At 36.1% G+C, this 41,526-nt stretch carries 39 protein-coding genes and 1 other annotated feature; of the genes, 9 read left to right on the forward strand and 30 right to left on the reverse strand.

Annotation, left to right across the window (positions count from 1 at the left end; all coding sequences use genetic code 11):
- Window positions 1-49: 49 nt before the first annotated feature.
- From JZO69_RS15145 to JZO69_RS15190, 10 genes are all read right to left on the reverse strand, one after another.
- The gene (locus JZO69_RS15145) at window positions 50-1,078 is read right to left on the reverse strand and encodes a 3-deoxy-7-phosphoheptulonate synthase (protein ID WP_207113658.1); all 1,029 of its coding nucleotides are present in this window, start codon (window positions 1,076-1,078) and stop codon (window positions 50-52) included.
- A gap of 66 nt (window positions 1,079-1,144) precedes the next feature.
- Window positions 1,145-1,388, reverse strand: a binding site (T-box leader).
- A gap of 130 nt (window positions 1,389-1,518) precedes the next feature.
- Window positions 1,519-2,016, reverse strand: a complete 498-nt coding sequence (gene fur / locus JZO69_RS15150) for a ferric iron uptake transcriptional regulator (RefSeq protein ID WP_207113659.1) — start codon at window positions 2,014-2,016, stop codon at window positions 1,519-1,521.
- Between the two features lie 124 nt (window positions 2,017-2,140).
- Complete coding sequence (locus JZO69_RS15155) at window positions 2,141-3,010, reverse strand: CvfB family protein (RefSeq protein WP_207113660.1); 870 nt, start codon at window positions 3,008-3,010, stop codon at window positions 2,141-2,143.
- Window positions 3,011-3,029: 19 nt separating this feature from the next.
- On the reverse strand, window positions 3,030-3,356 hold the full coding sequence (locus tag JZO69_RS15160; RefSeq protein ID WP_207113661.1) for an AzlD domain-containing protein: 327 nt from the start codon (window positions 3,354-3,356) through the stop codon (window positions 3,030-3,032).
- Window positions 3,349-4,053: an AzlC family ABC transporter permease gene (locus JZO69_RS15165; protein ID WP_207113662.1), complete on the reverse strand. Its 705-nt coding sequence runs from the start codon at window positions 4,051-4,053 to the stop codon at window positions 3,349-3,351. Before JZO69_RS15165 ends, JZO69_RS15160 begins: the two co-directional genes overlap by 8 nt.
- 193 nt (window positions 4,054-4,246) lie before the next feature.
- The gene (locus JZO69_RS15170) at window positions 4,247-6,202 is read right to left on the reverse strand and encodes a cell division site-positioning protein MapZ family protein (protein WP_207113663.1); all 1,956 of its coding nucleotides are present in this window, start codon (window positions 6,200-6,202) and stop codon (window positions 4,247-4,249) included.
- A gap of 157 nt (window positions 6,203-6,359) precedes the next feature.
- Entirely contained in the window at window positions 6,360-7,466 is a 1,107-nt protein-coding gene (rpoD, locus tag JZO69_RS15175; RefSeq protein ID WP_207113664.1) for an RNA polymerase sigma factor RpoD, read from the reverse strand.
- A gap of 78 nt (window positions 7,467-7,544) precedes the next feature.
- Window positions 7,545-9,452, reverse strand: coding sequence for a DNA primase (dnaG, locus tag JZO69_RS15180; protein ID WP_207113665.1), 1,908 nt, complete (start codon window positions 9,450-9,452; stop codon window positions 7,545-7,547).
- A 250-nt stretch (window positions 9,453-9,702) separates the two neighbouring features.
- Window positions 9,703-12,039 (reverse strand): cation-translocating P-type ATPase, encoded by a 2,337-nt coding sequence (locus tag JZO69_RS15185; RefSeq protein ID WP_207113666.1) that lies wholly within the window; start codon window positions 12,037-12,039, stop codon window positions 9,703-9,705.
- Window positions 12,040-12,182: 143 nt separating this feature from the next.
- On the reverse strand, window positions 12,183-12,800 hold the full coding sequence (locus tag JZO69_RS15190; RefSeq protein ID WP_207113667.1) for a lysozyme family protein: 618 nt from the start codon (window positions 12,798-12,800) through the stop codon (window positions 12,183-12,185).
- A 175-nt stretch (window positions 12,801-12,975) separates the two neighbouring features.
- Here JZO69_RS15190 and JZO69_RS15195 point away from each other — a divergent pair, with 175 nt between their 5' ends.
- A complete protein-coding gene (locus JZO69_RS15195; protein ID WP_207113668.1) occupies window positions 12,976-13,695 on the forward strand; it encodes an alpha/beta fold hydrolase in 720 nt (239 codons plus the stop codon).
- Window positions 13,696-13,704: 9 nt separating this feature from the next.
- Complete coding sequence (gene mprF / locus JZO69_RS15200) at window positions 13,705-16,293, forward strand: bifunctional lysylphosphatidylglycerol flippase/synthetase MprF (protein WP_207113669.1); 2,589 nt, start codon at window positions 13,705-13,707, stop codon at window positions 16,291-16,293.
- 104 nt (window positions 16,294-16,397) lie between these two features.
- Here mprF and JZO69_RS15205 read toward each other — a convergent pair whose 3' ends face one another.
- From JZO69_RS15205 to JZO69_RS15255, 11 genes are all read right to left on the reverse strand, one after another.
- Complete coding sequence (locus JZO69_RS15205) at window positions 16,398-17,273, reverse strand: PhzF family phenazine biosynthesis protein (protein ID WP_207113670.1); 876 nt, start codon at window positions 17,271-17,273, stop codon at window positions 16,398-16,400.
- A gap of 129 nt (window positions 17,274-17,402) precedes the next feature.
- A complete protein-coding gene (gene tuf, locus JZO69_RS15210) occupies window positions 17,403-18,590 on the reverse strand; it encodes an elongation factor Tu (RefSeq protein ID WP_207113671.1) in 1,188 nt (395 codons plus the stop codon).
- A 250-nt stretch (window positions 18,591-18,840) separates the two neighbouring features.
- A complete protein-coding gene (locus tag JZO69_RS15215; protein WP_207113672.1) occupies window positions 18,841-19,002 on the reverse strand; it encodes a hypothetical protein in 162 nt (53 codons plus the stop codon).
- Between the two features lie 16 nt (window positions 19,003-19,018).
- The gene (locus tag JZO69_RS15220; RefSeq protein WP_207113673.1) at window positions 19,019-19,372 is read right to left on the reverse strand and encodes a hypothetical protein; all 354 of its coding nucleotides are present in this window, start codon (window positions 19,370-19,372) and stop codon (window positions 19,019-19,021) included.
- A 302-nt stretch (window positions 19,373-19,674) separates the two neighbouring features.
- On the reverse strand, window positions 19,675-21,672 hold the full coding sequence (nagE, locus tag JZO69_RS15225; RefSeq protein WP_207113674.1) for an N-acetylglucosamine-specific PTS transporter subunit IIBC: 1,998 nt from the start codon (window positions 21,670-21,672) through the stop codon (window positions 19,675-19,677).
- Window positions 21,673-21,693: 21 nt separating this feature from the next.
- Complete coding sequence (locus JZO69_RS15230; RefSeq protein ID WP_207113675.1) at window positions 21,694-22,527, reverse strand: PRD domain-containing protein; 834 nt, start codon at window positions 22,525-22,527, stop codon at window positions 21,694-21,696.
- A 314-nt stretch (window positions 22,528-22,841) separates the two neighbouring features.
- A complete protein-coding gene (gene rpoE / locus JZO69_RS15235) occupies window positions 22,842-23,468 on the reverse strand; it encodes a DNA-directed RNA polymerase subunit delta (protein WP_207113676.1) in 627 nt (208 codons plus the stop codon).
- 75 nt (window positions 23,469-23,543) lie between these two features.
- Window positions 23,544-23,978 carry a YwiB family protein gene (locus tag JZO69_RS15240; RefSeq protein ID WP_207113677.1) on the reverse strand — a complete coding sequence of 145 codons (435 nt, stop codon included), beginning with the start codon at window positions 23,976-23,978 and terminating at the stop codon, window positions 23,544-23,546.
- 118 nt (window positions 23,979-24,096) lie between these two features.
- Complete coding sequence (locus JZO69_RS15245) at window positions 24,097-25,038, reverse strand: sugar-binding transcriptional regulator (RefSeq protein ID WP_207113678.1); 942 nt, start codon at window positions 25,036-25,038, stop codon at window positions 24,097-24,099.
- 3 nt (window positions 25,039-25,041) lie between these two features.
- Window positions 25,042-26,031, reverse strand: coding sequence for an alpha-ketoacid dehydrogenase subunit beta (locus tag JZO69_RS15250; RefSeq protein ID WP_207113679.1), 990 nt, complete (start codon window positions 26,029-26,031; stop codon window positions 25,042-25,044).
- Window positions 26,028-27,026 carry a thiamine pyrophosphate-dependent dehydrogenase E1 component subunit alpha gene (locus JZO69_RS15255; protein WP_207113680.1) on the reverse strand — a complete coding sequence of 333 codons (999 nt, stop codon included), beginning with the start codon at window positions 27,024-27,026 and terminating at the stop codon, window positions 26,028-26,030. Before JZO69_RS15255 ends, JZO69_RS15250 begins: the two co-directional genes overlap by 4 nt.
- 193 nt (window positions 27,027-27,219) lie before the next feature.
- Here JZO69_RS15255 and JZO69_RS15260 point away from each other — a divergent pair, with 193 nt between their 5' ends.
- The 4 genes from JZO69_RS15260 (at window position 27,220) to yidA (ending at window position 30,702) form a co-directional block, all read left to right on the forward strand.
- The gene (locus JZO69_RS15260) at window positions 27,220-27,579 is read left to right on the forward strand and encodes a hypothetical protein (RefSeq protein ID WP_207113681.1); all 360 of its coding nucleotides are present in this window, start codon (window positions 27,220-27,222) and stop codon (window positions 27,577-27,579) included.
- Entirely contained in the window at window positions 27,572-28,420 is an 849-nt protein-coding gene (locus JZO69_RS15265) for a lipoate--protein ligase family protein (protein ID WP_207113696.1), read from the forward strand. The genes JZO69_RS15260 and JZO69_RS15265 overlap by 8 nt, the downstream gene beginning before the upstream one ends.
- Window positions 28,421-28,500: 80 nt before the next feature.
- Window positions 28,501-29,862, forward strand: a complete 1,362-nt coding sequence (locus JZO69_RS15270; protein WP_207113682.1) for an HD domain-containing protein — start codon at window positions 28,501-28,503, stop codon at window positions 29,860-29,862.
- A 33-nt stretch (window positions 29,863-29,895) separates the two neighbouring features.
- Window positions 29,896-30,702 carry a sugar-phosphatase gene (gene yidA / locus JZO69_RS15275; RefSeq protein WP_207113683.1) on the forward strand — a complete coding sequence of 269 codons (807 nt, stop codon included), beginning with the start codon at window positions 29,896-29,898 and terminating at the stop codon, window positions 30,700-30,702.
- A 120-nt stretch (window positions 30,703-30,822) separates the two neighbouring features.
- On the opposite strand, the gene JZO69_RS15280 is transcribed toward yidA, so the two are convergent.
- The 8 genes from JZO69_RS15280 to JZO69_RS15315 form a co-directional block, all read right to left on the reverse strand.
- Window positions 30,823-32,901, reverse strand: a complete 2,079-nt coding sequence (locus JZO69_RS15280; protein WP_207113684.1) for a BglG family transcription antiterminator — start codon at window positions 32,899-32,901, stop codon at window positions 30,823-30,825.
- A 26-nt stretch (window positions 32,902-32,927) separates the two neighbouring features.
- Entirely contained in the window at window positions 32,928-33,566 is a 639-nt protein-coding gene (locus JZO69_RS15285) for a bifunctional 2-keto-4-hydroxyglutarate aldolase/2-keto-3-deoxy-6-phosphogluconate aldolase (RefSeq protein WP_207113685.1), read from the reverse strand.
- 17 nt (window positions 33,567-33,583) lie between these two features.
- Window positions 33,584-34,471 (reverse strand): 4-hydroxy-tetrahydrodipicolinate synthase, encoded by an 888-nt coding sequence (gene dapA, locus JZO69_RS15290; RefSeq protein WP_207113686.1) that lies wholly within the window; start codon window positions 34,469-34,471, stop codon window positions 33,584-33,586.
- Between the two features lie 16 nt (window positions 34,472-34,487).
- The gene (locus JZO69_RS15295; RefSeq protein WP_207113687.1) at window positions 34,488-35,102 is read right to left on the reverse strand and encodes a KpsF/GutQ family sugar-phosphate isomerase; all 615 of its coding nucleotides are present in this window, start codon (window positions 35,100-35,102) and stop codon (window positions 34,488-34,490) included.
- Window positions 35,103-35,170: 68 nt separating this feature from the next.
- Window positions 35,171-36,430: a PTS ascorbate transporter subunit IIC gene (ulaA, locus tag JZO69_RS15300; RefSeq protein WP_207113688.1), complete on the reverse strand. Its 1,260-nt coding sequence runs from the start codon at window positions 36,428-36,430 to the stop codon at window positions 35,171-35,173.
- A 25-nt stretch (window positions 36,431-36,455) separates the two neighbouring features.
- Window positions 36,456-36,734: a PTS sugar transporter subunit IIB gene (locus JZO69_RS15305; protein ID WP_207113689.1), complete on the reverse strand. Its 279-nt coding sequence runs from the start codon at window positions 36,732-36,734 to the stop codon at window positions 36,456-36,458.
- A gap of 12 nt (window positions 36,735-36,746) precedes the next feature.
- The gene (locus JZO69_RS15310; RefSeq protein ID WP_207113690.1) at window positions 36,747-37,193 is read right to left on the reverse strand and encodes a PTS sugar transporter subunit IIA; all 447 of its coding nucleotides are present in this window, start codon (window positions 37,191-37,193) and stop codon (window positions 36,747-36,749) included.
- A gap of 456 nt (window positions 37,194-37,649) precedes the next feature.
- Window positions 37,650-38,090, reverse strand: a complete 441-nt coding sequence (locus JZO69_RS15315; protein ID WP_207113691.1) for an NUDIX hydrolase — start codon at window positions 38,088-38,090, stop codon at window positions 37,650-37,652.
- A gap of 174 nt (window positions 38,091-38,264) precedes the next feature.
- Between JZO69_RS15315 and gloA the strand changes: the two genes are divergently transcribed.
- Both gloA and JZO69_RS15325 read left to right on the forward strand, forming a co-directional pair.
- Window positions 38,265-38,639, forward strand: a complete 375-nt coding sequence (gene gloA / locus JZO69_RS15320; protein WP_207113692.1) for a lactoylglutathione lyase — start codon at window positions 38,265-38,267, stop codon at window positions 38,637-38,639.
- Between the two features lie 145 nt (window positions 38,640-38,784).
- A complete protein-coding gene (locus JZO69_RS15325; RefSeq protein WP_207113693.1) occupies window positions 38,785-39,504 on the forward strand; it encodes a gamma-glutamyl-gamma-aminobutyrate hydrolase family protein in 720 nt (239 codons plus the stop codon).
- A gap of 56 nt (window positions 39,505-39,560) precedes the next feature.
- Here the strand turns inward: JZO69_RS15325 and JZO69_RS15330 are convergent, their stop codons facing one another.
- Entirely contained in the window at window positions 39,561-40,385 is an 825-nt protein-coding gene (locus JZO69_RS15330; RefSeq protein ID WP_207113694.1) for an aldo/keto reductase, read from the reverse strand.
- A gap of 190 nt (window positions 40,386-40,575) precedes the next feature.
- On the opposite strand from JZO69_RS15330, the gene JZO69_RS15335 reads away from it, so the two are divergent.
- On the forward strand, window positions 40,576-41,511 hold the full coding sequence (locus JZO69_RS15335; RefSeq protein ID WP_207113695.1) for a tyrosine-type recombinase/integrase: 936 nt from the start codon (window positions 40,576-40,578) through the stop codon (window positions 41,509-41,511).
- Window positions 41,512-41,526: the final 15 nt, after the last annotated feature.

Here is a 41,526-nt window from a genome sequence, read left to right on the forward strand (position 1 = left end):
TTCATGCAACGATCGTTTTTTATTTAAGATTTATTTAGACAGGAAATACTTAAACATTCTCAGCAATATGTTCAACTAAACGTTCTGTTTCATCCCAGCCTAAACACGGATCGGTGATTGATTGTCCAAAAACTTTACCATCCGCTTCTTGACGTCCACTTTCAAGAAAACTTTCTATCATGAATCCGCGGACCCATTGTTTCATATCTTCATTCCATGAACGATTGATCAACGTTTCTTTAACGATCCTGATTTGTTCTTTGTACTGTTTCCCTGAATTGTCATGATTGGTATCTATAACAATAAATGGATTCTTATAATTGCCAGCTTTATATAGATTTACAACTTTTAATAAGTCTTCATAGTGATAATTAGGAATGTTCTCACCATATTCGTTTAATCCGCCTCTTAACACTACATGTGCCAATGGATTAGAGCTAGATTCTACCTCAAGTCCATTGAAAATAAACTCTTGTTTTTGCTGAGCAGCGTATAACGAATTGAATAAGACGTTTAGATTACCACTTGTTGGATTTTTCATGCCCGTCGGCTGATCGATTCCACTAGCAACGAAGCGATGTTGCTGATCTTCAACAGATCGCGCGCCAACAGCGATATAACTGACTAAATCTTGAACAAACTCCAAATTTTCAGGATAAAGCATTTCATCGGCAGTTGTTAAACCTGTTTCGCTAATAACACGATTATGCAAACTACGAACAGCAGCGATTCCTTTGATCAAATTACTTTTTCCTTCCGGATTTTGCTGATGCAACAATCCTTTATACCCATCTCCGTTAGTACGCGGTTTATTCGTATAAACACGTGGAACCATAAAAATTTTATCTTTTACCTTTTCTTGTAGTTTAGCTAAACGAGTCACATATTCCATAACCGCCTCTTCGTTATGTGCCGAACATGGACCAATCACTAATAAAATTTTTTGGCTGTCCCCTTCAATAATTCTTTTTAATTCTTCATCCCGAATGCCTTTGCTTTGTTCTTGCTGTGGTGTTAATTTGGATAGTGATTTAACTTGTTCAAAATTGATTGGTTGGCTCAATGCTTTAAAGCTCATTTGATGACTTCCCTTCATTTTTTCTTAGAATCAAACAATAAAAAAAGCCCCATCCTCTTCATTTCTGAAAAGGACGAGACCTAAAGACTCGTGTTACCACCTTTGTTTACAATCAGTTCGCACTCATTGACTTGACAGGTACAAAATATATACCCTGGCACAATAACGGGTGCGCGTGACCGTCACAGCCTACTTGATTCGGTGTGAAGTTCAAAGAGGAATTCTGATAGTGTAGGTTTATGCGCCTCTCAACAACCGGCTGCTTTCTGTACACCTATAATATCTTACTAGTTCTTATCAAAACTTTTATTGTTTATTGAAGACATTGTAAGAGATTCTTTCAGAATTGTCAATCTTTTTCAAACAGAAAAAACTTGTGGATAGGATATGACTCGTAAGAGTTATGTTCTATCCACAAGTTATCTAGATAAAGACTTCGTTTACTCTGAACTAGAAAGCCCTAATCCAACTTCTTCAGTCGGTTGATTTTTCTTTTTTTGTTGGCATTCTTGGCACACACCATGAAAAGTCAATCGGTGATCTTTTACCATAAAGTGATAACGTTGTTCGATCACTTGTTCCACTTCACCTAATAAATCTTCTTCTACTTCTTCGATGTTTCCACACTCCAAACATAAAAGATGATGATGAAAGTGCTTTGCGCCTTCTTTTCGTAAGTCATAACGAGCCAATCCGTCGTTAAAACTTACCTTATCTACGACTTTTAAGTCAGTTAATATTTCTAATGTACGATAAACCGTTGCTAGACCGATCTCAGGGCTTTTTTGTTTGACTAAAAAGTAAATTTCTTCTGCCGATAGATGGTCTTTCTCATTTTCTAGTAATACTAAAACTGTTGCTTCTCGTTGAGGCGTCAGTTTAAAACCAGATTCATGCAATTGTTGTTTTGTTTTCTTTAAAGCAGCAGTAGAATCCATAAATGCAGCCCCTTAATTATAATTATTTTAATCTAGAACTATAAATCCTAGTAACAAATTATAATAAGTATAAAATAACTCTAAAACATTTGCAAGCGATTCTCAATTAGAATGAAAAAACAATTTATTTTTCTTGTTGCTCTTCTTTTAACAGAGTAAAACCTGATTCTTGAGTGATTTTCCCTTGTTTTAACAAATTACCGATTGCACGTTTAAATTGGGCTTTGCTGATGCCGAATGTTTGCTTGATTTCCTCAGGATTTGATTTATCCGTAAATGGGATCTTATGGTCAGCTGATCGCTCTAAGAAGGTCAATATCATAGCTGCATCATCGCTAATTGCTTCATATCCACGTGGCTTCAACGAAATGTTTACAATACCGTCAGGGCGTACACCAATCACTCGACCATTGACTCTTTCACCTAGACGAGGCTCTTGATAACGCTCAGATGGATGGATAAAGGCAATATAAAAATCATCTGTCAAAACGAACGAACCGATCATTTTTAAGCGATAAACAATACCACTGATATTTTCATTTTTTAATTCTTCTGTTCCTTGTTTTGCCATAGCTTTAAAAATCTTTTCATCTGCTAATTCGCCCCAGATACGCTCTTTATTATCTACTTTTAAGGAAACCATTAACTGATCGCCTTTTTTAGGCCATAATTCACGCATTACAGGCAATTCATCTAGAGAGACAACAACATCCTTGTCATTTAAACCGATGTCTACAAAGGCGCCTAAATCACGTCTTGTACCTGTTACCGTTCCAAAAGCATATTGACCGATTCGAGCAATCGGGATATTTGTCGTCATTTCTGGTTCTTGTTTTTGATTCATATAGCCAAAGCCTTCTACTGCTTCACCAATCTCATGGCTACCTTCTTCTTTAGATAAACGCAAAGTAATACCATTTTTTTGTAAAAAGTAGTGGCTCTCATTTTCATCAATAACTAATGCTGTAAATACTTGTGCTAATAGTTCGTTCATAATCTTCTCCTTCTGGCACTTAGCCTAAAAAAATACGTAATAATGCAATGGTAACGATTCCTACCAAAACTGTTTTCATTAAATCTTTGGTGCGAATTGCAACGAGTAAAGTAGGAATACAACTTAACGCTTCTAACGTTTTCACTTTAGGAAAGCCTGTCGCCTGAACTTCTAAAATACTCTGAAATAAGAGCGCCGTCAAGATACAAATTGGGATATATGATAAAAAACGAAGAAACCATTCTGGAAAATCAACCTTTTTAGAAATCAAAAAGGGGAAAATTCTTGGAATCCAAGTAACTATTGAACAGCCTAAAATTGTCAGTAAAACATAATTACTACTCATGATGATTCACCATCCCAACTGTACAGCCTAAAAGTGTTGCAAATAAAACCGATAACTCCGGTGAAAAAAAGCCCATAAAACAATACAATGAGACACAGACTGTCCCTAAAACGATCAAGGTTTCTTTGGTCTGTTTTTTTATTGGTATGTCTACTTGCAAAATAAACAAACCAGCAAACATTGCCACCAAAGCAAAGTCCAATCCTAGTATATATGGATCTGGAATCCAAGTACCTAATACACCTCCGGCAATAGTCGAAACAATCCAAGCAAGATAAGCTGTGATATTCAACCCATGTGTCCAAGCTGAACTGACACGATGTTCATTAGTCAAAACGGTCATCAATACACCATAGGATTCATCTGTCAAAAGTGTTCCAATACCAATCGTAGTAATCAATGGTTCTTTTTTAAAATGAGGAGCAACAGACATACCCATTAAAAAGTGTCGCAAATTAACTAAAAATGTTGTAAAAACAATTGCCGAAATAGGTGAATGAATTGCTAGCATCCCACAAATAATGAATTGCGCTCCGCCCGCGTAAACTAAAATCGACATCAACGCGATCTCTAAAATCGATAAACCAACATTTTTCCCAACCACACCTGCAGCTATACCGATTCCTACATAACCAAGAATCGTCGGCACACAAGCGATTACACCTTCTTTAAACGTTATATATTCTTTTTCTTCCATACTATTCTCCCTATTCATCAATCGTCATTGATGTTTTTAACGATATTAAGTCTCATTATATAGAATGAAAATGAGAGTGAGACGAAGGCGTTTAGCTCTGAAAACAAGAAGGAGCTAAATACTTTCGTCTCACCATTTATTCAAAATCCATGTAGAATTTGTCTCTTTTAGACTGTTTTTTCAACTTTCAAATCTATCTTCCAGCATTTCTTGAAGCATTTCCTTTGAACCAACCAGTCTTCGCATTGATTGTAACTAGGTACTGATTATCTGAGCCATATAAATTATAATACCCTTCGCCGTTAATTATTCTAGCTGGTTGTAGAGAATATCCTCCAGCTGTAATATAACCACGCTGAATACAGGTTGCAATTACCTTCTCCTGAACACCAGGCGCCCAGCTCCATGCAGGATTGCTCATATCGCTAACATCACTTGGGTTAACTGAATAAACAGGATCAGTATAAATACCCTCAGCATTTGGTGCTGAGAACGTATTTGAATCTGGTTGTACACCACTGCCCGTTTGAGTATTATTTCCTTGATAATCCGAAATAGTATCGCTCGGTGTTGTTGCTGGGGTTTGATCTACACTTACTGGCGGTTGGACCGCTGCTGCAGCTTCTAAGTCATTCAATGTACTTGATGCTTTGACTAAAACTTCGCTGAGCGGTTTACGTAATGACTCACTTTTGACTTTATCCACTTCTGTTTTTGCAGCTGTATAATTTTCTCTAGTTAATGTTTCTGTCAATTCATTATTTTTATAAAAAACATCAACAGCAAGTTTGGCTTTTTGTAATTGATCATATTGATTGGACGCTTGATCAATTGCTTGGTTGATCAAACGATCAAAATCGTCTTTTTCTTCACGTTTTGTTACGTCAATTTTTTTATCTGCTTTGATGGCGACATCGTTTAGTTTGCTTCCATCAATGATAGGTTGAGCAAATAATTCATTAGCCTTAGTGATAACTGATTGTTTATCTGTGACTTTATTATATAACGCATCAAGTTTTTTGTAATTGGAATCGTCTTTTAACGTATCTAAATGTTCTTTGATAGTCTTTGTGCTGACGCTAACCATTTCTGGTTTGAGAAATAGTTGTTTATCATCTGAAAAGTAACTATTTAATTCTTTTTCAGTTTGTGTTGCTAATTTTTCTTGTTTTTGTGTGACTTCTCCACCAGTTGCAGATTTTTTCTGTGTCTGACTATATGCAAACCATGAACCGCCTACAATTACAACAACAGCGGCTAAAGCAATCGACATTTTCTTATAGTTTTTATTTGCTGAAGGAGTTGATGGTTCCTCTTTAGATTTATTATTTTCTGTTGGTTTAACGAATTGACTTTTGGCGGCATTTGCCTCTTCAACATCTTTAAAGAAAATAGGTGCTTCATCCATCTCGATTTCTTCTGGTTTTTTACTTTTTGATGGGATTTCTGTTTTATTAACTGGCAATGCTTTGGGACCGATTGGTTTTGTTTCTGGCGTCTGATCATCAGGTTTTGTGAACTTTGTAATTTCTTCTCTTGGTTTATCTTCTTTTACTTGCTCAGACTTTGTATCTGTTGGTTTTGCAGGAGTATTTTCCGGTTCATTTGGATTCACGTCATCCAGTCCTTTGTCCTTTGGTTTTGATTGTTCATCAGACAGGGGTATTTCAGCATCACTTTCTGTCTTTGGATTCGTTTCTTCAGGTAATTCTGTTTCCGCTTCTATTGCTGTTTTTTCAATATTATCTTGTGTCTCATTTTTGTGTTCATTGATATATTGGCTTAGCGTAGCAGCGTTAGATACTTGTCCTGCTTCTTTTGGATCTTCTTTAGTGGCTTTACTTGCAGTTGTTAATTCCTCTGCTTGTTCTTGTTCATTCGTTTCTGATTCTTCATCCGTTTTTTGTTCATTAAACATTGTCATTACGTGACCGATACTCATATCTTTGAGTTCAGACCATTCGATATTTTCGTTTTGATCTTTATTTAAAAAACTAGAGGTATTTTCTTTATTTTGGTCATTTTCAAGGTTCTCTTTCGGTAAACTCTCTTCGTTAAGTTGGTCTTCATTAAAAGAATGACCACACTTTGGACATGTTTCTTTTTTGTTATCTATTTCAGATCCGCAATTCGGACATTGTTTCGTCATTCATTCCGCCTCACATTCTACACATTCGTAAATCTAATCTACCACAAAATCGCGTTTCTTCCAATATGTACTATCTAACTTTTTTGTTACGATTGTTAAAAACAGCCCTTTCCGAAAAAAATCGAAAAGAGCCGTTCAAATTTTTAAGAAAAACTTCTTATTCTAGGAAATCTTTTAATTGTTTAGAACGAGAAGGATGGCGTAATTTGCGTAGTGCTTTTGCTTCGATTTGACGAATCCGTTCACGAGTCACGCCAAATACTTTACCAACCTCTTCTAATGTGCGTGTACGTCCATCATCTAGACCAAATCGTAAACGTAATACATTTTCTTCACGGTCTGTTAATGTATCCAATACATCTTCTAGTTGTTCTTTCAACAACTCATAAGCTGCATGTTCAGCTGGACTTGTCGCATCTTGGTCTTCAATGAAGTCGCCAAGATGAGAATCGTCTTCTTCACCGATTGGGGTTTCTAAAGAAACTGGCTCTTGTGCGATTTTTAAGATTTCGCGTACTTTTTCAGTAGGTAGATCCATTTCAGCACCGATTTCTTCTGGTGTTGGTTCTCTACCTAAATCTTGCAATAATTGACGTTGAATACGAATCAATTTGTTGATTGTCTCTACCATATGCACAGGAATTCGAATGGTTCTTGCTTGGTCAGCGATCGCACGAGTGATGGCTTGACGAATCCACCATGTTGCATAGGTTGAAAACTTGAACCCTTTACGGTAATCAAATTTTTCAACTGCTTTCATTAGACCCATATTTCCTTCTTGGATCAAATCAAGAAATTGCATACCGCGTCCTACGTAACGTTTAGCAATCGAAACAACTAAACGTAAGTTAGCTTCAGCTAAGCGTTGTTTCGCTTCTTGATCGCCTTCTTCGATTTTTAGGGCTAATTCTACTTCTTCTGCGGCAGTTAATAACTGAACACGTCCGATTTCTTTTAAATACATACGAACAGGATCATTAATTTTAACACCTGTCGGGGCAGATAAATCTTCCATTTGGGCTTTTTCAGCAACTTTTACGTCTTTTTTAAGACTATGTTCACTTGGATCGCCATTTTCATCGACTACACTGATACCAGCATCTTCAACTTTTTGAATCAATTTTTCCATTTCATCGGCATTCAATGTAAACGGTGTTGCTAATTTGTTTGTTAGATCATCATAAAAAACATTACCTTTAGGCTTGTTTTCTTTGATAAAGGCTGCCAATGCAGCTGCATATTTTTTTTCTGTTTCTTTTTCCATGAAAGAAGGCCCCCTTCATTTTTCCATTCGGCTAAAGCTATAAATAATAGTCAAATACGTTATCGCAAGAATTTATTCTTATGACGCTGTACGACTTTTTTGCAATTGTTTTACTAAGTTGACAACTTCGATTGCTAATTCATCAACTAATTGTTTGTTACCAATGCGTTCTGCCTCTTTTTTTTGCAGTTGTTTTTCCTTGAGCTGATCTTCCAAACTGGAATTACCAATCACTCTTATCACGTCAGCAATCTCTCTTTCAGAACTTTCTTCTGAAATTGTCTGTAACGAAATATCGATCGCCAATTTTTTGATTGCGGCTTCTTTTAAATAATCTAAAAAGTCAGCAAGTAGAAAATCATCGTGAACACTCATGTAACTATCTAACAATAAGTATAGTTCCTGATATTGATCATGTGCAAAATTAAAATCAGCGAGCTGCATCATTTGATTTCTGACACTTTGTTCATTCATCAAACGATATAATAATGTACGTTCCGCTTTTTCGACTTGTGTCAATGGTAGTTTGTTTTGCACTGACGGAGTACTTGCTTCTTCAAACATCTCCGGCGGTTCCAACATACCTTCCATTTCAAAATCTTGCGGCGGTGGTACATCTTGTTGCTGCCGTTCTCTTCTTTTCGTTGAGCGCTGTTGCGTTTCAAGCTGTTTTAACTGCTCTTCTAAAGAATGAAAAGATAACTGAAATTCTTGAGCTAATTGGTTTAGATAACGATCTCTTTCTAATGGAGATTGTACCAACATCAATTCTTTCAATAAATCATTCACATAATCGAGCTGTTCTTTTTCGTTGTTCATATTTCTAGTCAAACGATGGTATTGCATTTTAAAACTAAACACAGTCTCTCGACCATGAAGTGCTAACTCTCGAAATGACTCATTACCGTATTTCCGTAAATATTCGTCTGGATCCAGTTTTTCCGGAATACTGACAATACTCAGTTGAAAACGGCTATGCTCACCTAACAAAGATATCGCACGATTTGTGGCTTCTACGCCAGCTGTATCACCATCGTAGCAAACGACAAGTTCTTTTGCTACTCGTTCAAGCTTACGAATTTGCTCATTGGTCAAACTAGTTCCCATCGAAGCAACACCACTAGTTATTCCTGCTTGCCAAGCCGCAATAACATCCATAAATCCTTCAAATAAAAACACGGTATTTTCTTTGCGTATCTCTTTACGAGCTTTATCAAAGTTGAACAACGTATCTCTTTTATTAAACAAAACTGTTTCGGGACTATTTAAATATTTTGGCATATCGTCCCCAGGAAAATCTTCTGTTTTGAGTAGTCTTCCTGAAAAAGCTATCACATTCCCACGATCGTCGTTGATTGGAAACATTACACGCTGATAAAAACGGTCTAAAAATTCTCCATTGTCCCTTTGAATAAACAAACCTGACTCTTTAAATAACTCTTCAGCCACTTGTTCATTTTGGAATACTTGATTTAAGAAATCACGTTTTTGAGGTGCAAAGCCAATTTTGAATGTTTCGATAAGTTCTTTTGTCAAACCACGCTCCAACAAATAATTCAAAGCAGGTTCTCCAATTTGTGTATTCATCAAAACATGGTGGTATAAATCTGCAGCTTTTTTATGCAGTTCGATTAGTTTACGATTTTGTAGATTTTCTGTTGTTTCTGTATCGCTGGTACTGACCCAGTCAATATTTACAGGAATCTGTTCTAGTTCAGCCACTCTTCGTACTGATTCTGGGAAATTGATTCCTTCTATTTCCTGCAGAAAATTAAAAACAGTTCCGCCTTTTCCGCAGCCAAAACAATGAAAAATTTGTTTGTCTTCTGCTACTGAAAATGAAGGGGAACGTTCTTCATGAAACGGACATAAACCCATGTAATTCTTGCCGGATTTTTTCAATTGAACATACTGTCCAACAACTTCCACAATATTCGTACGTTGTCTTACTTCCTCGATGACTTCTTGAGGAATTCTTTGTGCCACTGTTCTCACCTCCAAAAAATAGCCAAAAGCTAATTCACGTGATCAGTCAGTAAAAAAGCACTGAAACCTTCAGCGCGATTTTCAAAAGACACAATTACACATGTTTCATTGTATCATAGTACACGTAATTTTCAAGTAAATTGCATCTTTATTTTCATGATTTCGTCCTTCTTTGAAAAGTATCTAAAACAAATATCAGTAAAGAAGCCGAGATACAACTCTATTAGTTATATCCCAGCTTCACTTTTTCTTATAAATCTTTGACTGTTTTACCAGATCTTTTCATTTGAACAAGACCTATAGCAATACGCACAATAATATTAATTAACATCATAACTGCAAAAAGCGGTAAGGTTTGCTGATTTAAAAAGCCAACTTCTAGAATGCTGTGAAAAAGCATAGCTGCGACATAGATGCCGCCAACTGTTGTAATAGCTAAAAAGATTCGTAATGGGTTAAACGGCAAACATGCTCGAACCACTGCCATACTGCTAATACCGATCAACAAGTAATACATTAATGTCGTTGTTTCCATTTGTGAAAATCCTTGACCTGGTGCGATTAAGTAAACAGCAACAATATTTACCACAACCAAGACTGCATTGACAAAGGCATTCCTTAAAGCGGTCGGTAAAAACTTCCCTTTCACTTTTCGTTTATCGCCTTCAAATGATAAGAAGAATGCTGGATAACCTTCGATTGCCAAATCAATCAATGTGATTTGAATAGGAATAAATGGAAATGCAACAGTAGTAAACACACAAATCATTGATAAAATAAACGAATAAATCGTTTTTATAAAGAAAATACTTGCAACTTTTGTGACATTGTTCACCACACGTCGACCTTCAAACAACACATCCGGTAATGTAGTGAAATCTGAGTCCAATAAGACTAAATTGGAAATCTGTCTCGTTGCCCCATCACCTTCTGCCATAGCGATACTACAATCTGCTTCTCTCAGTGCTAATACATCATTCACACCGTCACCTGTCATAGCTACTACATGATCGTTATCTTTCAGTTCTCTAACGATGGTTCTCTTTTGTTGTGGAGATACTCGACCAAAAACAGTATATTCATGAACTGCTTGACGCACTTCTTCTTCTGTTACCATTGTAGATAAATCAACATAAGACTCATAACCGAAAAGACCAGCACGGCGAGCGATATTTGAAACAGTCACAGGATTATCGCCAGAAATTACTTTTAAGTCGATGCCTTCTTCTCGAAGATAAGCTAACGTTTCATTCGCATTTTGACGAATTGGGTCATCGATTTCTAAAACTGCTAATGGCTCTAGATAGGGCATATTGTCTTCATCAAACGGAGTGTTTTCCGCGATTCCTAACATCAATACTCGATAACCATTCTCTTGTGCTTCTAATACTTCTTTTGGAATTCGTTCAGCGGCAACTAACTTTTCAGGGGCACCCAGGTACACCGTTCCTAATTCATTAAATTCGATTGCTCCCCATTTACGCTCTGAAGAAAACGATAAGGTTTTCGTAGCGCCATATCGATTAGATAACTCAAAATGATCGCGGATTGCCTGCATCGTGATATTGTTATCTGTACTTTCTGCTAAGTAACTCCCAATAATTTGCGGGAAATTTTCATGATAGTTCGCGTGCAATATCTCAACTTTTTGAACTTTCATTTTTCCTTCGGTGATCGTTCCTGTTTTATCTAAGCAAAGTGTATCAACGTGAGCTAAGGTTTCAATCGAGTACATGTCTTGAACAAGAATTCGTTTCTTAGCTAACTTCACTACACCTGTCGTTAAAGCAATACTGATCAATAATACCAAGCCTTTTGGCAACATTCCAAGAAGAGCTGCTGCCGAAGCGACAACTGAAGCTTTCATCCCGGAATCACGAATCATGAAACCTTCTAAGAACAGAATAATCCCTAAAGGAATAATCACTAAACTCGTAAATTTTGATACTTTTCTGATTGAATTAACTAATTCTGATTGAATCGGCTTATGCACTTTAGCTTCTGCTGTTATTTTAACAGCGTAATTGTCTGCCCCGACATGAATGACTTTTGCATACACTTGACCACTTGCTAGAAAACTACCGGATAACAAAACATCACCTTCTGTCTTCTCAATCAAGTCAGACTCACCAGTTAATAAAGCTTCATTTGCTTCTGCTTTTCCTTCTAAAACTTCCATATCAGATGGGACTTGTTCACCAGCAGAAATCAATACAATATCGTCCATTACCAATTCTTTGGTGTCGATTTCTGACTCATGGCCATCTCGAATAACATGAATACTTTCTTTAGCAACAATCGATAATTTCTGTACGAGATTTCTCGCATGGATTTCTTGATAGATTCCCATACCCATATTCACTAAGATAATCGCTAAAAACGCTAAATTGGAATACGCGCCAACAAAAAACAAGCAAATTGCGATTGCAAAGTTTAAAAAGTTGAACAGCGTCATTACGTTATCATAAATAATATCTTTTGTTGACTTAGCTACATTTTCTTCATAATCATTTTGTAATCCTTGTTTTTTTCGTTCTTCCACTTCTGACTGAGTCAGACCTTGTTTTATATCAAACTTATTTACCATGGATTTGGTTCCCTACTTTCTCCTTGTTAAAAATACACCTTCTTTAGTTTACTTGTTAATGGAAAGAACTTCAAGAAAATCCTCAAGAAATCGAACGACTTAATAGACGATATTCTTAAGGATCAGTATTTTTTGTATTAGAATCACTGTAACCATTTTATAAATTGTTGATTCATTTTAACGATATCTGCATAAAACATGTTTCCTCCATTACTATAAAGAAAACCACCGTTATAGACTAAAGCTTGCGGACGATAATAGCGATACATTGTTTGATTTGAGTTTCCTAATAATGGAGATAGAATTTCTTTGGAGTATTCTTCTGCGAGTCGAACAGAATTTTTTCCCCCACGCTCTTTTACAAATTCAATATAATCTAACCCAAAATTATATGCTTGAACAGCCGTCGAAATGTCACAGCCTGCCGTAGTAGCTTGTTCTATCGACTGAGCTAAAAAAGCTACGCCTGTATCAATACTTTCTTTTGTGGTGCCGATCATTTGCCGTTCGCCGTATGCACTCTCGCTGCTTTGCATCAAATCTTCTGTACGGCCTTTTGATTCAGTATAAATAATTGCTAAAACTAAATTTTTGTATTTAGGAATATTGTTTTCTTTCACTGCTTGCTCTACTTCAGTTTCATAGGTCATTACTTGCTGAACATTTTGGCGTATTTTAAATCCAAAGTACCCTAAACCGATTATCAATAACAGCAATAGTAGTATTATTAATTTTTTTATGAATTTCATCAATTTGCCCATTTTATCATCCAAACTTTTTTGAGGTAGCTTTTATCATACGTTATTATTGAAAAAAAATCTAAAAAAAGGCGGATTCTTTACTATTCTTTAATAAAAATTTGAGATTTTATTTTACTCATTTCAGTTTAAAATCTAATCAAAAACCGATATACTAAACAAGATAGGTGGTAAGGTAATGGAAAAACAAAAAAAGATTTTATTAACGACTGATAAAAGTTTGATTTATTATGAAGTTTCTGGGCAAGGGTTTCCTTTGTTCCTTCTCCATGGAAACGGTGGTAGTGGAAAGTATTTCAAAAAACAAGTCCCTGAATTTAGCCGTTATTTCAAAGTTTTTACAGTTGATAGTCGCGGTCATGGGCGTTCAACAAATAATAGCACCACCCTTTCTTTTGAACAAATGGCAGATGATCTTCACATGATAATGGATCAAGAACACATTGCTCAAGCAAATATCGTCGGTTTTAGCGATGGTGCCAATCTAGCAATGGTTTTTGCTAAGAAATACCCTAAAATGATCCATCGATTAGTGCTAAATGCTGGGAATACAACGGTTCAAGGTGTTATTTTTCCTATAAGAATCGTCACAGCTATTGAAGACGCTTTTCTGCGTTTATTCTCTTTGTTTAGTGAGAAAGCCAAGAAACAACTGCTTATAGTTCATTTATTGACTAAAAATATTGGTATTTCAAGCTCAGATTTACAACGCTTAACGGCTAAAACTTTAGTAATCGTCGGCAAACATGATATTATCAAACAAACTCATTCTATCTATTTAGCAAAAGAAATTCCTAATGCTTCTTTTGTTCTAGTTCCCAAACGAGGACATTCATTCGCTAAAAAAGATCCAAAAACATTTAATCAAGAAATTTTGACATTCTTAAATGAAAAGTAGGTGCTAATAATGAAAAAAATACTTCAATGGATCAAAGATCACACTGGCTATTTTAAAACAATTTTTATTTTTTCTGTAGTGGTGATTGTTTTTCGTGAATTACTTTCTATCAGTAAGACGATCTCCTTCGAACAGCTTACTGATATTTTTCAAGATCTTGCCTTTTGGAAAATTGCTTTGATGTTCCTAATTGGTCTGGTCGCTGTTTTTCCAATGATTGGTTATGACTTGATTCTTAACAAAATTTTGAACCAAAAACCAAAGAAGATTTTCCTTATAGAAAGCAGTTGGATGATCAATACGATCAATAATATCGCTGGCTTTGGCGGATTGGTCAGCATCGGATTACGCTCAGAATTTTATGGAAAAGAAAAAGATGGTAAATTAGTTGTTCGGGCACTCTCTAAAATTCTGATCTTCTTAATGTCCGGGCTATCCATCTATAGTCTGATTGCTTTTTTCCTAGTCATGTTTGGTCATACAAATGACTACTTGCAGCAATATTGGATTTGGCTGATCGGAGGCGGGTTATATTTTCCTGTTGTTCTGATTGCAAGCCTTATTAAAAAAGATGATTATATTGGCGATATTGATAAACAGACACGCATCGGACTTATTTTGACTTCATTTTTAGAGTGGTCAGGTGTTTTAGGTAGCTTTTTATTAATTGGTATGTTGATGGGTGTCCAAATGAATCCATTACAAGTGATTCCCTTATTTATTGCTGCTTCTGTGATTGGGATCGTTTCTATGATTCCAGGTGAGCTAGGTAGTTTCGACATTATGATGATTATCGGCTTATCAGCTTTAGGAATCAATCGAGAAGTTATTATTGCTTGGATATTATTATATCGTTTGTTTTATTATATTGTGCCTTTTATTATTGGCGCTGTCTTTTTTATAAAAAATCTGAGTCATAGTTTAAATACACGTTATTCTGGTATCCCCAGAGAATTATCGACAGAGTTAGCCCATAAGTTCGTTGTTTTCCTGATGTATTTTTCCGGAATAATGATCGTACTTTCAGCTACGATTCCAGAAGCGTTCAGTCAGTTTAGTTGGTTGAAACAATTAAACCCGCTCTCGTTTCACATTATTACACAGCTTCCAGCAATTTTGTTAGGTTTTTTATTGCTTATTACAGGGCGAGGAATTGCTGCCAGAGTAAAACGTGCTTATTTGCCAACAATTGGTTTGATCTTAGTAACTTTATTGTATACGTTTATTATAGATTTCAGTTGGGGTGTCATCATTTTTCTCAGCCTTCTATTGATCATCATTATTTTTTCAAAAAGAGAATTATTCAGGGAACAACTCGTGTATTCTTGGGAAATGATCACAATCGACGGAATTATTTTCCTAGCATTGACTATTTTGTATATTGTGATTGGTGTCTATAATTCACCTTCATTTCCTCATCATAAAAGTCATTTTATCTCATTCTTTTTCTTTCCCTCGGAGAAAATTTGGTTTTCCGGTTTTATAGGTATTTTATTAGTCACACTATTTAGTTATTTATTTATTCGTTATCTTGAAGGCGGAAGATACCAAATGGGGGCTGAATTAGATGAAGAACGAGCGCTCACTCTTTTGAACACATATGGTGGAAACACGGATAGTCAATTGATTTTTCTAAAGGATAAAGATATGTATATCTACACCGACCAAGAAAACGAAGATACAGTTCTATTACAGTTTAAAACGTTAAACAATAAATGTATCGTGATGGGTGATCCCTCTGGAAAAAAAGAAGACTTTCCTAAAGCCCTTGAACAGTTCATTAATGAAGCGGATCAATGGGGGTATCTTCCAGTTTTCTATGAAGCGTCTGAAGAAGTAGTGATGTTTTTACACGAATTTGGGTATGATTTCATTAAGATGGGCGAAGAAGCACATGTAGACTTACCAAACTTCACCTTATCAGGAAAGAAAATGAAAAGTGAACGCGCGGTCATGAATCGTTTTACTAAAGAAAATTATCATTTTGAAGTGATTGAACCACCATTTTCGCAAAAATTGATGCAAGAGCTAAAAGACGTTTCTGACGAGTGGCTTGGCAGCCGTAAAGAAAAAGGCTTTTCTTTAGGCTTCTTCTCTGAAAGCTATCTACAAAGAGGAAAAATAGCTGTTGCTAAAGATCAAAATAATCAAATTGTTGCTTTTGCAAATATCATGCCGACCTACACTCAAGAAGAAGGAACTATTGATTTAATGAGATATAGTAAAAAGGCTCCTTCTGGTGTGATGGATTACCTTTTTGTTTCTTTATTCACTTATATGAAAGAAGAAGGTTTTACCTACTTTAATCTTGGAATGGCTCCCCTATCCAATGTGGGAACCTCTAAAAAAAGCTTTGTGCAAGAGCGAATTGCTTATCTGGTTTATGAATTTGGTTCTAGATTCTACTCATTCCAAGGTCTGCGGGATTATAAAGAGAAATATGCGGCCAATTGGGTCTCTAGATACACACTCTATTCGAGAGAAAGTTTTATCGCCTATGTCATGATTGCATTATTGATCATCGACAATGCACCAATTGAAAAACAAAAGAAAATACACGGCGTTCGTCGTATTCTTAGAAACAGATATCAACGATAAATAAACAGATAGATAACACATCTATTTGATTTTAGGACATAATCAATTTAAATAAACGGTTGAAATCAGTAGCGTAATAGTTGCTTCTGATTCCAACCGTTTTTTTATTTGCCTATAGTCACTTCAAATTCACCATTCAAACACGCTGTCCCTGAAATACTAACTTCATGAAGACCTTGTCCCCCTTTTTTCACATGAACTAGAACAGTCCCTTCCTTTTGAACATGGCGTCCTTGGAAGACACTGATTTTTTTGTCTTCATACTTTGTGTAGATATGGTTCAAAGAATATGCACCCATCACTCCGGAGGCTGTTCCAGTTACTGAGTCTTCTGTTGTTCCTGAAAATGGCGATGAAAAATGTCTAGCGATAAATGTTCCTTCTTTTTCTGAATCAACTGCAAATGGATGGATTGATGATTGAGGGATCTCCTTCATAATCTGCGGAAATAGCTCTTGATTTGGCTTCATCTTGTCTAAAACAGCTGGATTGATTACTGGTACAAGTAAGGTCCACGATCCTGTATTGCCATATTGAATGGGTAATTGAGAATGAAGATCTTCAAGCTCGATTTCTAAACTTTTGCAAAGTGCTTCTTTATCACCAGCAAAATCGATGAAGCGAGGTTGGGCTTGTTTCATTGTGATTTGCTGTGTTTTATTTTCATATTTAATTGGCAAAATTCCAGCACCCGTTTCAATGTCCAATTGCAGATCTTTTTTCCCGTTATATAAAGCAAAAATTGCTCCTACTGTTGCATGACCGCACAAAGGGGTTTCATGTCCTGGGGTGAAATATCTTAATTTAACTTTTGCTATATCGCTCTCACATACAAAAACTGTTTCATTAAATCCGATGTTTTTTGCGATTTTCTGCATTTCTTCAGTAGTATATACATCACCATCTAAAACCACACCAGCTGGATTCCCTTGTCCTTGAGTAGTTGTAAATGCATCAACTCTTAAAAAAGTAGCTTTCATCCTCATCACTCCATTCTTTTTGCAAATAGTATAGCATAAATTAAATCTGGGCAAATGCATATTATCACTAAAAAAACACAAGATTGGGACACAACTCTATGAGTCACATCCCAACCTTGTGTTTTTAGTCTATTTTTGAATCTCAGTAACAATACCAGATCCAACTGTTCTACCGCCTTCACGAATAGAGAAGGTTGTTCCTTGTTCTACCGCAATTGGATGAATCAATTCGACATCAATCGTCACATTGTCTCCTGGCATCACCATTTCAACACCATTTGGCAATTCTACAACACCTGTCACATCTGTTGTACGGAAATAAAATTGCGGACGGTAATTCGTAAAGAATGGTGTATGACGTCCGCCTTCTTCTTTCGTCAATACGTAAACTTCTGCGATAAATTTTGTATGTGGTGTAATTGAACCAGGTTTTGCGATAACTTTACCACGTTCAATTTCATCACGAGTGATTCCTCTTAAAAGAACACCAACATTATCACCAGCTTCTCCGTAATCTAACGTTTTACGGAACATTTCAATTCCTGTAACCACAGCTTTTTGTGTATCAGGTTTGATACCGACAATTTCGATTTCATCCCCAACGCTTACTTTTCCTCGATCGATACGACCAGATGCAACTGTGCCTCGACCGGTAATTGAAAAGACATCTTCCACTGGTAATAACAATGGTTTGTCTGTGTCTCTTTCTGGGGTTGGAATATACTCATCCACCGTGTCCATCAATTCATTGATTGCAGCTTCAGCTGCAGGATCACCTTGTAGAGCTTTCAAAGCAGATCCTTTGATGATTGGTATATCATCACCAGGAAAATTATATTCATTGAGTAACTCACGAACTTCCATTTCAACTAAATCTATCAATTCTTCGTCATCAACTAAGTCTATTTTATTAAGAAACACAATTAGATGTTTTACCCCAACTTGACGAGATAACAAGATATGTTCTCTTGTTTGCGGCATTGGTCCATCAGTTGCTGATACAACTAAAATCGCACCATCCATTTGTGCTGCACCTGTGATCATGTTTTTAACATAATCAGCGTGTCCTGGTGCATCGATATGTGCATAATGACGAGCTTGTGTTTCATATTCTACATGTGATGTGTTAATTGTAATTCCACGTTCACGTTCTTCCGGTGCTGCATCAATACTAGCATAGTCTTGCGGGTTTGCTAGGCCTTTTTTCCCTAGTACTGTTGTGATTGCAGCGGTCAATGTTGTTTTCCCGTGATCGACATGTCCAATTGTGCCGATATTTACATGTGGTTTACTTCTGTCATAATGTTGTTTTGCCATTTTACAAACCTCCTATTTTGGTTAAAGGTTGAGTAGATGTTCATTCGTTAACTGACCATCTCTGACCTTTATATCCTTATTATATGCCTTTTCGAAAAATGTACAAGTTATTTGCTTACTATTTATAAGTAAGAGGGATTTGTTAAAAATAAAAAAAGTGAGTGGGACATCACTCTTCAAGTCATGTCCCACTCACATGGAATCTGGATAAACGTTAGGGACAGAAGCAACCTCTCAGTCATTTTAACATTTATTTTTTATAAAATTGATCCATCTTTTGCTCAACAGCTTCACCGCAAACATTAGCGAATTCCGCTGATAAGCGACGAAGTTTGATTGCTTCGTCTAAGGAAAGATCCTCTGTTTGAAATTTTTCGATTAATACCAACAATTGTTCAATGTTCTCTTTCATACATTTACCACCTTATTTATTCATCAATCACTTGCTCATACGCTAATTCATCATAAACAGTCAAGATAAATTTTTCTTTATAAAACTGCGTTACTTCCTTTATTGATTCTATCAAATGAGAGTCACAATCAATATAGACGATGATTGCTTCAAATCGATCTTTTGTTTCTTTTAAAAAGCGCGCTAAATCGTCAAGTGTATTGTGTTTTGTCATTGTTTCATAGGCAGACATTTGCTTCGTTCGAATAAAATTATGCGGAATTCCGCCAGGATACCCAATAATTGCCACTTTTTGTCCTGTATGCTCTTTTTTTACTAATTCCCAAATTTTTTCGACTTTTCTTGGGTTATTTCCTTTAACAATAATCATTTGAATCTGCTCCTTCATTTTCATCATATTTATCAAATATGACACAAAGAAACCGTATGATCATTAACTGGCACTTCTTTGTGTCCAGCCTTATTCATGCAAGGTAATCTCCTCCTAAATTAAAAAGCTTAGCGGGCTTGTTCAGTCATGACAGAAGAATTGGTGCAGATACTTTTTCCTGAATGACTAGCACGCATTGCTAAATAACATAAAACAAGTACACTTTAACCATATCACAGTAAAAAAATAAAGCAAGAAAAGAAAGAGCTACCCGAGAATGCTCTCAGGTAGCTCTTGATTTCTTATTTTACAGTTACTTTACCAATTAAATCATTAGCAGAAACTGTTTGATTTGCTTTTGTTAAGTCGTAGTTTTCAACAACATCTTGATTTGTAAATACAACGATCAAATCAGATTTTTTACCAGCAGTTTCTAAAGCTGCTAAATCGATTGTTGCTATTTTATCCCCTTGTTTCACTACTTGACCTTCTTCAACATGTAAAGTGAAAGGTGCACCTTTCAGCTCAACGGTGTCTAAGCCCATGTGCAACAATACTTCAATACCTGAATCTGTTTGGATTCCTAAAGCATGTTTTGTTGGGAAGATACTAGTGATTTTACCTGCAACAGGAGTTGTTACTTCACCATCAGTTGGGATAACTGCGAAACCGTCACCCATCATTTTAGCTGAGAAAACATCATCTTGTACTTCAGAAATTGGAATAACTTTTCCGTTTGCAACAGCGTATAATTCAGAATCCTTAGCAGTTGCTTTTGGTGCTTCTGTTTTTACTTCAGGCTTTTTTACAGGTTCACCTGATGTAACTGGTGTAGCACCATTGCGAAGTTTAGTCATTTCATCCGCTACAAATTGTACTTCTGTCCCAACGATTACTTGAATGTTCTTATCATCGATCACTTTCACTCCTGGAACCCCAGTTGCTTTGATTTTTGCTTGATCGACTTTACTTGTATCTTTAACTGTTAAACGTAAACGAGTGGTACAATTATCGATTGAAGTAACGTTTGCATCTGCACCTAGACCTTGGTAGATTTTGTTTGCTAATACAGCAAATTTATTATCACCAGTAGTATCTAAATCAGGTGTTTCTTCGCCGTCGCCTTCTTCGCGTCCTGGAGTCATTAAATTAAATTTAGTGATTGCAAAACGGAATGCGAAGTAATAAATAACAGCTACTACTAATCCTTGAACAACTAACATCATTGGATGATTTGCAACTGGATTTTTAAGACTTAAGAAGAAGTCAACAAAACCAGCACTAAATGCGAATCCGGCAGTCCACTGCATGAATGCAGCGAATGCTAATGATAAACCTGTAAGTACTGCATGTACAACATACAAAGGCCATGCAACAAACATGAATGAGAATTCTAATGGTTCAGTTACACCTGTAAAGAATGCCGCAAAACCTGCTGCTAACATTAATGAAGCTGTTACTTTTTTCTTCTCTGGACGAGCACATTGGTAAATAGCAAACGCTCCAGCTGGTAAACCAAACATCATTACTGGGAAGAATCCAGCTTGATACATACCTGTTTGACCAATAATTGCTTTGCCTGAATCTAATGCTTGTTGTCCTGCTAAGAAATTACCGATATCGTTGATATTTGCAACGTCAAACCAGAAAACTGAGTTCAAGGCATGGTGTAGTCCTGTTGGGATCAACAGACGGTTGAAGAATCCATATAAACCAGCTCCAACAAATCCTAAGCTAGAGATCGCTTCACCAAATGATACTAAACCATTATAAACAACTGGCCAAATAAACAATAATACAAAAGAAATTGCCAACATAGCAATAGCTGACATAATCGGAACTAAACGTTTCCCACTAAAGAATGAAAGTGCCATTGGTAATTTTACGTTTGAGAAACGATTATACATTGCTGCAGCAGTTAAACCAGCAATAATACCAACAAAAACGTTATTTCCCATGCTGTTAAAAGCTGGGTTTACATCTGCAATGTCACTTAATCCCATAATCGCTTGTACAGAAGCTGTACCTAAAACTGTCTTAGGTACCAAATAAGCGACTAAACCTGCAAGAGCTGCGGCGCCGTCTTTATCTTTTGACATACCTAATGCCAAACCAACTGCAAACAGTAATGCTAAGTTATCAAGAATAGCTAAACCGCCATTCATTAAAAATGTTGTAGCTGCACTTGGTCCAACTGTCCCAACGATCCAGTTTGCAATCCCTACTAGTAGAGAAGCTGCTGGCAATACCGCTACAGGAAGCATCAACGAGCGTCCCATTCTTTGCATATAAGCTTTCATTTTTGTATCTCCCCTTGTCTTTTATTTGATCATCCTTAGCCGTTCGATGTGAATAGCTAGATAACCTAATTCTTCGTTTGGTACTTGATAGTGAAAATTTCTCATTAACAAAACTTGAACTTTTTTCGAAATTTCGTAACTTTCTGCGTACTTCTTCCGCACAATATCCAAAATTTCATCATCCAATACTGCATATTGACTTTGTTGAAAACGGTGAATAAACAAACGTAAATGATTGACTAATCGTGAATAGCTTAGACTCATCTTCTCATCATGGATATCGATCCCTAATTCTTGTTCGATCAAATGAATAATTTCTGAAACAATTGTAACTTCGCGGATACTTTTACTATTATCTGTACGACCGCTACGAGCACTATGAATATGGATTGCGATATACCCTGCTTCGTCATAGCTAAAAGGAATTCCTAACGTTTGCGTCAAATAGTCCACTGCCCATTGTGCGATTGAGAACTCTTCCGTGTAAAGAATCTCGATTTCATTTAAAAGCTTATTTCTCACAATGATATTATTTTGGATGTTTTCTGCGGCAAACGCAATGTGATCACTTAAACCGATATTGATATGTTCATTCAGTTTCTCACCAAGAATCGTTTCAGCATGAGCGATGATTTCTTCTGTGACAAAAAAATACTGTTCATCAATTTGTGATAGTAAAACTTGAAGCTTTTTCAAGCCTTCAGGTTCCATTACAAACATTCGTTCCACTTGTTGCGGGAATAACAAATCATTTTTCTTTTTGTTAAACCCGACGCCCTTACCAACAGCCACTTTTTCCTGTCCTTCATCAAGGACGAGCACCGCATTTTGATTGAGCACCTTTTTGATTTTCATAAACATTCCTCTTCTGCAGAAGTAGATTGTCCGTTTCCTTGTTATAAGACAACAAAAAAAGCATAGAACAATCCCGTCAAAATATGAGTATATCATATTTTAATGAAATTCTTCCATGCCTAGTATTATCTAGTCACATGAAAACGCTATTCGTGTTTTGTTAACAGTCATAGTTTACAAAGATATAGACCATTTGTCAATCATTTTGATCGATTTTTTTCTTATAAACAAAAAAATCGAATCCTATACTCTTTCAGCTGTGCGAAACACAAAAAATATGAGTGCTCTTTCTTACAGAACACTCATATTTATCATTATTCTTCTTCTACAGGATCTGCGTATTCATCCTCATCATCGAAATCATCATCTACATCATCTTCATCGATAATTGTAAGATCTTCTTCGATTCCTGGCAATACTTCTTCTTCATCGTCAGAATCTGCTCCGATTTCTTGAAGATCAGAATTGTAGGCTTTGATCTCTTCATCTTCTTCATCGTCATCATCATAAAGAATATCGTCGTCATCACCAGTTAATTCAGCATCTTCCGGATCATCATCATTATAGTCGATCACATCTTCATCATTGGCATCAATAATAAAGGCATTGACTTTTTTACGTTTTCTACGGCGTGGTTTGTCTTCTTCGTCTTCATCCAAACCGTGTGTTACTTCTTCGTCGATAGAATCGATTGGATACCATGAGCGCAAGCCCCAACGGTTATCTCCAAGAGAGATAAAACTGCCATCAATATTTAAGTCAGTATAAAATTGTGCTAAAGAGTCACGAATTTCGCTGTCAGATTTTCCAAGATAATTTTGAATTTGGTTTACTAAATCAGAGAAGTCCATCACATCTTCACGTTGTTCTAAAATTGCGTGCGCAACTTCGATCATGGATAGTTCATCTTTGTTCAACCCGTCAAATACATTAATTTCCAAACGGTACACGTCCTTTCACAGTCTACTCCTTATCATACAAAAACATCAAGAAAAAATCAATTGATTCTTTCATAATTACGCAGTAAATTCTAATTCTAAATGATATTCCCCGATTTTTTCAGCTTGAGAATATAAATCATAGTCAATCAAGATGCTTCCAGCTATCGGTTGATCCTTTAAACTAAAACGTAAATTACGAGTAAATGTAGTGATTTGGAATAAACCATAAGGTGTTTTATAACTCGTATCTAAGCGTTCTTGATAGGCAAATTTTAACCGCATTCTTAATCCGCCAGCTCGAATCAATTGAATTTTCCCATCTGGTTCAACTTTGATCGTCACAGGTACAGGATCGCCTTCTTCTTGCTCTTCTTTATATCGTATATATAATGTATCTCCCATTTTTACGATTTGACCCTCTAAGTCAAAATAAAAATTTTTCTTCTCACCAGCTTGATCTACAACTGTTTTTAATTGAATAGATACTGGTGTTCCTTGTGATAAATCCATTTAACGCACTCTCCTTAATTTAAAAATGTAGCAGATTCGTCCAATCTTGATAGAAAATAAAACGTTCTTTGCTACAATCAGATTTTTCTTTTATCCCGAATGGCTTTCATGAACAATCTCAAAGCAAAGCCTCAGCGATCATCTGATCAATAACTAAAATAGTACAACAGTTACTAAGCAGTAATGGTTTAATGCTTTCAGCTTTTTCCTCACCGCATCCAATCACCATCACATTTGAAATTCTCGCTAAATCTTCCACTTTTATCCCTAACATTCGTTTACTTATGTCATTGTTCACTGTTTGACCATTTTTGTCAAATAAGGAAGCTACTGCGTCTCCTTTGACGCCTGTTTTTTTTATGATTTCCAATTCCTTTGTTTCTATATAACCTAGTCGTTTCCATGTAGAACTTTCATTTGGATTACCTACGCCTATAATGGCAAAATCAACATTTTTTGCTTGCTTCAGCGCTTTGCCAACTAATTGGGTCTTGTTTAAAACATCTGCTAATTCGATACTCTCAGCTAGTGCGGGTCCGTAAAAATACTGGCAACGACTATTAAGTTTTTCAGCTAATCTAAAAACCAAATGATTTGTATCATAATAGAGATGTTCACTTGACACACCTCCAACTAGCGGGCAAACATTGATTGTTGGAAATGAGCAATACGGCATTTCATCGATCATATCAGCTAACGTTGTGCCCCACGACAGGCCCACACTCATATCAGGTTTTAGTCGTTCTTTTAAATAAAACGAAGCGGAGCGACTGACTTCTAGTTGTATTCTATCTGTTCGACTTTGATCACTTGCAGGTACCACGATCACATCATCTAACTGATATTTTTTTTCCAATCGCAAGCCAAGTTCTACCGCATAAGCAGACTCATCTTTGATTGAAATGGAAACAACTCCAATTTCTTTTGCTTGCTGAAGAATTTTAGAAATAACGGGACGTGAAACACCCATCTTTTGAGCAATCACAGCTTGAGTCAAGCCTTGTTCATAATACATCGTAACGATTTTTAGCATTCTTCTACGATCTTCACTAATTTTCATAAACTATGCCTCGATCTCTACCATCAGTTTCTCTACAGCGTTCACTAGTGAATCAACTTGTGGAGTCGCACGGGCTTCCAATACTTTTTGCGCCGGCATTGGGACAAATTCTCCACCCAAACGAACAATTGGTTTCTTTAGATCCAAAGCGCTGTCAGATTCGGCTATAATTGCTGTAATTTCTGCGCTAAAACCACTGTTTTTCACTGCTTCTGTTGCAACGATTACTCGTTTGGTTTTTTTAACCGAACGCAAAATAGTTTCTTTATCAAGCGGTACTAAAGTTCTTGGATCGACTACTTCAACAGAAACTCCTTTTTCTTTCATAATTTCTGCAGCCTCTAACGCTTTATTGACCATAATTCCTGTCGCGATGATCGTTATATCATCACCTGTACGTTTAATGTCTGCAACACCGATTGGTATTGTATATGGCTCGCTTGGGACATTTCCGCTCGTTTTATATAATAATTTATGTTCATAGAACATCACAGGATTATTATCTTTTATTGCAGCATGAAGCAACCCTTTGGCATCATACGCATTGGTCGGCTGAATTACCTTTAGACCGGGAATATGAGCCATCCAGTTTTCTAAACTTTGGGAATGTTGAGCAGCAGCACCTGTTCCTGAACCAGCTGCTGTTCGCATTACTAATGGAACTTTGGCTTTTCCATTATACATATAATGGATTTTAGCCGCTTGATTGACGAGTTGATCCATTGCTACAGTAATAAAATCAGAAAATTGTAATTCCATTACTGGACGCATCCCTGTCATAGCAGCGCCGACTGCCGCACCAGCGATTGCACTTTCAGATATTGGTGTATCCCGAACTCTTTGCTTGCCATATTTTTCCTGAAGACCTTGAGTGGCACCAAAGCCTCCGCCATAAACCCCAATGTCTTCCCCTATAAGAAAAACATGCTCATCTTCTGCTAATGCTTCGTCTAAGGCTTCATTGATTGCTTGCAAATAACTAATTGTTCTCATTGTTCATCCTCCGCATAGACATGTGTCCAAAGATCCTCAATAGTCGGCTCACTGTCAAGTTTTACTGAAGCAACTAAGTCAGCTATTTCTTTTCGAATCGTCTGTTCTAATTTTCGGATGGCCACTTCATTAAGAAGCCCTTTTTGGATCACTTCTTTTTCTAAACGTAAAATAGGATCATTATTTACTTGCCATTGACGACATTCGTCTTCTGAACGGTACATCAGCTTATCTGATTTAGAGTGCCCTTTATGGCGATAAGTCAGTGCTTCTATCAATGTCGGTCCATTGCCATTCCTAGCTTTTTCAACTGCTTTTGCAACAGCATCTGTTACAGCATCCAAATGATTGCCATCAATTGTTACGCCATCAATACCATAGCTCTTCCCTCGTTCAGAAAGTTTATCGATATTGACCATGTGTTCAATTGAGCTGCTCATCCCATATTGGTTATTTTCAATGAAATAAACAACAGGTAACTGCCAGATAGAAGCTAAATTCAGTGCTTCGTGAAAACTGCCTTCATTGGTCGCGCCATCCCCTGCATAACATAGCACCACTTGATCTGTCCCTTGCATCTGAGCACTTAATGCAGCTCCAGCAGCAATAGGAAAACCAGCTCCAACAATACCATTTGAACCTAAATTTCCAACATCTAAATCTGCAATATGCATACTACCGCCTTTACCGCCGTTAGTACCTGTTTTTTTTCCAAGCATCTCAGCTAACATGTTTCTGATGCTTGTTCCTTTAGCGATAGAATGTCCGTGATTTCTATGTGTAGAGACAATCCAATCACTTTGTTTTAAAACAGCAGTGCCACCAACAGCTGTGGCTTCTTGCCCAATACAAAGATGCATCGTGCCATATAATTCTCCTGCTTCAAAAAGTGCTTGAATCGTTTCTTCAAAAATGCGAATTTCCCACATTTTTTTCAATGCCTCTGTCTCATCTATCCATTTGTTTGGTTGATCTTGGACCACCGTTTGGTTCATCTTTTCACCCCTTTTACATTTGTTCCCTAACAAATCATATGTAAACATTTTATAGCTTTCTTTAACTGATAGCAAGATTTTCTAGGTATTTTTTGAATTTCCTTAAAAAATCGTCATTTTCCTCATCATTTCTGCTCAGATAAGCTGATTTTTCTTTTAAATCGTTTATAATAGAGCATGGAGGTGGAAACAAATGTTATTTCACGATGAAGAAGCGATGTTATTTTGCATGCATTGCCAAAAAGAAACACTTCATGACATTCAATATATGAACGAGATCATTTCCAGTATTGAATGTGAAGAGTGCCATAATCAAATGAGTATTGATATCGATGCAATGAATCATTTCTATCATTATTTATATGAACGCTTAGTTTCTAAACCTGGGCGTTTGACTGAAGAAGCCAGACAAGATTTTAGTAAATTTTTAGCCACCATGCCGATGAGGATTATTAGTAAACCAATGCGTTTTACGAATGAATATAATCAAATGAATAAAGAAGTAAAAGACTACGTGTCACGCGTAAAACAGGATGAAGAAGATGATGACTAATTTAAACCAGCTCTTTACAACCGATACGATTTATTTATATGATCAGTTTTGCTTGACTGAAAAAGACTACTATCTTCCTTTTGCACTAACTGATACGTTAACAACGTTTTCCGGGATCAACCAACAGCCGATCATTCATTTTTGGCAGCTTGATCAAGCGATGATTTTAGGAATGAAAGATACTCGAGTTCCTGATTTGAAAAATGGGTTAGCTTCTTTGAAGCAAGATGGGTATAATATTGTGATCCGTAATGCTGGCGGCTTGGGCGTGATTGCTGATGAGGGTATTCTAAATGTTTCGTTGATTCTTCCAAATCAGGAACATAAAAAACTTAGCATTGATGAAGCCTACACCTTTATGTGGCAATGGATCAAACATGCATTTGAGGATTCTAGTCACCTAATTGAAGCCTTTGAGATTACAGAATCCTATTGCCCTGGAACTTTTGATTTGAGCATTGCAGGTAAAAAATTTGCAGGGATTGCGCAACGTCGAGTGAAAGACGGCACAGCTGTGATGATTTATTTAAGTGTCAATGGCGATCAGCAAAAGCGTGGTGAAAGTGTTTGCCGTTTTTATCAAGCTAGTTTGCATGAAGATTTCGGGAAAAATGGCTATCCGCCTGTTGTTCCTTCCGTAATGGCAAACTTAGAAGATTTGCTGCAACAACCTTTAACAATAAATAAAGTGAAAAAACGTTTAATCGACGTATTATTAACTAACGGGACATTGACTATTGATGAACATACCTTGTCCCAATTATTGACGTCAGAATGGTTTACAACTGAAACGAACAAACAGATGGACAAAATGATTCAGCGAAATGAACTATTGAGATAGATTTATCTACGTATGTTACTACTTCGTTCATCTTTTCTAGAAAAGGATTAATCTACAGTTTAAATAAAAGGAGTGAAATAATGCCGACGCCTTACAAGAACCAAATTTTACCGATTGAAAAAGTCTTTCGAGACCCCGTTCATAATTATATTCACGTACAACATCAAGTGATTTTAGACTTGATCAATTCAGCAGAAGTGCAACGGTTGCGTAGAATCAAGCAATTAGGCACCTCTTCATTTACCTTTCATGGTGCAGAACATAGCCGTTTTGCCCACTCTGTAGGCGTTTACGAAATAACTCGCCGTATTTGCGACATCTTCCAACGCAATTATTCAGCTGAACGTTTAGGTGAAGAAGGTTGGGATGATAACGAACGCTTAGTAACACTTTGTGCAGCCTTACTTCATGATGTTGGTCACGGACCTTATTCTCATACATTTGAACATATTTTTAACACAGATCATGAAGCAATTACAGTAGAAATCATCACTTCTCCTGAAACAGAGGTTTTCCAAATATTGAATCGTGTTTCAGCAGATTTTCCTGATAAAGTAGCAAGTGTAATTACCAAGCAATATCCGAATCCTCAAGTTGTTCAAATGATTTCCAGTCAAATAGATGCTGACCGCATGGATTATTTATTGCGCGATGCTTATTTTACAGGAACAGAATATGGAACATTTGATTTAACTAGAATTTTAAGAGTTATTCGACCTTATAAAGATGGGTTAGCGTTTGCGATGAATGGGATGCATGCAGTAGAAGACTATATTGTTAGTCGTTATCAAATGTATGTTCAAGTTTACTTTCACCCAGTTTCTCGTGGTATGGAAGTTATTTTAGATCATCTTCTTCATAGAGCCAAAGAATTGTACGAACAACAACCAGAAGATTATCAATTACATTCCCAATTGTTGGTGCCGTTTTTCAAAGGAAATTTTTCGCTACAAGAATACTTACGCTTGGATGATGGTGTTTTAAATACGTATTTCACCCAATGGACTTCGTTGCCTGATCCCATTCTAAATGATTTAGCTAACCGCTTTTTAATACGAAAACCACTTAAATCTGCAACATTTTCTGGTAATCGCGATTCAGTGACTATCCGTCATTTAAAATCTCTGATTGAAAAAGTCGGCTATAATCCAAAATATTACACAGCAATCAATTCAAGCTATGATCTACCCTATGATTTTTATCGTCCAGAAAAAAATAGCCACCGAACACAAATTGAAATCATGCAAAAAGATGGAACCTTGATCGAATTATCTAAAATCAGCCATCTTGTTGCGGCTCTTGCTGGGCAAACACAAATTGATGAACGTTTTTATTTTCCAAAAGAAATGGTTGACCCGAAAAGACAGCAACATTATGATTTATTTGATGACACCTACCGCGAATTTGCTTCCTACATTCACAATGGTGCATTAGTTGAATGAATACCCTAAAGAATATATTTACAGGAGGAACCTATGACAGTTAAATTAGTTGCAATAGATATTGACGGAACATTACTTGATTCAAACAGAAAGATCAGTCCAAAAGTAAAAGAAACACTTCAAAAAGCTAACGAAAGCGGTATTTCTATCGTTTTGTGTACTGGTCGTCCGTTGCCTGGTGTAAAAGAGCAGCTGGCAGAATTAGATTTGTATGGTGATAATGATTATGTAATCACATATAACGGATCTTTGGTGCAAGCAACAAAATCCAATGAAATTATTTCTCAGTATTCATTAAGTTATGATGACTTTTTAGAAATCGAATTAATGTCACGAAAAGTTGGCGCTCATCTGCACACCATCGATGACCAAGCGATTTATACGGCTAATCGAGATATCGGCAAATACTCAGTGCATGAAGCCTACTTAGTTGATATGCCTTTAAAATATCGAGCCGTTGACGAGATGACACCTGATATGTCGTTTATCAAAATGATGATGATCGATGAGCCTGAAATTTTGGATAAAGCGATCAGTCAACTCCCAGAAGATTTCGTTAATAAATATACAACTGTTAAAAGTACTGAATTTTATTATGAAATTTTAAACAAAGAAGCTAGCAAAGGAAATGCCTTAGCAAAACTTGCTGAACACTTAGGTATCTCTCAATCAGAAACAATGGCGATTGGAGATAACGAAAACGATCTATCAATGATCGAATATGCTGGTATTGGTGTGGCTATGGGAAATGCTACTGAAAATGTGAAACAAGCAGCAGATGTTCAAACAACTAGTAATGATGAAGACGGCGTTGCTGAAGTTCTATTAAAATATATGTAATTGTTCATTATCAAAAGGTTGGGGCGGAGTTGCTTCTGCTCCTACCGTTTATTCAGATTTTAAGCGAGTGTAACGTGACTCAGAGAGCTATGTTACACTCGCTTTTTCTCATTGATGCCTCTAACATTTCACCGTAAGAATTTCTTCTTGATTCAAATAGTGATAAATTTCTTGTGGATCATTACTTGTATCCAATAAACTGTAAAATTGTGGGTCTTCTAATAATTTTACCAACTCTACCATCGCATTCAAATGACGATTATTTTCGGTAGCAGCGAGACAAAAAATATATTTCACTGGATCATTTTCCTTGTTTCCGAATACAATTGGCTGCTTTAACACACTGATACTCATTCCTAATTTTCTTACCCCATCTATTGGTCTTGCATGAGGTAAAGCAACATATTTAGAAATCACCATGTAGGCTCCTTCTTTTTTAGCCGTATCGATCATTGTTTCAATGTAATTTCTAGTAATTCTGCCATCTTTTAATAAAGATGCCGCACAAAGACGAATGGCCTCTTCCCAATCCTTGGCTCTCAGATTAAGTTGAATTAATTCTGGCGCCGTAATTTCTGATAGGCTTGGCCCATCCTCTTCATTTTTAGCAGGTGCTTCTTGATTGATGAGGTATTCATATAACTCTTTTTCTAACCCTGATCCTTCAGTAATTGAAGCATGTCGTTGAATAATGTCCATAATCTTAGCCACACTTGGTAATTTGAAGTTTAAATTTCCAATTTGGGTATAAACATCACTGATCAAACGATATTTTTCTCTTGTATTCATGATTGGGCTAACAATATACACTGGCTTTTTTGTGTAAAACAAGCGGATATTAGGGACTGTTGAAAAAATCAAATCGTAAGAATCTGATAACTGCTCAATCTCATTGGTTTCAACTGGCCCCAAAAACGACAACTCTGGAAAAAGAGTTTTTAGTTCTGTATAAACGATCGAGGAACTACCTATTCCGTTCGGACAAACAATTAAGGCCACCTTTTGTGTTGTCGTGTATTCATCAAAATTAGAGCATAATGAAGCAAAATGCATAGTCAAAAATGCTACTTCATCTTCTGGAATTGGATGTTCAAATAAAGAAGCAAAAGGTTTTAACGTTTCTCCAACAATATTGAATAACTCACTGTATTCATCCTTTATCTTACTATGCAAAGGATTTACAATAGGCAGCTTAAAATATAAGCGATAATAAGCTGGCCTCAGATGAGAATAAAGTTGGCGAATCACCAATTCCTGGTTATTAAAGCGAATGCCTGATATCGCTTCAAAGCGTAAAATAATTCGTTTAACTAAATCCATGATTGTTTCATAATCTTTTGTGGAATCATTTGGACTACCGATAGACAAGCCCAATATCCATGCACAGAGGTAGCCACACGCAGACTCATCTTCAATCCCAAGATGATCTAGAATACTTTTAGAAAATTGATATTCTTTCATTGCGATCAAAGCCGGCAGTTGATACCTGTCATAACAATTTGCTGGCAAAGTAAATAATCTCTTTTTTAAAAAGATAAAAGTATACAGAAATTCAGTCAAACGATTTTCCACAAATGAAATACCATATTTTGCTGTATAATGTTCAATCAATTCTTTCGTCGATTCGATGGTATCCAGTTGATTCTTTTCGATAAATTGATCATAGATAAATACTGCATTACTTTCCGTTAAATCCCAGATAATCATTTTCATCAGATGATATCTGATCTGTTCTTCGCTACCCAATAACGTATAACCATTTTTTCTAGTGTAAATGAGCTGGATATTTTCTTTTTCCAATTCTAGAGTTAAATTTTTTAGGTCATTGATAATTGTTGTTTTTCCAACACCAAGTTCTTCAACAAAATGATTGATAGAAAGATAGTCATCTAAGTAATAAAATAACAGTAAATACAAATATTTTGATCGTTCCACCGAGTTCATTAGATACTCTTTTGCATAGGTCTTATCTGAAAGTAAAGAAACAAACTGTTCTTGGAGTTGGTTCGTTAAAATAATCCGATTATTCTCAATCATTAATTTCTGTTCACTGTCAGGTACAACGTATTCATTGATTTTTTCCAAAGAATATTCCAGTTGCCTTTTGGTTAAACCTGTTTGAGCGGTTAGTTCATTTATTTCGTGTATTGAACGCTCAATCAGGTATTTCATTAATTTTCTAGAACGCTCATCAGTCATTCAATCCCCTCCTCCAAAAACTATTCTTAGTTAGCTTGTGTTCTGTGATTAATCACTGCCTGTTTTAACTGCTTTGCATTGGCTGCAATTTCTTCTTTTGTTCCTTTTGTCAAAAGACTGCCAATTCCAACGCAATCTACCCCGCTTTTCAACCATTCGTCGATATTTTCTAAATTCGCTCCTCCAGAGGACATAATTGGTAGATAAGGTGTGGGCGTTTTTAAAGTCGTAATAAGAGTAGGTCCATAAAAACTTGAAATTGGAAAAGCTTTAACCATTGCTGCTCCAGCTTCGATTGCTGTAATCATTTCAGTTACGCTGGTACAACCTGGCATATATGGGATTTGATATCGATTACATAATTTACAAACCGATGGATCGAAATTTGGAGCAATGATAAACTTTGCCCCAGCTAAAATAGCTAATCTCGCTGTCTCACTATCTAACACAGTTCCTGCGCCAATTAATACTTGCTCTCCATACTGTTGAGTCAACTGTCGAATGATCTCTCCAGCATTTGGTAAGGTATAACTAATTTCCAGACAATCTACTCCGCCAGCTAAACAGCCATCTACGATTTCAATTGCTCGCTCCATTGTGTCCACTCTGACAATCGCCATGATTGCAGTTTCTTCCATACGATTTAGTATAGTTGTTCGAAACATTATTTTCCTCCTTAGGACTATTGATTAATTTCTGCGTAAAAATCCATCGTTTTTGCAACTTGCAAGAGTTCTTCTTTGCTAAGTGGCTGTACTGGCAGCCTTGGATTTCCAACATCTATTCCTTGATACGCGATTGCTGCTTTTAATACTGATGGAATCGTTCCTAATTTTAAGATTTGACGAAATGCTTCTATACTTTCCTGCATAACTTGAGCTTTTTTTAGGTTGCCTTCTAACCAGTACTTATAGATTGCTACGTCGATTGCAGTTAAAACATTTGATGTAGCAGCAATCGCTCCAGTAGCGCCAGCCTGTAAAGCTTGTAATATCAACGAATCGGATCCTGATAAAACTGAGAAATCTTTGCCTTTTGATACATCAATATATTCTTTTATATTTTCAATTTTGCCGCTGCTGTCTTTGATACCGATAATATTCTGATGGGCAGCTAATTTTTTTACTGTATTACAAGTGATATTTATTCCGGTATTTTTAGGTATATTATATAGCATAATTGGTGCTGTATTCGCTTCAGCAATGTTTAAATAATGGCTGATCAACTCGCTTTCGGTTGGCGAGACAAAATAGGGCGTGATAACAGATAATGCATCTGCCCCTAAATCTGTCATTTGTTTTGATAAAGAAATAACTTGATTGGTGCTATTACCACCCGTTCCTACATAAATAGGGACACGGCCATTCGTCTCAGCAATAACTATTTCAGCAAAAGTTAGTTTCTCTGAATCACTTAATGCATGAAATTCACCGTTTGTTCCAAGAATAAACAAGCCATCGACTTTTTTTTCGATCAAATGATTTACTAACTTTTTTGTGGCAATAGAATTAATTCTATTTGCTTTATCTAATGGTGTGACCATTGCCGTAATGATTCCTTCTGGCTTCATTTTGATTCTCCTTCCTTTACTCATTTACTGAAATACTTTGCCCCAGCGTTCCACCAGGATGCCATTTTACGTATTCTTTGTTGGTGATTGCTTTTTCTTCTTGTAGGAGAACACTTAATGATTGGAGAATCAAAACTTCCACTAAAATTGAGGCACGGGGTGGTTTGTTCAGAGTATCTCCCTCTTTTTCTACACCAGCAAAAAGAAAACAGTCACTATTTTTTGCCAACCAAGAGTTCTTTTTACCTGTAATCGAAATGATTTTAGCACCGTTTTTTTTCAATGTTCGGACTGTTTTTATCAGCTCTTCTGTTTCACCGCTATTTGAGATGGATAAAACAATATCTTCAGCACGGACCTGACCTGCAGATCCATGAATTGCTTCTGTCCCATCTAAAAAATAGGCAGGTGTTCCTGTTGAGGATAAAAGAGAAGCGATATACTCTGCAACATGTCCTGGTTTGCCAATGCCAGTCACATGAACCCGACCCCCATTTTTTTCTGAAGCCAAAATCAACTCCTTAGCAGCAATTAATCTTTCTATTGATATTTCTTGAATGAATTTATTCAATTCTTCAGATGTGTTTTCAAAAAAATTCACTATCCCTTGATCTGTTGACTGTTTCATCATTTTTTCTCCAATCTACCGATTATATTAATTTATTCAGCAAGTATTTAGCTATTGATCAATTTTTTATATTAAGAAAAAAGACTTAATATTTTTTCAATGAATATACCGATAACGTTGTAATCAATATTTGGGAAGGTTGAACCCTCTAATCCCATACTTCCATAAACCGGATAAAGCACTGTCGGTAAAAAGGCTAACAATAAACCCACGATGAAAGAGCCAGCAACAGCACCTCGCCAACCTCCTGTTGAATTGCCAAAAACACCTGCAGTTCCACCAGAGAAAAAACAAATATGAGCAGCTGGAATAATCACGATTGGGAATTTAAAAATCACCATGATCGCAACTCCAACCAAACCTGCAGCGTAAGCAGATAAAAAACCGACAATTACTGCTGTTGGTGCATAAGGAAAAACGGTGGGAACATCTAATGCCGGACGAGAATTTGGAATAAATTTTTCTGAAATAGAAACAAATGCCGCTGTAATTTCTGCCAAGAACATCCGCACACCTGTCATTAAAATAGACATCCCTGCTGTAAAGGTAAAAGCCTGAATCATTGGAAAGACTAACCAATGTGTGGTTCCAGCTAATTCTTGAGTAACATCACGACCTGCTTTTAAAGCGGATACATAGAATAGCACCAACATGATTACTGCAACACCCATCAAAAAATCTCTGAAAAAAGATAACCATTTTGGGAAATTGATATGTTCAGTACTTTTTTCTTCATGTTTGCTAAAAAGTTTACCGATATATCCTGATAATGAATAGCCGATCATGTTAAAGTGTCCGATTGCAACATCATCACTTCCGATAATCTTACGCATAAACGGCTGACACAATTGAGGAAGTGCTGCTGAACAAAAACCTAAAATCGTTCCTCCTAAAATAATTGCCGCAATATCTGATAACCCATGAGACTTGATAATCAATGACAGAACACAAGCGAAAAATAAACTATGACCTGTTGTAAAGAAGATATTTTTCATTGGTGTAATTCGAGCAAAAACCAGATTCATTAAAAAACCTAGAATCAATGTACATGATGTGACCAATGCATATTGCTCTTGAGCCATCGCGGTTGCAGCTTCAGGTGAAGCAACAACCCCAACAATATTAAAACCTGTTTGAAATAATTTATTGAAATTTTGTAACGCACCAGTCATCAATGCTCCCCCAGCGCTAAAAACCATAAATCCAATAATTGTTTTAAATGTTCCAGTTAAAATTTCGGTTCCTGTTTTCTTTTGGGCAACTAACCCAACAAATGCAACGATTCCTAGTAAGATTGCAGGTGTACTTAAAAAGCTAATAATAAAATCCACTTTTTTTCATCTCCTTTTATTTGAATCAGTTATTCAAAAATCCACTTAGTTTACTTTCGATTTCGACCTTGTCTACAATATTATTGATGCCAATAATCGTTTGCTTTAATCCCTGAGTTTCTAATTCTTGTGCAACATCTGCTAGTGTGATCAATAAATCACCATCAAAACTTGGTACTGCATCTAAAGAAGAATGTTCAATTTGGATGGGAAATCCATTTTCTTTAATTACTTGTTCCGTTTTTATTTTTAGCATCAAACTTGACCCTACTCCTGCTCTACAAGCAACAAGTGCTTTATGCATATTGTTCATCTCCTATTCATTTTCAATAATGTAGTTTAAAATATCGGCTGGATGTTTCGCTGTATCTAATAGTTGGTAGAATTTCTGATCCGTTAATAAATTTACCAATTCAGCCATTGACTCCAGATGCGTTTCGCTGTCTTTAGCGCTCATACAAAAAAGATATTTTACTGGATCGTTGGATTTGTTTCCTGAAATGATGGGTGTTTTCAATGTTGTTATGCCCATCGCAAGATCCAATGCACCATATTGAGTTGGTGCATGCGGCAGTGCAACATGTTTTGTGATCACAATATAAGGTCCAGATGTTCGAGTTGTTTCAATAATCTTCTCAATATATTCTGCTGTGATCTTGCCTCCATTAAGCAAAGGCTCAGCTGATCGACGAATAGCCTCCTCCCAATCTGATACTTCAAGTTCCAATTGAATAAATTCTTCTTTTATCATCTCACTTAACAATATGCAACACCCCTTTTGAATTTCACCAAGCGTACGACTTATTGGTTCCATTTCAATATAATCTGTTTACTAAGCGCTTTCAATCTCTTTTGAAGACATATTTTGTATGTCCCTAATACAAAAAGTGGTCTATAAAAACCAAGTATGTGTGATAAAAATATCTAACTGATTAAATCAATAATACTAAGGTCCAGTATCTCAATCATCTTTTTCACTATGATCTTTTTTTCACCTCAAAAAACGTATTATTTAAATACAAAATCTAAACTGACTTTTCTTAATTTAGAAACGTAAATGTATTTTCTCATGTTTATTTCAACTTTTTTTCATAAAAAAAGCGTGAAGCAAAAGTAAAAAACACTTTTGCTTCACGCTTTGATGTAGAATAATCAATGGTAAAAATGCAACTTCTCTGTAAATTATTTGAAACTCTAGTAGCTAAACACTTTTATTATATTAAATCGCTTTCCATTTTTTTACTGCCCACTTATGGCTCCCTCTTTTTAGTAAATCAATTCCCTGTTCAACAGAGACCCAGCAAATTGTATTTGTTTTCTCTAAAGGTTCACATACTTTTTTCCAACTATCAGCAACATAAAAATAACCTGGATTATAATAATCTGTACTTCGGTGTCTTGAATGAAAATATTCATCTGCTTGTCCAAGATATTCCCCAATAACCACTTCAAAACCAAGCTCTTCGATCATTTCCCGTTCAATCGCAGTTTCTTTAGTCTCCCCCAACTCAATTTCTCCGCCAGGTAAAAAATACGCTCCATTCGGTGCTTGGACTAATACAATTTCAGTACCGTTATTTCTTGAAACGATAATATACGCCCCTAGCCTTTTTTTATATACCAATGTTTCTGATTTTTCACCAAATGACGGTATTTCCATAAGAACAACTCCCTCTTCGTTTAGCCTAATTTTACATGAGAATTTTCTCATGAACAAGTAATATCTTATCATTTCGCTCACAAGTTCAGTAAAGTCTATGCTACTATAAAAATGTCAGCAGATTAATTGATTTAGTCTGTGACAATATCCATTTATGAAAGGAAGATGACTCATATGAAAATGGCTCACACTTGTGTTCGTGTCAAAGATTTAGAAGCGTCGCTGGAATTTTATCAAAAGGCATTCAATTTTGAAGAAAGCCGCCGTCGTGATTTTCCAGAACATAAATTCACTTTAGTTTACCTAACCTTACCTGGTGATGGTTATGAACTAGAGCTTACGTATAATTATGATCATGAAGCGTACGATCTTGGAGATGGCTACGGCCATATTGCTATCAGCACAGACGAAATCGAAAAATTGCATGAAGAACAAAAAAATGCAGGATTCACAGTGACTGATATGAAAGGTTTACCTGGAACTCCACCATCATATTATTTTATTACTGATCCAGATGGTTATAAAATCGAAGTAATTCGTACTCGTTAAAAAAATCAAAAAACGTTCATTCATTTTTTAGGTCGATCCTAATCAATGAATGACGTTTTTTTTAATATTTAAAGTTCATTTATCCCCTTTTTATTAAAAAAAATGATACACTGTTACTCTACACAAAAATTTAGGACGTGATCAAATGAAACCTATTATCGGCATAGCCGGAAATCAAATTATTCAATCCGTTGAAATATTCAATGGTAACTATGTGAGTTATACACCTCAAGGATTTGTGACAGCGATTCAAAAAGCTGGCGGATTACCGATTGTTTTACCAATTGGTTCACAAGAAACAGCAGAGACTTATATTTCAAAAATCGATAAATTATTATTAGCTGGCGGACAAGATATTTCTCCAGATTTTTTTGGCGAAGAACCACATCCAAAACTTGAAGAAACGAATCGAAATAGAGATATTTTTGAGATAGCATTGATCAAAGAAGCCATCAAACAACAAAAGCCAATTTTTGCAGTTTGTCGCGGCATGCAATTGATTAATGTCGTTTTAGGTGGGACTTTATATCAGGATCTTTCTTTATACCCCGATTGGAAAGTCAAGCATGGACAACAACCTACCCAACCACAATTCGCTACCCACAATATTCAAGTAGAGAAGGACAGCTCTCTTTACAATTTGCTGGGAGAACAATTTAAGGTTAATTCTTATCATCATCAAGCGATCAACAAGTTAGCCGCACCTTTGAAAATCAGTGCAAAATCTTCTGATGGTATTGTAGAAGCTATTGAATCCGTTGATTCAAGCCAGCGTGTATTAGGTGTTCAATGGCATCCTGAGCTTCGTTTTGATGTTGAAACAAAAGAATTTAAACTCTTTGACTATTTTGTGAATCAACTATAAAAAAAGCTAGAAGATTGGGGTATTGTCCCCGTTCTTCTAGCTTTTTTAATGCTTATTTAAAAATCAAAGTTATCTGGATCTGGACCTAAACGCTCATTTGTATTTAGTTGATCGATTCGTTGCATGTCATCTTTGGTCAATGAAAAATCGTAAACATCAAAATTTTGCTTGATACGATCTTGGTGAACTGACTTTGGAATAACGATGATATCACTTTGTAAATGCCAACGAATAATCACCTGAGCCGCTGTTTTATCATATTTTTTACCGATTTCTACTAAGGTAGGATCTTCTAAAATTTTCCCTTGTCCTAGCGGAGACCACGCCTCAGCAGCAATATTATGATCAGCTAAAAATTTACGTAATGGTTCTTGCGTCAATGTTGGATGGATCTCTATTTGATCGACCATTGGCACAACAGTTGCGTCCTTCAATAAGTCTTCAATATGATGCTCATGGAAATTAGAAACACCGATTGCTTTGGCACGTCCACTTTGATAAATTTCTTCCATCGCACGCCAAGAATCCTTGTATTTTCCTTCTACTGGCCAATGAATCAAATATAAATCAATATAGTCTAGCTCAAGTTTTTTTAAACTTTCATCAAAAGCTTTTAGTGTTGACTCATAGCCTTGATCTGCATTCCATAATTTAGTTGTTACGAAAATCTCGTTCCTAGGAACACCAGATGTTCGAATTCCTTCACCAACACTAACTTCATTTTTATAAGCAGCAGCTGTATCAATTAAACGATAGCCTGCTTCTAACGCCCATTTTACAGAATCAACTGCTTCTGCTCCATCTTTTACTTGCCATACCCCTAAACCTAGACGAGGGATAATCGAACCATTTGCTAATTCTTTTGTTTTTTCTAAAGACATGTTTTGTTCATTCCTTTCTTTAAAAAGTGAATACATATTTAGTATACTCCTTAAACGATCAGATGAAAAACAACTGGATTATGTCTAACCTAGCTTTTCTTCATTTTTTCTTTTCAAGGCTAGATATCTCAGACTGGGTAGCTTATGATAAAGAATGATCCTACTTGATACATAGAAAGGCTGACTCATAATGACATTTGATTTTAAAACCCATATCGACAACTATCTTGAAGAACGAAAGACATTCAGTAATATTTCAAAAAAAACTTTAAAAGCTTATTATTCAGATCTAATCAACTTAAATCAATTCTGTTCGAAAAATAATTACCCTTATCCAGTTGGCATTACTAAATATATCAGCGAGTTTCAAAAAACGTTGAAAGCAACCACTTTAAAACGTAAAATCGTGGTCTTTAAAATGTTTTATAGATATCTAACAAATGAAAACTTAATGGATATCTCAACAATACAAAAACCTAACTTTAACTATTATTACATCACTCCAAGAAAATTGCCGAAAATAGTAACTCCGGATGAGATAAATACAATGTTAAAGCAAATGTATTTACTTCAGGAATCAGGATTGACCCCCTCAAAGTACAGAAACCTTCTCAGAGACATTGCATTAATTGAACTTTTGATTGCTACAGGGATCAGAATCGGCGAAGCACATGCTTTAAATATTGTTGATTATCAACCTAATAGCCGTTTACTTTTAATAAAAGGTAAAAATCACAAAGAACGCCTTATTTATATTTCACCTTTTGAAACAAACAATGCTTTAACTGAGTATCTTTGTGCAAGAGAAGACTACCAACCCAAATCTAATGCTATATTTCTAAACAAATATGGTAAACGCCTTTCCATTTATGGCATTGAAAACATTTATTCAAAATATCGAGACTTAGCAAATATCGCCCCTGCTTCTACACCTCATCATTTACGACATACATTTGCTACTGAACTTCTATCAAATGGTGCTGATATTCGAGAAGTTCAGGAGTTGCTTGGTCATTCAAGCATTGTAACCACACAGATTTATACAGCAGTAAGTACAAATCAGAAAATTAAAGTGTTGGATACTTATAATTTAAGGAATAAATTGCATCCAAAAACCTCCGAATAACTATAAATTATTTGG

Origin of the sequence: Candidatus Enterococcus ikei (assembly GCF_017316105.1) — a bacterium.
Taxonomy (GTDB): Bacteria; Bacillota; Bacilli; order Lactobacillales; family Enterococcaceae; genus Enterococcus_L; species Enterococcus_L ikei.

Bases quoted from the DNA above. Each gene is read 5' to 3' on its own strand.
- JZO69_RS15195 (WP_207113668.1), top strand. From the start codon at position 12,976: ATGGAAAAACAAAAAAAGATTTTATTAACGACTGATAAAAGTTTGATT.
- JZO69_RS15245 (WP_207113678.1), bottom strand. From the start codon at position 25,038: ATGAAAATTAGTGAAGATCGTAGAAGAATGCTAAAAATCGTTACGATG.
- JZO69_RS15280 (WP_207113684.1), bottom strand. From the start codon at position 32,901: ATGACTGATGAGCGTTCTAGAAAATTAATGAAATACCTGATTGAGCGT.
- JZO69_RS15185 (WP_207113666.1), bottom strand. From the start codon at position 12,039: ATGGTAAATAAGTTTGATATAAAACAAGGTCTGACTCAGTCAGAAGTG.
- JZO69_RS15155 (WP_207113660.1), bottom strand. From the start codon at position 3,010: ATGAACGAACTATTAGCACAAGTATTTACAGCATTAGTTATTGATGAA.
- tuf (WP_207113671.1), bottom strand. From the start codon at position 18,590: ATGGCAAAACAACATTATGACAGAAGTAAACCACATGTAAATATCGGC.
- dapA (WP_207113686.1), bottom strand. From the start codon at position 34,471: ATGAAGCCAGAAGGAATCATTACGGCAATGGTCACACCATTAGATAAA.
- JZO69_RS15325 (WP_207113693.1), top strand. From the start codon at position 38,785: ATGAAACCTATTATCGGCATAGCCGGAAATCAAATTATTCAATCCGTT.
- fur (WP_207113659.1), bottom strand. From the start codon at position 2,016: ATGGATTCTACTGCTGCTTTAAAGAAAACAAAACAACAATTGCATGAA.
- JZO69_RS15255 (WP_207113680.1), bottom strand. From the start codon at position 27,026: ATGAACCAAACGGTGGTCCAAGATCAACCAAACAAATGGATAGATGAG.
- JZO69_RS15190 (WP_207113667.1), bottom strand. From the start codon at position 12,800: ATGGGCAAATTGATGAAATTCATAAAAAAATTAATAATACTACTATTG.
- JZO69_RS15145 (WP_207113658.1), bottom strand. From the start codon at position 1,078: ATGAGCTTTAAAGCATTGAGCCAACCAATCAATTTTGAACAAGTTAAA.
- JZO69_RS15260 (WP_207113681.1), top strand. From the start codon at position 27,220: ATGTTATTTCACGATGAAGAAGCGATGTTATTTTGCATGCATTGCCAA.
- gloA (WP_207113692.1), top strand. From the start codon at position 38,265: ATGAAAATGGCTCACACTTGTGTTCGTGTCAAAGATTTAGAAGCGTCG.
- nagE (WP_207113674.1), bottom strand. From the start codon at position 21,672: ATGAAAGCTTATATGCAAAGAATGGGACGCTCGTTGATGCTTCCTGTA.
- mprF (WP_207113669.1), top strand. From the start codon at position 13,705: ATGAAAAAAATACTTCAATGGATCAAAGATCACACTGGCTATTTTAAA.
- JZO69_RS15240 (WP_207113677.1), bottom strand. From the start codon at position 23,978: ATGGATTTATCACAAGGAACACCAGTATCTATTCAATTAAAAACAGTT.
- rpoD (WP_207113664.1), bottom strand. From the start codon at position 7,466: ATGGAAAAAGAAACAGAAAAAAAATATGCAGCTGCATTGGCAGCCTTT.
- JZO69_RS15315 (WP_207113691.1), bottom strand. From the start codon at position 38,090: ATGGAAATACCGTCATTTGGTGAAAAATCAGAAACATTGGTATATAAA.
- JZO69_RS15330 (WP_207113694.1), bottom strand. From the start codon at position 40,385: ATGTCTTTAGAAAAAACAAAAGAATTAGCAAATGGTTCGATTATCCCT.
- JZO69_RS15160 (WP_207113661.1), bottom strand. From the start codon at position 3,356: ATGAGTAGTAATTATGTTTTACTGACAATTTTAGGCTGTTCAATAGTT.
- JZO69_RS15295 (WP_207113687.1), bottom strand. From the start codon at position 35,102: ATGATGAAACAGTCAACAGATCAAGGGATAGTGAATTTTTTTGAAAAC.
- JZO69_RS15220 (WP_207113673.1), bottom strand. From the start codon at position 19,372: ATGATTATTGTTAAAGGAAATAACCCAAGAAAAGTCGAAAAAATTTGG.
- JZO69_RS15170 (WP_207113663.1), bottom strand. From the start codon at position 6,202: ATGACGAAACAATGTCCGAATTGCGGATCTGAAATAGATAACAAAAAA.
- JZO69_RS15250 (WP_207113679.1), bottom strand. From the start codon at position 26,031: ATGAGAACAATTAGTTATTTGCAAGCAATCAATGAAGCCTTAGACGAA.
- JZO69_RS15285 (WP_207113685.1), bottom strand. From the start codon at position 33,566: ATGTTTCGAACAACTATACTAAATCGTATGGAAGAAACTGCAATCATG.
- JZO69_RS15215 (WP_207113672.1), bottom strand. From the start codon at position 19,002: ATGAAAGAGAACATTGAACAATTGTTGGTATTAATCGAAAAATTTCAA.
- JZO69_RS15270 (WP_207113682.1), top strand. From the start codon at position 28,501: ATGCCGACGCCTTACAAGAACCAAATTTTACCGATTGAAAAAGTCTTT.
- JZO69_RS15205 (WP_207113670.1), bottom strand. From the start codon at position 17,273: ATGAAAGCTACTTTTTTAAGAGTTGATGCATTTACAACTACTCAAGGA.
- JZO69_RS15265 (WP_207113696.1), top strand. From the start codon at position 27,572: ATGACTAATTTAAACCAGCTCTTTACAACCGATACGATTTATTTATAT.
- JZO69_RS15230 (WP_207113675.1), bottom strand. From the start codon at position 22,527: ATGAAAATCAAAAAGGTGCTCAATCAAAATGCGGTGCTCGTCCTTGAT.
- JZO69_RS15335 (WP_207113695.1), top strand. From the start codon at position 40,576: ATGACATTTGATTTTAAAACCCATATCGACAACTATCTTGAAGAACGA.
- yidA (WP_207113683.1), top strand. From the start codon at position 29,896: ATGACAGTTAAATTAGTTGCAATAGATATTGACGGAACATTACTTGAT.
- JZO69_RS15165 (WP_207113662.1), bottom strand. From the start codon at position 4,053: ATGGAAGAAAAAGAATATATAACGTTTAAAGAAGGTGTAATCGCTTGT.
- JZO69_RS15305 (WP_207113689.1), bottom strand. From the start codon at position 36,734: ATGCATAAAGCACTTGTTGCTTGTAGAGCAGGAGTAGGGTCAAGTTTG.